General features: G+C 57.7%; 42 protein-coding genes and 7 pseudogenes (1 of these 49 running past the window's edge). 18 read left to right on the top strand and 31 right to left on the bottom strand.

Features of this window, described 5'->3' with window-relative positions; all coding sequences use genetic code 11:
- Positions 1-1,528 carry the 3' portion of an ABC transporter ATP-binding protein gene (locus tag EOA33_RS00235; protein ID WP_126080644.1) on the top strand. Its footprint begins 275 nt before the window's first position, so the window shows 1,528 of its 1,803 coding nt (coding positions 276-1,803); its start codon lies off the left edge, out of view; its stop codon occupies positions 1,526-1,528.
- 387 nt (positions 1,529-1,915) lie between these two features.
- On the opposite strand, the gene EOA33_RS00230 is transcribed toward EOA33_RS00235, so the two are convergent.
- Both EOA33_RS00230 and EOA33_RS00225 read right to left on the bottom strand, forming a co-directional pair.
- Entirely contained in the window at positions 1,916-2,623 is a 708-nt protein-coding gene (locus EOA33_RS00230) for an SDR family oxidoreductase (RefSeq protein WP_245468328.1), read from the bottom strand.
- Positions 2,624-4,227: 1,604 nt separating this feature from the next.
- Entirely contained in the window at positions 4,228-5,436 is a 1,209-nt protein-coding gene (locus EOA33_RS00225; RefSeq protein WP_126080642.1) for an acetyl-CoA carboxylase biotin carboxylase subunit family protein, read from the bottom strand.
- A gap of 278 nt (positions 5,437-5,714) precedes the next feature.
- On the opposite strand from EOA33_RS00225, the gene EOA33_RS00220 reads away from it, so the two are divergent.
- The gene (locus EOA33_RS00220) at positions 5,715-6,014 is read left to right on the top strand and encodes a hypothetical protein (RefSeq protein ID WP_127404719.1); all 300 of its coding nucleotides are present in this window, start codon (positions 5,715-5,717) and stop codon (positions 6,012-6,014) included.
- A gap of 13 nt (positions 6,015-6,027) precedes the next feature.
- Here the strand turns inward: EOA33_RS00220 and EOA33_RS00215 are convergent, their stop codons facing one another.
- From EOA33_RS00215 to EOA33_RS00205, 3 genes are all read right to left on the bottom strand, one after another.
- The gene (locus EOA33_RS00215; protein ID WP_245466459.1) at positions 6,028-6,789 is read right to left on the bottom strand and encodes an SDR family oxidoreductase; all 762 of its coding nucleotides are present in this window, start codon (positions 6,787-6,789) and stop codon (positions 6,028-6,030) included.
- 141 nt (positions 6,790-6,930) lie between these two features.
- Complete coding sequence (locus tag EOA33_RS00210) at positions 6,931-7,938, bottom strand: pyruvate dehydrogenase complex E1 component subunit beta (protein ID WP_126080641.1); 1,008 nt, start codon at positions 7,936-7,938, stop codon at positions 6,931-6,933.
- A gap of 19 nt (positions 7,939-7,957) precedes the next feature.
- Positions 7,958-8,941 carry a thiamine pyrophosphate-dependent dehydrogenase E1 component subunit alpha gene (locus EOA33_RS00205; RefSeq protein WP_126080640.1) on the bottom strand — a complete coding sequence of 328 codons (984 nt, stop codon included), beginning with the start codon at positions 8,939-8,941 and terminating at the stop codon, positions 7,958-7,960.
- Between the two features lie 388 nt (positions 8,942-9,329).
- Here EOA33_RS00205 and EOA33_RS40105 point away from each other — a divergent pair.
- A pseudogene (locus EOA33_RS40105) lies at positions 9,330-9,957 on the top strand (transposase); the annotation flags it as partial.
- A gap of 154 nt (positions 9,958-10,111) precedes the next feature.
- Here EOA33_RS40105 and EOA33_RS00195 read toward each other — a convergent pair.
- From EOA33_RS00195 to dddP, 5 genes are all read right to left on the bottom strand, one after another.
- The gene (locus EOA33_RS00195) at positions 10,112-10,330 is read right to left on the bottom strand and encodes a transposase zinc-binding domain-containing protein (protein WP_245466460.1); all 219 of its coding nucleotides are present in this window, start codon (positions 10,328-10,330) and stop codon (positions 10,112-10,114) included.
- 364 nt (positions 10,331-10,694) lie between these two features.
- Positions 10,695-10,919, bottom strand: coding sequence for a tyrosine-type recombinase/integrase (locus EOA33_RS40100; RefSeq protein ID WP_245466461.1), 225 nt, complete (start codon positions 10,917-10,919; stop codon positions 10,695-10,697).
- A 16-nt stretch (positions 10,920-10,935) separates the two neighbouring features.
- Positions 10,936-11,133 (bottom strand): hypothetical protein, encoded by a 198-nt coding sequence (locus EOA33_RS40095; protein ID WP_245466462.1) that lies wholly within the window; start codon positions 11,131-11,133, stop codon positions 10,936-10,938.
- The gene (locus tag EOA33_RS40090) at positions 11,121-11,324 is read right to left on the bottom strand and encodes a hypothetical protein (RefSeq protein WP_245466463.1); all 204 of its coding nucleotides are present in this window, start codon (positions 11,322-11,324) and stop codon (positions 11,121-11,123) included. The genes EOA33_RS40095 and EOA33_RS40090 overlap by 13 nt, the downstream gene beginning before the upstream one ends.
- 1,114 nt (positions 11,325-12,438) lie before the next feature.
- Positions 12,439-13,770 (bottom strand): dimethylsulfonioproprionate lyase DddP, encoded by a 1,332-nt coding sequence (gene dddP, locus EOA33_RS00185; protein WP_126080638.1) that lies wholly within the window; start codon positions 13,768-13,770, stop codon positions 12,439-12,441.
- Positions 13,771-14,053: 283 nt separating this feature from the next.
- Here dddP and EOA33_RS00180 point away from each other — a divergent pair.
- A pseudogene (locus tag EOA33_RS00180) lies at positions 14,054-14,665 on the top strand (hypothetical protein); the annotation flags it as partial.
- A 1,227-nt stretch (positions 14,666-15,892) separates the two neighbouring features.
- On the opposite strand, the gene EOA33_RS00175 reads toward EOA33_RS00180, so the two are convergent.
- The 13 genes and pseudogenes from EOA33_RS00175 to EOA33_RS00110 all read right to left on the bottom strand — a co-directional run bounded on the left by EOA33_RS00175 (position 15,893) and on the right by EOA33_RS00110 (position 32,556).
- Positions 15,893-16,897: an ABC transporter ATP-binding protein gene (locus EOA33_RS00175; protein ID WP_126080637.1), complete on the bottom strand. Its 1,005-nt coding sequence runs from the start codon at positions 16,895-16,897 to the stop codon at positions 15,893-15,895.
- Entirely contained in the window at positions 16,894-17,907 is a 1,014-nt protein-coding gene (locus EOA33_RS00170) for an ABC transporter ATP-binding protein (RefSeq protein WP_126080636.1), read from the bottom strand. The genes EOA33_RS00175 and EOA33_RS00170 overlap by 4 nt, the downstream gene beginning before the upstream one ends.
- On the bottom strand, positions 17,904-18,797 hold the full coding sequence (locus tag EOA33_RS00165) for an ABC transporter permease (protein WP_126080635.1): 894 nt from the start codon (positions 18,795-18,797) through the stop codon (positions 17,904-17,906). The genes EOA33_RS00170 and EOA33_RS00165 overlap by 4 nt, the downstream gene beginning before the upstream one ends.
- Before the next feature lies 1 nt (position 18,798).
- Positions 18,799-19,737: an ABC transporter permease gene (locus tag EOA33_RS00160; RefSeq protein ID WP_126080634.1), complete on the bottom strand. Its 939-nt coding sequence runs from the start codon at positions 19,735-19,737 to the stop codon at positions 18,799-18,801.
- Positions 19,738-19,752: 15 nt separating this feature from the next.
- Positions 19,753-21,336 (bottom strand): ABC transporter substrate-binding protein, encoded by a 1,584-nt coding sequence (locus EOA33_RS00155; protein WP_126080633.1) that lies wholly within the window; start codon positions 21,334-21,336, stop codon positions 19,753-19,755.
- 306 nt (positions 21,337-21,642) lie between these two features.
- Positions 21,643-23,670 (bottom strand): CocE/NonD family hydrolase, encoded by a 2,028-nt coding sequence (locus tag EOA33_RS00150; RefSeq protein ID WP_126080632.1) that lies wholly within the window; start codon positions 23,668-23,670, stop codon positions 21,643-21,645.
- Positions 23,671-24,488: 818 nt separating this feature from the next.
- On the bottom strand, positions 24,489-25,262 hold the full coding sequence (locus EOA33_RS00145; RefSeq protein WP_126080631.1) for an SDR family oxidoreductase: 774 nt from the start codon (positions 25,260-25,262) through the stop codon (positions 24,489-24,491).
- A gap of 391 nt (positions 25,263-25,653) precedes the next feature.
- Positions 25,654-26,724 carry a 2-oxo acid dehydrogenase subunit E2 gene (locus tag EOA33_RS00140; RefSeq protein WP_126080630.1) on the bottom strand — a complete coding sequence of 357 codons (1,071 nt, stop codon included), beginning with the start codon at positions 26,722-26,724 and terminating at the stop codon, positions 25,654-25,656.
- A 128-nt stretch (positions 26,725-26,852) separates the two neighbouring features.
- On the bottom strand, positions 26,853-27,596 hold the full coding sequence (locus tag EOA33_RS00135; protein ID WP_126080629.1) for an SDR family oxidoreductase: 744 nt from the start codon (positions 27,594-27,596) through the stop codon (positions 26,853-26,855).
- Between the two features lie 135 nt (positions 27,597-27,731).
- Complete coding sequence (locus EOA33_RS00130; protein WP_164762741.1) at positions 27,732-27,971, bottom strand: biotin/lipoyl-containing protein; 240 nt, start codon at positions 27,969-27,971, stop codon at positions 27,732-27,734.
- A complete protein-coding gene (locus tag EOA33_RS00125) occupies positions 27,964-28,920 on the bottom strand; it encodes a transketolase C-terminal domain-containing protein (protein WP_206516850.1) in 957 nt (318 codons plus the stop codon). Before EOA33_RS00125 ends, EOA33_RS00130 begins: the two co-directional genes overlap by 8 nt.
- A gap of 23 nt (positions 28,921-28,943) precedes the next feature.
- A complete protein-coding gene (locus EOA33_RS00120; RefSeq protein ID WP_206516851.1) occupies positions 28,944-29,978 on the bottom strand; it encodes a thiamine pyrophosphate-dependent dehydrogenase E1 component subunit alpha in 1,035 nt (344 codons plus the stop codon).
- Positions 29,979-31,629: 1,651 nt separating this feature from the next.
- Positions 31,630-32,556 (bottom strand): annotated as a pseudogene (locus tag EOA33_RS00110) (IS630 family transposase).
- 293 nt (positions 32,557-32,849) lie between these two features.
- Here EOA33_RS00110 and EOA33_RS00105 point away from each other — a divergent pair.
- The 5 genes from EOA33_RS00105 to EOA33_RS00085 all read left to right on the top strand — a co-directional run bounded on the left by EOA33_RS00105 (position 32,850) and on the right by EOA33_RS00085 (position 39,616).
- A complete protein-coding gene (locus EOA33_RS00105) occupies positions 32,850-34,388 on the top strand; it encodes a trimethylamine methyltransferase family protein (protein ID WP_126080626.1) in 1,539 nt (512 codons plus the stop codon).
- A 59-nt stretch (positions 34,389-34,447) separates the two neighbouring features.
- Positions 34,448-36,097, top strand: a complete 1,650-nt coding sequence (locus tag EOA33_RS00100) for an ABC transporter substrate-binding protein (protein ID WP_127404718.1) — start codon at positions 34,448-34,450, stop codon at positions 36,095-36,097.
- A gap of 367 nt (positions 36,098-36,464) precedes the next feature.
- A complete protein-coding gene (locus EOA33_RS00095) occupies positions 36,465-37,337 on the top strand; it encodes an ABC transporter permease subunit (RefSeq protein WP_245466464.1) in 873 nt (290 codons plus the stop codon).
- Positions 37,338-37,364: 27 nt separating this feature from the next.
- Positions 37,365-38,336, top strand: coding sequence for a glycine betaine/L-proline ABC transporter substrate-binding protein ProX (proX, locus tag EOA33_RS00090; RefSeq protein WP_126080623.1), 972 nt, complete (start codon positions 37,365-37,367; stop codon positions 38,334-38,336).
- 86 nt (positions 38,337-38,422) lie between these two features.
- The gene (locus EOA33_RS00085) at positions 38,423-39,616 is read left to right on the top strand and encodes a betaine/proline/choline family ABC transporter ATP-binding protein (protein ID WP_126080622.1); all 1,194 of its coding nucleotides are present in this window, start codon (positions 38,423-38,425) and stop codon (positions 39,614-39,616) included.
- A 502-nt stretch (positions 39,617-40,118) separates the two neighbouring features.
- Here the strand turns inward: EOA33_RS00085 and EOA33_RS00080 are convergent.
- The 4 genes from EOA33_RS00080 to EOA33_RS00060 form a co-directional block, all read right to left on the bottom strand.
- Complete coding sequence (locus EOA33_RS00080) at positions 40,119-42,569, bottom strand: FAD-dependent oxidoreductase (protein WP_126080621.1); 2,451 nt, start codon at positions 42,567-42,569, stop codon at positions 40,119-40,121.
- Positions 42,570-42,938: 369 nt separating this feature from the next.
- Positions 42,939-43,553, bottom strand: coding sequence for a short chain dehydrogenase (locus EOA33_RS00070; protein ID WP_126080619.1), 615 nt, complete (start codon positions 43,551-43,553; stop codon positions 42,939-42,941).
- Between the two features lie 26 nt (positions 43,554-43,579).
- A complete protein-coding gene (locus EOA33_RS00065) occupies positions 43,580-44,461 on the bottom strand; it encodes a dihydrodipicolinate synthase family protein (RefSeq protein ID WP_126080618.1) in 882 nt (293 codons plus the stop codon).
- Positions 44,462-44,478: 17 nt separating this feature from the next.
- Complete coding sequence (locus tag EOA33_RS00060; protein WP_245459658.1) at positions 44,479-45,723, bottom strand: FAD-binding oxidoreductase; 1,245 nt, start codon at positions 45,721-45,723, stop codon at positions 44,479-44,481.
- 240 nt (positions 45,724-45,963) lie between these two features.
- On the opposite strand from EOA33_RS00060, the gene EOA33_RS00055 reads away from it, so the two are divergent.
- The 6 genes from EOA33_RS00055 (at position 45,964) to EOA33_RS00030 (ending at position 52,773) form a co-directional block, all read left to right on the top strand.
- Positions 45,964-46,872 carry a LysR substrate-binding domain-containing protein gene (locus EOA33_RS00055; protein ID WP_126080616.1) on the top strand — a complete coding sequence of 303 codons (909 nt, stop codon included), beginning with the start codon at positions 45,964-45,966 and terminating at the stop codon, positions 46,870-46,872.
- Positions 46,873-47,253: 381 nt separating this feature from the next.
- On the top strand, positions 47,254-47,946 hold the full coding sequence (locus tag EOA33_RS00050; protein ID WP_126080615.1) for a B12-binding domain-containing protein: 693 nt from the start codon (positions 47,254-47,256) through the stop codon (positions 47,944-47,946).
- A gap of 84 nt (positions 47,947-48,030) precedes the next feature.
- Entirely contained in the window at positions 48,031-49,062 is a 1,032-nt protein-coding gene (locus EOA33_RS00045) for a GlxA family transcriptional regulator (protein ID WP_164762826.1), read from the top strand.
- A 702-nt stretch (positions 49,063-49,764) separates the two neighbouring features.
- Positions 49,765-50,472, top strand: coding sequence for a class I SAM-dependent methyltransferase (locus tag EOA33_RS00040; RefSeq protein ID WP_126080613.1), 708 nt, complete (start codon positions 49,765-49,767; stop codon positions 50,470-50,472).
- A gap of 161 nt (positions 50,473-50,633) precedes the next feature.
- The gene (locus tag EOA33_RS00035; RefSeq protein ID WP_126080612.1) at positions 50,634-51,629 is read left to right on the top strand and encodes a 2-oxoglutarate and iron-dependent oxygenase domain-containing protein; all 996 of its coding nucleotides are present in this window, start codon (positions 50,634-50,636) and stop codon (positions 51,627-51,629) included.
- Between the two features lie 592 nt (positions 51,630-52,221).
- Positions 52,222-52,773, top strand: a complete 552-nt coding sequence (locus EOA33_RS00030) for an SET domain-containing protein-lysine N-methyltransferase (protein WP_126080611.1) — start codon at positions 52,222-52,224, stop codon at positions 52,771-52,773.
- A 169-nt stretch (positions 52,774-52,942) separates the two neighbouring features.
- On the opposite strand, the pseudogene EOA33_RS38775 reads toward EOA33_RS00030, so the two are convergent.
- The 3 genes and pseudogenes from EOA33_RS38775 to EOA33_RS38770 all read right to left on the bottom strand — a co-directional run.
- Positions 52,943-53,333, bottom strand: a pseudogene (locus tag EOA33_RS38775) (ATP-binding protein); the annotation flags it as partial.
- Positions 53,328-53,770: pseudogene (locus EOA33_RS00025) on the bottom strand (transposase); the annotation flags it as partial. The pseudogenes EOA33_RS00025 and EOA33_RS38775, both read right to left, overlap by 6 nt.
- Positions 53,771-53,965: 195 nt before the next feature.
- A complete protein-coding gene (locus EOA33_RS38770) occupies positions 53,966-54,238 on the bottom strand; it encodes a hypothetical protein (protein ID WP_190234174.1) in 273 nt (90 codons plus the stop codon).
- On the opposite strand from EOA33_RS38770, the gene EOA33_RS00020 reads away from it, so the two are divergent.
- Both EOA33_RS00020 and EOA33_RS00015 read left to right on the top strand, forming a co-directional pair.
- Positions 54,222-55,322, top strand: coding sequence for a redoxin domain-containing protein (locus tag EOA33_RS00020; RefSeq protein ID WP_348526306.1), 1,101 nt, complete (start codon positions 54,222-54,224; stop codon positions 55,320-55,322). The genes EOA33_RS38770 and EOA33_RS00020 overlap by 17 nt on opposite strands.
- Before the next feature lie 432 nt (positions 55,323-55,754).
- A complete protein-coding gene (locus tag EOA33_RS00015; protein WP_126080609.1) occupies positions 55,755-56,483 on the top strand; it encodes an SDR family oxidoreductase in 729 nt (242 codons plus the stop codon).
- Between the two features lie 401 nt (positions 56,484-56,884).
- Here EOA33_RS00015 and EOA33_RS00010 read toward each other — a convergent pair.
- Positions 56,885-56,998 (bottom strand): annotated as a pseudogene (locus EOA33_RS00010) (aminocyclopropane-1-carboxylate deaminase/D-cysteine desulfhydrase family protein); the annotation flags it as partial.
- A 26-nt stretch (positions 56,999-57,024) separates the two neighbouring features.
- On the opposite strand from EOA33_RS00010, the pseudogene EOA33_RS00005 reads away from it, so the two are divergent.
- Positions 57,025-57,671, top strand: a pseudogene (locus EOA33_RS00005) (transposase); the annotation flags it as partial.

Below are 57,671 nucleotides of genomic sequence, written 5' to 3'. Positions count from 1 at the left end.
CATCGCCGTCATTGGCCTGAACGATCTTTTGCTGAAGATGATGTCCGATGTCGCGAACGAAGCGTTCTATCATGTCCAGCGCTTTTCGACAGACTGGCATGCGAACAGCTTCGCCGGCTCGACAGTGCGCAAGATAACGCGCGGCATGTGGGCGCTCGACCCTCTAAACAGCACAATATTGGTCGCGCTGTTCCCGTCCTTTATCATCTTGGTAGGTTCGACGGCGCTGCTCGGCTGGCACTGGCCGGTCATGGGCGTGATCTTTGCTTGCGGCTCTCTGATCTATCTAGCGTTTTCGATTTCGCTGTCGCTCAGCTATGTCGCGCCGGCGGCGAGCCTTGCCAACCAATGGGACACAAAGCTCGGCGGCGCGCTTGCGGACGCGGTCAGTTGCAACGCTGTGGTCAAAGGCTTCGGCGCCGAGGTTCGCGAAGACCAGCGGCTTGAAAATATCATGACCAAATGGCGGCACCGCGCGCGCCGGAGTTGGGTGCGCGGAACGATCGTCGACTCAACCCAAGGCGTCACTTTGGTTGCGCTCAGGGTGGCGGTGGTCGGATATGCCCTGCTTCTGTGGTCGCATGGACAGGCAACGCCGGGCGAGATAGCCTATGTTCTCACGTCCTTCATCGTCCTGAAGGGCTATCTGCGTGATGCCGGCATGCATGTCCGCACCGTGCAACGCTCGGTTAATGATATGGAAGAACTGGTGGCCATCCACAATCAGCAGCTGGATGTTGCGGATCGTCCAGAGGCCAAGCCGATCCGGATCACGACGGGCCGCATCGATTTCGAGAACGTCCACTTCCGTTACGCCAACCATCCCCTGCCGATCTATAGCCAATGTTCGCTGTCGATTGAGGCTGGCGAAAGGGTTGGGTTGGTTGGACCTTCCGGTTCCGGCAAGTCAACATTCGTGAAGCTCATCCAGAGACTCTACGACCTGAGCGGCGGCCGGATCCTGATAGACGGCCAGGACGTCTCCGAGGTGACCCAAGAGTCGCTCCGTTCGCAGATCGCGATCGTGCAGCAGGAGCCTATCCTGTTTCACAGGTCGCTTGCCGAGAACATCGCCTATGGCCGGCCTGGCGCGAGCCAGGCCGAAATCGAGCAAGCGGCACGGCTGGCCAGTGCGCATGACTTCATCGCGCCCCTGCCGAAGGGCTATGGGACATTGGTCGGCGAAAGAGGTTTGAAGCTCTCCGGCGGCGAGCGCCAGCGCGTGGCGATCGCGCGCGCCTTCCTGGCGAACGCGCCGATCCTTATTCTTGACGAGGCCACATCGAGCCTCGATTCGGAATCCGAGGTGCTCATTCAACAAGCGGTGGATCGGTTGATGGTGGGTCGAACCACACTCGTCATCGCACACCGGCTGTCGACGGTCCGCTCGCTCGATCGGCTGCTCGTCTTCGACCGTGGCCGCATCATGGAGGACGGCGATCATGCCGCGCTGATCGATCTCGATGGTGGCATTTACCGCCGCCTCTTCGAACGGCAGGCGTTGGAACTAGCGATGGGCCTGGCCTGAGCGCCAAGTATCAGGATCGAGTGCCCGACCGCGAGAGCGCCCATTCCCGGTACAAAATGTATCGCCGTCTCACGACATCCCAAATCTAGCCCGGTCGACGTATATTGGGAAGCACATGGAGGTGTCCGCTGAAACCGACTCCCATCCAAAAAAACATAAGGTACCGTCCATCATACTCCTGTTTCGCTTGCATTGCGCAGAACTTAAGCTCGTTAATTTTCGCTTAGAAAATTCTAGAACTATACTGCAAGAGATCCTCCGAAATCCTAGACCTCTTTCATACCGGGCACAACGCAAACGTTTCGCTCAGGTTGCAACCTAAGCTGTCAAACACCTTTTAAGAGAGCGGTGTCCAATGAAGTCCGGCTTGGCAAACCTGCGCAGGTTCTACTGTGGCAGACTGAGCTTCGCCATTCGGCCTCCATCGATCGTCCACACCTGACCGGTGATAAACGAGGATTCTGGCGAAGCCAGCCAGACTACGAGGTTCGCGACCTCCTCCGGCTTCCCCGTTCGCCCAATTGGATGGATATTACCGATCTGCTGGCGAAAGCGCTTGGGGTCCGGCATGCTCTCGATGAAATCCAAGTTCAGGTCGGTGTCGATCCAGCCAGGCGCGACAGCGTTGCAGCGCACACCTTCGGCGCCGTGGTCGATCGCAACCGCGCGGGTGAGACCGTGGAGACCAGCCTTGGAGGCGCAATAGGCCGCGTGTTTCGGGTTGGATCCCAGCCCCTCGATCGATCCGACATTCACGATCGCGCCGCCAGTGGACCGCAGGTGAGGCATCGCCGCCTTTATCAGCACGAATGGGGTGGTCAGATTTATGGCGATCGTCCTCTCCCAATCTGCTAGGCTCATATCTTCGACGAGCGCCTCCTGCATGACCCCGGCGTTGTTTACCAGGACATCGAGCCGTCCCGCCCGTTCGACAACCGCTTTGATAGCATGAGCCGCCTTGGTCGGAGCTGTGAAGTCGACCGAAATGGCCTCGAATTCCCGGTCCTCACCACGTTGAGCGGTGAACACGCGAGCGCCCTCGTCCCTTAGACGTCGCGCAGTCGCAAGACCGATGCCGCTACGCCCGCCCGTCACGAGAGCCACCTTACCTGCAAACCTTTTATCCAACTGCCTTTCCACCCTTCACTTCGACGAGCGACATGCATAGGCAGCGGGACATCGCGTGAGGCACGATGGTCTGGGCGATGCCACCGCCTCTGCGATCTGCCGAGCGGACTAGCTTGCCAAGCTCTGCCCCTATCCGCAGGATCGACGGGGAAGCGGTGAAGACGCTTCCCCGGTTCTGCTACCTCAAACCCAGATGCCATCCCGCTGATCGAGACCCGCGGCTTCCTTCCCCCCGCCGAAGTTCCCCCCGACGACTGGCTTCTGCAGCGGCGGAAGCGGAGTATTACATACTCAGGATCCGGCAAGCCGAGCCTTGCTTGTGTCATTCTAATCGTAAGCACCAGCAACTGCCCTGAGAATGCACAAAAGGTTTCGCTAGGGTTAAAACCAGTTTATGCCTCGCGCAGTCGTGCGCAAGCTGTTCGGACCTGCGACATCGCCTTATTTCGGAACCAGCTGGCGGTTTGGTGAGTACCGGCACACGGGCTCCTTGTCCGGGTGCAGCAGAACTCGTAGGCCTCCGTTGCCTTGCGCCAAGCTCCTGGAGTAATGCGGGCATGGCTGTTCTAAAACATCCCAGGACGTACCCCCGGGCCTCGTAGGCGTATGCGCGGTCTGCAATCAGGTCGATCGTTCGACGACCTTCGAACGATCGCAGCCCGTACGTCTCTATTTCGCGATAAGCCTCTGCTTGACAGCGCCTTGGCGGCAACCTCAGCTTTGAACGCGCTCTGTTGGGGTATGAATGCGGCCCACCGAGAGCGCTGGCTGGCGCTTGCCGAGTAAACTCTGCCATGCAGAATCTCAGTCTCCTGCGACTGGCAGCCAACCAGCTGGGCCGGTATTGATTCGGGCCTGGCCGAGCTCGACGCGGGTGAGATCGTTGAGCGGGCGATCTTGGCCGTGGAGCTGACGCTCGAGGAATTGCCGAACCCGCGCAAGACGACCTGGAGAGCGAGTATGCCAGGCTGGAAGTTAACAGGCTGCCCAGCAATTGAGGGGGACCCGACGGGTGCAACACCTGTTTTTTCTTCCAGGGGGAACTCGGCCCTGCTATGGCCGATCCTACCGCACGTCGCTGATCAGCGACCGGACTTTCGAGAAGCGGCAGTGCGCCTTTCGTCCGGTCAGCCTTTCTCCTGACGCAAACACATGCGGATCGCCGCGGACGGGGAAAGTCGTCCCGCGTCCCGTCCTGCGGCCTGCGCTTTGCTGACGCTCCTACGGCTGTCCCGTTCACCGCCCGAGGCAGGGGCGAATTTCCTCCGTCCTACGCACGACAACCGTCCGCTGTTGCGGACGCGCGCGGGACTGCCGGTTTCCCTGTTGGAGGGCCGACAGTCGCTGGCTCGGAGGTTAACCGGAAACGGGTGCGTCGAGGACCAGCGATCCTGTGCGCCATCCGCTGATCGTATGGCTCCCTGGCGGTTCTTCTTCGCTGCGCTAGCGCTTCAGCAGCTTCAACAATGATGCACGTCGGCTTCATCATCTTCAGCGGCTGGCGCTTGAACCCGGCAACACCACACGGTGGACACAAGCGCCGCTCCGCCAGGTAGCAAGGGAAATCGAACCTATGTAACCGACCACTCAATTAAGCCGACGGCCCGCTGAAGTATCGCCTCCGTCCGAGCGATGTCAGGCGAGCTGGCGGTCACATATCCGATTAAGTCTCGGTGATCGCCTCTCCTTTTGATCGTGGTGTTTGGTTCAAGGTAAAGCTTCACTTTGGCGACGCCAGGTACAGCAGCCGCCCGGCTGACGCCATCGATCCAATCGAGAACGCCGTCCCGTTCAGGAACTAGGAATTGCGCAGCAGCAGTTTCTGAACGGGTTCCGCGCAAATCGCCCTCATCGCCGATCACGAGTTTAATGTGCTCTCGGATAAGATTGATACCGCAAGCTAGCTCAACTAGCTCAACACCGGGCGAGCCCGACATACGCGGATTTACTTCAATGACGACCGGCCCATGTGCCGTCCACCTGAGTTCAACGTTGGTCGGACCCCAGTGAAGGTCGAGAGCCTGTAAACACCTCAGTGAAACATCGGCGATGCGCTCATCCTCTTCATTGGTAAGCAAGGCCGGATAGGCGCATCTATTATATACGAAATGCGGCGAGGGACCGAATTCGAGAGAGGCGATTCCAATGACGTCATCTCCCATCATCTCCACCCAATAATGAAAGCCTTTCACAAATTGTTCCACTAATATTCTTGCTGGGGACTGCCATGTACTCCACCTGCTTGATAGATAAGCAGTATGCTGGATTAGCTCCTCGCTACTGCCGCACAATCGGACCCCCTCGCTGCCGCCGGTGTCCGTGGCTGGTTTTACAATTACAGGAAAGCCGATTTTAGCGGCAGAGCTTACAACCTCGCTCGCATTCGTTGCCAACGCGTAGGCAGGAATTGGAATGTCGGCTTGCCCAAGCAGCTGACGTTGAGTGAATTTATCGCAGCATCGTTCAACCGATTCGGCGTTCGGACCTGGCAGATTGAAATGTCGACAGAGCATGCCGACTGTCGCATATGCAGCTTCCTCCGAGCTCGTAATCCCAGCAATATCATAGGTCGCATGCAGCCGAACACACTCGCAAATCAGCGCATCGAGATTGGATGTGTCCACACAGATTACCTCACTGTCTTCTGCGGCATGATAGTAGTGCCTAAGTGGATCAGCCGCCAGGGTAATCGAGTGCAGGCCAAGACTTCGGGCCGCTTGGACATATAGAGGACCATTGTTCCTTGTACCCTCGATCAGGATAAGCGCTCTTCTTTTCATGTTTGTCGACTCCGAATAGCTTGTCTGGTTTTTTTCCGCGCGTGAGTTCGTCCAACATACCACTGCTCGTGGTTTGCGATTGGTAAATTCTTGTGAAGTAGTTGTATTTATCTGTTGCAGGATGTGACGTCATGACCACCAAAAAGAGTGTCTTGGTTGCCGCAATATAGGCCTATTCTTCTCGCGCAAGTCGGCTGGGGAATGAGAGGCGCGATGATGGGATCCGTTACCGCCGCACCGATCCTGGTGAAGGACCAGAGATCCCATGGCAACGGGTGATGACCGGTGTCTACATCACTCAGCTGGCTGGGGAGCGTCTGGGAGAAGGTACGATGCACGAGCTTCTGCTCGTCGCGCGAACTGTCATTCAAACGAGCTTGGTGAACGGCCTTACACCTAACCTACAGCGGCCTCAAGAACGCACCGCCAAACTGCTGGATAGCTTCATCGATTCGGTTGACGTTCACCGTGCTTTTGACTACGAAACTATGGATCAAGTAGTGCGACGCACAGAAACTTCGATGGGTAGATCATCTTGCTTTGTCACCCCAGGCAGCAGGATGGCCCACCAGAATTAACCAATAGAAAATCTCACCAGCAAGTGTAGCCACCATCCACCAACAATACCGTTCCCGTGATATAGGTTGACGCGTCGCTAGCAAGAAATTGGACGGCAGATGCAATCTCATGAGGTTGGCCGAAGCGGCCCATTGGCGTCCGATCAGACCATGCCCTGACCACTTCTACAGGATACTGGTCGGTCATCTCTGACTGTACGAATCCAGGCGCCACTGCGTTCACCCGAACCCCAGATCTTGCCCATTCGCAAGCAAGGGTTTTGGTTACCATAGTTACCCCCGCCTTGCTCGCATTGTAAGCCGTGACTACGGATTCCTGTCGGGTGACAACATCTCCACATATCGAACTGATATTTACAATCACGCCGGAACCGCGCTCCGCCATGAGAGAGCCGAAGGTGCGACTGCAGTAGAACAGGCCGTCCAAGTTGACTGAAAGGACAGCTCGCCAATCCTCGTCGGTGGTATATTTCGTCGGCGCCGCGCGGGACACCCCGGCATTGTTAATAAGGATGTCAGGGCAAACGGCGATGCCATCGGCGAGATCGCGTACCGCCTGCGAGTCCCTAACATCGAGCTGATAGACTTTAGGCTTGACTGGAAACTGATCTGCCGCCGCGGCCACGCGAACCCGATCCCTTCCAGTGAGAATTATATCGGCGCCAGCTTCTTGTAATGTAAGCGCGACTTGCAATCCGATGCCGCGTGCTCCGCCGGTCACCAAAGCGGTCTTCCCACTCAGACCGAATCTGCCATCGATGAATGATTTACTCATGTATAAGCCCTATCCCTTCTGGAATGTTTCCCGCCTATCGTCTGATGGCCTGCCTTCTTTTTCTAAGCGCGTCTTATCACCTCCTACTGCGACGATAACGGCAGTTGCTGTGTTACTTCCATTCATGCGTTTTTTGGGAACTCAGAGTAACTGTCGTATGGCGCCAACAATGCTGTCCCGTGTTGGAAAAAAGTCCTTCTCAAGAGCCGGACTGAATGGGACATGAATATCTGGAGCACTCAGCCGCAAGATAGGTCGCTTCAAAAGATCGAAGGACTCTTCCGCCATCACCGCTGCGATTTCACTTCCGACGTTGCAGATACGGTGTCCGTTCTCGACAATAATCAGCCGTCCGGTCTTCTCGATTGACATCTTGATTGCCTCATAATCGAGCGGCTTCAATGTACGTGGATCGATCACTTCGACCGAAATGCCTTCCTCGATGAGGTAGTTGGCAGCTTCCATGGTCGGCCTGATAGCACCGGCGATGGCAACGACGGTAACGTGCTCCCCCTCGCGCTTCACGTCCGCTTTGCCAATTGGGATTAAATGGTCCGGATCCGTGGGGACGTCGCCTTTGAGAGGCCAGAGGCGGGTGTCCTCGAAGACGAGCACAGGATCGCCGTCGCGAATGGCGGATTTCATGAGGCCTTTGATATCGGCAGCGCTGGTCGGGCTGATAATCTTAAGGCCCGGCACGTTCATAAAAAGCGGGTAAGGCCGGTCGGCATGCTGTGCCGCTTCGGAGCCCGTCGAGAACATACAGCAGCGAAAGACGATTGGGATGTCTATCTGGCCCCCAGTCATATACCGCAATTTTGAGGCCTGGTTTACAATCTGGTCACAAGCGAGATAGATGAAACTGGCAGTTGAAATGTCTACAATCGGTCGCAAACCATTGATGGCAGCCCCGATGCCAAGTCCCGTAAAACTGCCTTCTGAAATTGGCATGTTCCAAACCCGGTTCTTGCCGAAGCATTCGATAAGCTTGCCGCCGCCATGAACTGAGACGTCCTCTCCCAACAATACAACGCGCTCATCCCGATGCATTTCCTCTAGCTGGGCCTGCACGATTGCCTCAAAATAGGTCATCTGAATATGGGGACCGGGCGTGGCTGCGTCTCTGTGGGTATCGTCTTTCACATCCATTAATCCCTCCAGCCCACCCTTAGCGGGCAATGGTCGACACGAACATATAGTCGGGCAACGTTTCGGGCCGGGGCATGGGGCTAGCCAAAGCAAACTGTACGGCCTGTGTGACGGCTTGGGCCACTTCATGCTCGATGGTTGCTAGAGTCTCTTCATTTACACCCTCTTCGAGCAGCACAGTGCGATATAGCAAAATTGGGTCCCGGTCGCGTTTGTGTGCCTCGACTTCTGCGACCTGTCGATAAGGCTCCCCAGAAACGGCCAAGCCTATATTGTGTTCATCGAACCGATAAGTGTTGGCCACTATGAGAGTGGGTCCCTGCCCCGCGCGTGCTCGCGTGACCGCATATGCCGCAGATTGATAGACGGCACTGACGTCCTGTCCGTCTACTATTTCTCCTGGAATTCCGTAACCTGCCGCTCGTAGGGCAATGTCCGGCTGTCCGTGGCTTGTTGCTACGGAGGTGGTCATTGCATAGCCATTGTTCTCGCAAAGATAAATGACGGGAAGCCTCCACAACGAGGCCATGTTGAGGCTCTCGTGAAAAGTGCCCTGGTTCACTGCTCCGTCGCCGAAAAAGCAAAGGGTAACCTGATCGACGCCGCGCACCTTGGCGCTAAATGCGCATCCTGTGGCAAGAGGAATGCCCCCTCCGACGATTCCCGATTCACTGATAATCCCCACTGAACTGTCCGCAAAATGCATCGAACCGCCACGCCCCTTACAAACGCCGCCCTCCTTACCCATCAGTTCTGCCATAAGCGCCTGCAAATGCGCGCCCTTCGCAATCGGATGGCCATGCGAACGGTGTGTTCCGGTCATGGCGTCATCGTCCCGGAGGGCGAGGCTTGCTCCGACGATAGCGCCTTCCTGACCCACGGTCGTGTGAAACCAACCAGGGATCTGACCACCGTTGAACAGGCGCCTACCTTCTTCTTCGAATCGGCGGATGCGAAGCATCCGTCGAAAAGCCTCTAGCCTACGATCGCCCTTCAACTGCATGACCCAACCCTGCCCGTCAGCAAGGGGCGATCGCCTGCATTCCAACAGCGCGCATCGGCTAAATCCTCGTGCTCGAGCTCCGAAGGTACGTGGCGGGTCTCTTCGGCATTCTCCTGGCGAGGCACGATCTCGGCAGGCACTTTCATCTGGTTCTCTGTCAGCATGGCCTTGTTCCTTCCGGCTCGCACAACCCTGTGCATGCGTCATGCCATTTGACCTGAAGGCTCGCATTACACTGTTCTTCATCGAAGAAAGGCGTCGTGAAAGAACTGCACAGACCTCCTTTGTTCGAAGTTCGCCAACAATGTCGGATCCTGAACTGGCCCCCATTTCGGCCGGACAGTCGGCCTAACGCGGGAGGCTTGGGGATATCCTCAAGCACAGGCTTATGGCTGACGACTGTCGACGGATTGAACTGATCACCGGGGAGGTACGGCGCCGACACTGGACGACGACCGAACAGAAGCTGCAGATTATCGAGGAGAGTTTCCTTCCGGGTGAGACCGTGTCCTCTGTCGCCGCACGATGAGGCGTGGCGCCAAATCTCTTGTATCGTTGGCGCCGTTTATTGAAGGAAGGCGGAACGGCTGCGGTGGGATCGGACGAATCTGTGGTCGGGAGTTCGGAAGTGCGGCGGCTTGAAGAGCGCCTTCGCGACCTCGAGCGGCTTCTCGGCCGCAAGACCATGGAAGTGGAGATCCTCAAAGACGCGCTGGCCAGGTCGGAGTCAAAAAACCGAACTTGCGGCTCTTGTCGCAGCCGAGGGACGGTTCCCGATGAAGGCCGTTGCCGAGACCCTCGGGGCGGCGCGTTCCCATCTCCATGAGTTGCATCGCCTGGTGAAGCCGCGCGGGCCTTATCGCAACCCCGATGACGATGGGCTCTTGGAGCTGGTCGCCGCCTGATCGACGAACGCCCGACCTATGGCGATCGTCGCATCACAGCCCTGACGAACAGGGAACGCGAAAGACGGCGAACCGGCCGTCAATCACAAGCGCGTCTTCCGTGTCATGCGCCAGCGAAACAGGCGCGACAGCACGCGCACGAGTAAAAAGAGCCCGGCCTGCACGAGATCCAGCGTGTGCCGTCGGGCGAGACACCACCACCCGGTACGATACAATCAGGCGGGATGGTAGATGAGAGCTATGCAGCGCCGCGATGAGGCCGATCTCAGCTCCCAAATGCCTGAGATTGGCTTCGCGCGCAGGCGTTTCGGCCGCGTATAAGGTGCCGCCTTGTGAAAGGGATCGCAGCAACCTCAGCCGGCAGCATGAACACTGCGTGATAGAGCACCGGCAGCAGTTCATTCTGGCGTGCGGCAAGCCAGTCCCGGCAGGCCTGACCCTGGCATTTGGGACTGTGCCGGCTGCGACAGGAATTGTAGGCCACGCGGATCGACCGCAGGAGCGGCAGCCGTAGACTGGCCGCCCAGTTCGGCGGTCCGGCAGAGCTCGATCGCGCTCATCACACGCCGCTCGATGCGAGCCTAGATAGCCGTCATGAACCTGTCTATATACTTCGCCATGGCGGCGGAAGATATCCGCCACCTTCAGTCTCGCCGACATGGCGGTACCACTCACCCTGGCGGCACCTCGATGTTCAGCCGGGCTTGTCGTGCGTCGGATGAGGCTGTTCGAGACCTTAGCGTAGCGCGCCGCCGGACAGATTGTTGTGGCCGAGTAGAACCTGGATGGTGCGGATGTCGGTGCGTTCTGAAGATGCGTGGCGAAGCTGTGCCTGAGCGTGTGGACCGTCACCCGCTTAGGCGGCCGCACGCGCCGAACGACAAGCCCAAATAACACCCGCGCGCGGGAAACAGCCAGTCCCGCGGCTTCGCCAAGCCGCCAGTAGACTCGCAGATGCGCAGAAGCTGCGCCGACAGCATCACGGTGCGGTCCTTGTCGCCCTTGCCGTGCTCAACACGGATCACCCCGCGACCGCTGTCGATGTCGCCGACCTTCAGCCCGACAGTCTCCAAGCACTGAGACCTGCTCTTAGGCCGTCGTCAGGGCCGTACGGCACTTCAGGCTCGGCACCGCCTCTAGGAAGGCCACGACTTCGTCGGCGCTCAATACCACCGGCAGCGTGCGTAGCGAGCGAGCATAGACGATCCGCTCCGGACTCTCGGCATGGCCCAGCGTCACGCCGTAGAGGAACCGCAGCGCGCACACCGTCTGGTTCAGCGCAGCCACGAGATTCCGGTCGACATCAAATGAACTTGGAAGGCGCGCACGTCCTCCAGACCGAGCCGGTCCGGCGAACGGCCAAGTAGCGCGAAAACTTCGCCGCGGCATGCACGTGGGGATCGCTGCGTGGCCGGCGGCAGATTACGGATCGTCATATCCTCGATCATGCGCCGGGGAACTGGGGTCAACTTGGCCATTTCTGTAGCTCCTGTTCTCAGATTGCGCTTCAACAGCCGCGATCCTTCAAAACAGAAGCGTTCCTGCAAACCGATCCGCCAAATGCCGCGTTAGCGGCTTCGTTCAATCCTCAAAATGCCCACATCGCCAAAAATCTGCCAAAGTAGCACTAGGCTGCGTCGCGACGGATCGCCTCTGGTGGACTCCGACAGGCAAGTCAGAGAAAGCTCGAAAAATCAACACTGGGGCGTTTCCGTCGGACGCTCAGCTTAGCTACATCCGTGGCAGACTTATTGGACTTGCTCAGCGCGGCGGCAGCACGATCGAAGAACTCTGGAGGAAGGCCCTCTCCGGGTTAGTAGAGTCAAAAAGATTTGTCCCCTGTGACGCAAATGCGAAAAGCAAGCCGACCAGGGGAGTCGTGATCAGTAGGGCGGAAATCGCACAGCATTTCTCTTCCAACAAACGCCCAGCCTCGGCATGTATATCTAGGGAATAGTGCATATTTATCCTCCGAGATAGCGTTCCGTCACGACAGGAGGGACTTCTCATAGTATCGCGCTGCCTCAGGTTTCTTGTCAAGCAGGTCCCGGCTGTGACGTAAGCAGATGAATTGACCGCCCCATGGAGCACCGAACACGCCGAACGATGACGACCGATCCGCGCTCCATACACCGAAGCTCCACATTGTTGTGTCCCCAGCCAAGATCGAGAGCATGCAAACCACTCAGCGAAATGTCTGCTACACGAAAATCGTCGTCACGAAGCGCCAACCCAGTGTGACCTGACACTGACCGGCTATTGCCTGCAATTCGACCAATATCCTTGGCGGAATGGCCACATGCGCCACCCCCAACAGAGACCGTGTGTTCGGAGGCTAACAGCGGACTTGCTGCAAATCTGACGCCACAGCTGCCACTGCCCGACTGCTGGTCAGAGTATCGACAGCACTCGCGGGTCAGGGCGTCGACCATGGACTTGGATGCCTCCACCCCCCTTTCTACGAATGTAGGCGGGCGAGTTGGACCAACGAAAAGCCAACTTCCGCAAAAGTGCTGAGCCAGATGCGCAACAAACAGCTTTTCCGCGGATCTCTCAAGAATTGGACAATTTGAAGAGACTCGGCCGAAATCCCTAGGCCACCAAAGCCTCATCAAACGGGCATCTCGTGAGATTTTCAACTCCGCTCTCGGTCACGAGCACCTGCTCTTCCAGTTTTACGCCTTCCCGCCCACCGACGGCACCGATATAAGCCTCGACGCACAGGGTCATTCCGGGCTCGAGAACATAGTCGAATGCTCCCGGGATGAAGTCTTCAGGATAGAGAATCGCGGGATATTCGTCGCAAAGACCAATGCCATGCATCATGACGCCATATCGCTGCTTGACGAAATCCGCGGGAAGCTTGTGGCTGCGCTGAGTGAGTTCGGTGAAAGAGACGCCCGGCTTTAGCATAGCCATGTTTGCAGCTACGTGCTCGTAGGCTATGTCGTGCAGCCTTCGCTGTGCTTCGGTGGGTCGGCCGTCACCGCAGTGCCAAGTGCGGGAGAAGTCGGCACACATGCCGTACGGGCCCACCATATCGGTGTCGAAGGCGACGAGGTCTCCTGAGACAATGCGACGGGGGCCGGCCTCCTGCATCCAGGGGTTCGTGCGCGGGCCGGAAGTTAAAATGCGCGTTTCGATCCACTCGCCACCACGTGCGATGTTTTCGGCATGAAGAACCGACCAAAGTTCCGTTTCGGCTATGCCGGGCTGCAAACGTTCTCGCATTTTGGCAACGGCAATCTCGCAGGTCGCGAGAGAGCAGCGCATGGCGTTGATCTCGTCGATTCCCTTAATGGCCCTGGCGTGCTCCATGAGCTGCATGCCGTTGCAAACCTCGATGCCAACTGCATCTAGCGCACGAAGGCCGGGGATTTCGATCTTGTCGACGGCAAGACGACGGTTTTTGCCACCAGAGCGGCGCAACAGTTCGTCAATTTGTCCGGCAAAGTCCTTGGCGACTGCTTCTTCTTGGTCGCCGGCAACGAAATAGTAAAAGCCGGCCCCGCCATCCCGGGTTTCGTTGATGAGCGGCAGATAGGTTGACAGGTGGCTGCAACGATGGAAATCCCAGAGAACGACATAGCCGTCGGCCGATACGAACACAGCTCGTGACGGATTGTGCATGATCCATATGTGCATGTTCGAGGAATCTGAAGCGTATCGTATGTTCAGCGGGTCGAAGCAGAGCACGCCCGCATAGTCTCTTTGGCGGAGTTGCAGAACAATCCGATCAAGACGGGTCTTGCGCATACGATCTAGGTTGGGCGTGGTCAGGCCCAAGGCTGCCCACTCCGCAAAGGCGACGTCCGTCGGCCCAATTTCAACCCGATCGTTGTCATCCATGCTCCCATCCGGCTTAAGTGCTTTTGCCACTCGCGTGGGATCAATTTTGTGGTTCACAATCGAAAACGAGGACATGTTAAGGCCGCCCTAGTGGCTCACTCTTACGTGGATCTAAGACCGGATTTCTTGGATGCTAAAGGCGGAAAAAATATTGCTCGATATAAAGTCAATTCATCTGCATTCGTGCTCTGGGGTGCCTGCGACCACAACTGGAACCAGGTAGCCTTCCAGCGCGCCGCAATGGGCAATCTGTCGATCCCAGAGCTTTGCCGGGAGCCCTGTCGTGCTAGTGGTTTACGCCTGACATAAGAGTTCGGCTGAGGATTCCCTTTTGTGAGTGCGCATGCGAGTCTGGTACATGCGCACAGGAATATACCTCACCGTTTCTTCGATTGATCGTCAGCCTCTCTCTGATCAGCGCGCCCATCGCAGTGCGCTGCAGAAGCACGTTTGGCGCGCAGAGATCATTCTGTTGAGCAGCGACGGCGTGGGCACCCTCGAGATCATGCGGCAATCTGGTAAGTTCAAGACTTGCGTGTGGCGCGCCAGTGCAAGCTCTGCAACGATCCGCAGTTCGTCGACAAACTGCGCAACGTCGTCGGCCATGCCACTAGTTGATCCACCGGCTCACGCTATCCTGTTGTCGGTCGACGAGAAGAGCCCAGATCCAGGCGCTCGACCGCACCCAGCCCGGCCTGCCCATGAAGGGTAGGCTCGGCACCACGACCACGACTACAAGTGCAACGGCACGACCACCCTGTTTGCCGCCCTTACCGTGCTCGATGGCACCGTTATCGGCAGGAACATGCAGCGCCATCGTCACCAGGAATTCATCCGCCTCACTCAACGCTGTCGATGCCGAGGTGGCGGCCAGCAGGGCCATCCACGTCGTTCTTGACAACTACGCCGCTCACAAGCACCCCAAGGCGCGTGCCTGCTCGGCCGCCATCAGCGCCTCACCTTCCGCTTCCACCTTAAGCGTCACGAGCACCGCACGGCTGTCCTTGGTTGACAGAGGCAGGGTCAGATGCGGGCCGCTTTGACTCGCTGCGGCATGGTACGAGCGGATGGCGACGACCGCCTTTGCAACGGCGGCGACGCCCGCGCCGTCGAGACGGGAGTTCACCCCCTTTGTGTCCCGGATTAGGACGGCGTCATCTGGGTCTACGGCGCCAATGATGACGACGGGATCTTCACCGATGAAGGCTTCGAGGAGGTCAAACTCCTCCTCGAAGAACATCATCGCGTCTCCCCATCGAAAGCTTGACCCCAGCACTCCGGTGCTCAGGTTCTCTGGCCACCAGATACGCACGTCTGCGGTCTTCACCGGATGCGTACCACGCAGGCTCAAGTTGGCGTTTGGAATTGGCAACGCTTCCGGAGCGAAACGTTATGACGAACTGAACGTCAAGGGACTCTCCATCGCTGACCTAATGAGCGTGGAAAGCTCTACGAGGAGATGCTGGACCTCATGGAAGAATCCGGGGAATTTCCGATTCCTGACCCACGGGGCCACTCCCGTCGTGTATCGCACAACGAAGGTGCAGGCGGCAATGCGCCCAGATGGAACCCCACTATATCTCGATTGCAAGCCAGTTTCGGGCTGAGCGACATCTGTGGCTTTCGTCCCAACAAGAAGCGTTCCAGGACCGCTATTCTAAGCCAGAACGATTCGGCGCTCGCGAAATACGTGTAGAGGAGCGCCGCCACTTCATAGGCGCTTACTACATAGCGGACACGGACACCGGTTGCCCGAGGTTATCGGTCCCTGGATGCCAGATTCAATCATTGAATTTGATGCGCAGCATGATGTTGATGCCCCATTCGTTATTAGCGCGCCGGCGGGAACAGTGGGCGCCTCCGCCTTACCCCCATAAGCCGTACCCTCATAGGGCGCGCGAACCGGGCACTGCTTGTGCGGCACAGCTGAACCATGGACGCCTGCCGAGGGTGCCCACCAACCGCAGTTCCCCAGTTGCGAAGCCCTCGAGGCCACCCCGTTTTTATGTTACGCCGTCGCAATCGCCGGGTTCGGCTGTTCGGCCGGAACACCCCAATTGCTCGCCATGGAATGCCAATGCATTACGCCAGACCCGCGGTCTGTTGCGCTGATGAAAGGCTTCGCGCCTGACAAATTGCCTAAGCCCAGCCAAGATTTTAAACAAATCGGCCCCCAGTTTCCGCGAGGGATGAACGTTCAGCAGGTCAACGATTTGGAGCTTAACGGGAAATGGCATCTAAAGCTGTGCTCCGGGTCCTGCAGGCTCACTGAGGATGGGGGAGCGACGCGGCCACAGATGCGATCTTGAGCGTAACGACACCGGGTGTGGAACTCGCAGCCGGATGGCCGGTACATCACGCTTGGCACTTCGCCCTTGAGCTCAATCCTGTTGAGCACTGCGTCTGGGTCCGGTTCGGGATTGGCCGCAAGCAGCGCTTCGGTATAGGGATGGCTTGGCTGATGGAAAATACTCTGCGTCGTGCCGACTTCAATGAAGCGGCCGAGATACATGATTGCCATGCGGTCAGTTATGTGGCGCACTACATTGAGGTTGTGCGTGATTATCAGGATCGCGATGCCTAGTTCGTCCTGCAGGCGAGTGAGAAGATTTAGCACCTCGCCTTGCACCGAGACATCCAAGCCCGCGGTCGGCTCATCGGCGATGATCAAGTCCGGATTGAGCGCTAGGGCGCGCGCCACGCTGACGCGCCTGGCTTGACCACCGGAGAGTTGATGAGGATAGCGGCCAACAAAATCGGCCGGCAAGCCCACCATCCGCAGGAGGCGCGTCGCTTCAGCTCCTAAATCGCGATCCTTCAGCCCATGGATGCGGAAAGGCTCGGTCAAGATCGATCGCACCGTCAGCCTGGGCGAAAGTGAACCGATCGGATCCTGAAACGTCATCGCCATGCGTCGCAAGTAGGGCTTGCGTTCTACCGCACTGAGGTCCGTGAGTTCCTGCCCATCGAAGCTGATGCTGCCGCTCACCGCCCGCTGCAGGCCAATCATCGTGCGAGCGACGGTGGATTTTCCGGAGCCGCTCTCGCCGACAAGGGCCAGCGTCTCACCCTTGTGAATTTCAAAAGAAACACTGCATACCGCGTCGATGAAAGGCGCATTTGTCCCGGTCGCGAGCGCTTTAAGCGGCCCCATCGTGCGGAAGCGGACGCAGAGGTCCCGAACACTGACAAGGGCACTCATGCCGAAACTAGTCGATTTTCTTCGAGCAGATGGCATCGTGCCGTCTGCCCTGGGCTGATCGGGCGATCGACTGGCTGTTCCTCGAGACAGCGATCATATGCCTGCGGGCATCGCGCGCTGAAGATGCACCCCTTCTTCAAGCCCAGGAGGCTGGGCACCTCGCCGGAAATGGTCGGCAATGTGCGTGTGGTTCGTTTAAGCCGCCCCGGGTCGCACTCAAGCAGGGCGCGGGTGTAGGGATGAGCGGGATTGCGGAATATGCTGCGCACATCGCCTTGTTCGACCACTTCGCCGGCATACATGACGACGACCCGGTCGCACAACTCAGCCACAGCTCCAAGATGATGGGATACGAAGAGGACGGAGCAACCGATCTCCCTTTGGAGATTTTTGAGCAGATGGATGATCTGGACTTCAAGTGTCGCATCGAGCGCAGTCGTCGGCTCGTCGGCGATGAGGAGCACGGGTTTTACAAGCAGCGCCATGGCTATACATATCCGCTGACGCATGCCGCCGGAAAAGTGGTGCGGATAGGCCCCGATCCGGTTTTGCGGATCCGGAATTCCGACCCGGTGTAGCATGTCGATGGCACGAGCACGCTTTTCACTCCGGCTTTTTTGCTGGTGGTGCTGGATGTCGATCATCTGGTTCTCAACGGTGCGCACAGGATTAAGCGCAGTCATTGGATCTTGAAAAACCATGGAAAGTCGATCGCCAAGCAGGCTACGCTGCGACTGAGCCGGCATCTTCAGCAGGTCTCGCCCTTCAAACAGGATCTCGCCACCTGTGACATCGGCATTTTCCGAAAGCAGACCCATCACCGTATACGCAAGCGTCGACTTTCCAGATCCGCTTTCGCCGACAACGCCGACCACCTCTGCGGCTGCGACATTAAGCGACACGTTTCGCAGTGCATGAATGCGCCCCTCTGGTGTCCCGAAATCAAGATGGAGGTGACGTATCTCCAGGAGGGGTGTGGTCGATTGCGATGACCGATCGTGTGGTATCATAGATCTTTCCGCAGCTTTGGATCGAACATGTCGCGTAGCGCCTCACCCAGGAATGTGAAGCCCAGCGTTGCGAGGACGATTGGAATACCACCGCCAACCACAAGCCACGGCGTCTGCTGGATGTAATTATAGCCGTCGTTGAGGATTGCTCCCCAATCGGGCGTGGGTGGACGTACGCCCAAACCAAGGAAGCTGAGACCGGCCTCCACCGCGATTACCGCGGGCACGTCCATGCTCACGAGGATGAGAAGCGGGCCGATAACATTAGGCAGTACGTGCACTGCCAGGATGCGCATCGTGCCAGCGCCCAGAGTGCGTTCTGCGGCGATGTATTCACTGTTGCGTAGCGCCTCTGTCTGGGTCCTCACGACCCGTGCATAAATGGGCATAGAGGTGATTGCGATAACAAAAATCATGCTGGCCAGGCTGGGTCCAAGTAAGCCGATAATCGCCAACGCGAAGATGATGCCCGGAAAGGAGCGGATCGTATCGAATAAAAGAAGGAGCAAATTGTCCAGCCACCTCGGTCCGAAGCCTGCGATCAGACCAAGCACGAGGCCGGCTGCCAGCGAACTGCCTAGCGAGGCGAAGGCGACAAGCAGCGGGACGCGGCCGCCCATCATGACGCGCGAGAATGTGTCGCGGCCCAGTTGATCGGTGCCCAGAAGAAAAAGTAGTGACGGGTCCGCCAAGCGCGGCCCCACCATGATGCGGGTCGGATCATGTGTAATGATGATCGGGGCGAAGATCGCGCTTGCGAAAACGATCGCGACCAGCGCGGCTCCAAGGACGCCAAGACGGTTCTTGCGCAGTTGCCGCACCGTCTTACGGAAGCTGCCGGGTGCTAGCTCTGGGCCAGTTTCGCCGCGGAGCGCTTCAAGGCTCGCCATGCTAAAGTTTCTCGCGGGTTCGAGGATCAAGAGAGGCAGCGATCAGATCGGACGCCGTCGTCGCCAAGACAGTAACAACAGTGGTGACTAGCACGGCCCCTATTACGACTGCATAGTTGCGCGTGTTGACCGCCTGTACAATCAAGGCACCGATACCTGGTCTTGCGAAAACGACCTCGATAAAGACAGCTGACGAAAGCAACCACGCTATGCCCACGCCGAGGATCGTCACTGTCGGCAGGATCGCAAGCGGCAGCGCGTAATGCAAAACAATGCGCCATTCGGAAATGCCGAAGGAACGGGCCATTCGCACATGGTTTTCACCCAGGATCTCCATCATGGATGCCCGTACCAGCCGGGAGATGTATCCAACCCAGCCGATCCCGACGGCGAAGGCTGGCAGAATGAGATGAACAAGGCCGTCCAAAAAACCCTGTCCGGCTCCGACTGCTGGTAACCAATGGAGCGTGACAGCGAAGATCAGGAGTGCGTAGACAGCCATGACGAACGAAGGAATCGCGATCGTGGCGACTGCCATGATCGCGACGATCTGGTCGATGACAGAATTACGCCTCATGGCCGAATAACAACCGAGCGGCACCGCAATCGCCACCGCCCACAAAATCGAGACGAAGATTAGTTCGATAGTATAAGGAAGTTGCTCGAATATTATGTCCGCAACCGGACGTTGGCTCAACACATCAAAACCAAGATTGCCTTGCAGCAGCCCTTCGAAGAAAATGACGATCTGCACGGCAAGCGGCTTATCCAGCCCCATCTCCCGATGAAGGTGCGCTATCATTTCAGGCGTGGCGCGGGGACCTAGCAGAGCAACGGCTGGGTCGCCAGGCACCGCATGGATCATCATGAACACAAGGGTCACCGCGATCACCGTAATGGCGACCGCGAGGAAAACGCGTTTCAGTAGATAGATCCACACAGTTCACGCTCAAGCTTAAGCCGGCTGGAAATCGATATATAATGGGGTTCCATCTGGGCGCATCGCCGCTTTCATTCGCGTCTTCCGATATAGGATTGGATTGGTCTCATTGGTCAGGAACCGAAATGCGCCAGAATCTTCCATCAAGTCCTGCATGTCCTCGTAAACCTTTGCCCGCTCGTTGGGATCGTTAATGGACAGTCCCTTAGCGTTTAGCTCGTCAAAGCGTTGGCTGCGGAAGCGTTGCCAGTTCCATATACCCACTTGATCTTGCACGAACCAAGTCACGTAGTCGTACGGATCCGGCAGTCCGGAGAAGGTCATAATAAAGAGCTGCACGTCCTTCCAGCTGTCTCCCTCAGACTCCACGCCGAGTGACCAGAATGTCCCGGGATCTCGGGCATTAACCACCAGAGAAATTCCGACTTGGGACAATTGTGCCTGCACCGTCTGAGCTATGGCTGAAGTCTGGCTGTCGTTTGTACAGTCGAGGCTCAATGTCAAACCATTTACCCCAGCCTTCTCGAGAAGCTCTTTGGCTTTTGAGAGATCACCTTCCGGCGGAACCAGAGTCTTTGCGCGATGCCCAACGATACCTGGAGGAATAATACCCGTGGCCGCAATTGACTGACCGTCATACGCGGTATCTAAAACCTGTGGTACATTGATCGCCCATTGGATCGCCCTGCGGACATTTATGTCCTTCAGTTTGGGATGATCCATGTTCATGCCGATCCATGTATAACGGGTCGATGCCCTTTCCGCGATCTCCGTGTTGGCGGGCGGATTGCTCTTGAACGCCGCGAGAGAGTCCAAACCGACTACGGTGAAATCGACGTCGCCCGCCTGATAAGCACGTTCCGCTGCCTTAGCGTCCGGAATAGGCAGGATACGGATTTCGTCGAAGCCCGGCTTGGGGCCTGACCAGTCCGGATTTCTCGTGAGAAGTGCGTACTGGTTGGGCTTCCAGTCAGCCAGCACGTAGGGACCTGAGAATGCTGGCGGCTTCACACCGAAATTACCGCCGTCCTTGGTGGCTTTCCTTACCGCAGCCTCAGAAACGATTTGGCCGACGGCATAAGGCAGCGGAACAAGCCAAACAGCCGCAAATGGCGCGTTGAACACGATAACACCACTGTAGTCGTCCTCCACCTCGACGTGATTTAACGAGCCCCATTGGGGCTTGATGGGTGAATTGAGCTTGATGACGCGCTCGAAAGAGAACTTAACATCCTTGGCCGTCAGCTCGCCGTAATCGCCACTAAATTTTATGCCTTTCTTGAGGCGAAATCGGATATGCGTGGGATCAACCTGCTCGATCTTGTCTGCAGCCTCTAACTCCCAGCCCCATTCGGTGCCGGGCTTATATCGCGTGAGCTTTGAATAGATACAGTTTGTTAGGTCTACTTCCGCCGCCTGCCCGAGGAAAGCGGGATCCAGCGTGACCAGGTCTCCACTGGAACGCACCTCGAGCACCTTGCCTTCGGCCGCCCAGATGACTTGAGACAAGGGCATGCCAGCAGAGATTATGCCACCGCTTAGCGCGGCTCCTGCCCTAAGAAAGGTGCGGCGGCTTACACTTTGCATCATGTCCTCCATGGCTGTTCCCCTTGCCGAGCGACTTGCCGAGGCGTCTTGCCGTGGCCGCGGCGCCCGCGTTCCTTGCTCGGGTGTGTTTCTCTTTGGAATATACTATGGGGCAGCCAAGCCGCAGGCGGAAAAGATACCGTCAGGCATAAATTCTGTTTATGTCATGAGCTCTCGGCCTAGTTGCCGACGCAGCACTCTTTCCTTCAGAAGTTGCGGAGATGGCGTGAACCTCACTGCTGGTTGGAACGCGTCAATACCTACTATCTCGTTGTAAAAAGCGACATTTGAACCCCGGCCGAGCGGGACCAGTACCGGTCAGTTTAAGTCCCGAGCGAACTCCTTGACGTCGTCTCGTTCAAGTAAAAGCTTGTCGCCTTCCTTCGCCACGATATGTGTCTCGATGCGCCATACGTCGCGCAGCGCGCGGACAGTGGCCGAGAGCGCAATATGCACGTTCCAGTTACCGCGGGCGTACGACTTTTCCCAGTTGGAGGTTCCGCGCGCCGAGCTCGGATCGTCGGGATGCATGGTAAGTGTGTCACTGTGCTTAGCCGAAATGACCATTCCGGTGTGCGGATGCACCACGGTCCCCGCGTCGCTCGCCATCCGGAAAGTTGTCTCGCCCGTGGCTTGGTTGGTGATTACCTCGCGACAGAAAGGTTTACCAGGCTTAATAGTCTCTGTTGCCATCGGCCGAGCACTCTCTGGCTTCAGAAACGGTACAAGTTTGGAGTCTACGGCATTCGCTTTGCGCACCGGCAAGATAAGCCTGCTGGCCGCACAATGTATTGATAGACTTGCCCTCTCTGGACTAGGAAAGACAATAGGCCAATGGCTGGTGGCGATGGCGAGCCTTATGCGTTGCCCTTTTTCAAAGCGTTGCCCGCAAGACCGCAGCTTCAGGCGTATTGCTTCAGCCTTACCGGGCGTCATTGGCTTCAAATCGAGGTCGTCGTGGCGATGGGTCAAATTCAGAATGCCATAGCTCACACGGGTGGCCGAGCCGTCCTTAAACACGAGCGAAAGCGTGGCCGATAGGATTGCCACTGCTTTGTCGGAAGAGAGGGTTACCTCAAGCTCGGGGAAGCCGAGAAGGTCTACCTCCTCCAGAAGAGGCTCGGTTTCGAATACCAAGGCGTTTCCGGCTTCCATGCGCTGGTCGATGGGCTGGTCCGGCACTGCGCCATACGCGCACCAAACACCGGATGATAGCCCCGAAGTGGACGGTGAACAGATCGTAAGAACAGCATCACTGCCATCTCCTTCGGCAAGAAGTCCCGGTGAGAGCGACAGCCGTCTTTCGACAATGCTCGCCGTCGGCCAGGAAGGCTCAGCGATCCAACGGCCTGGCCGCTCGTCGTAGATGGCGGCGGGGGGCAAAGGATCCTGAATCCACGCGCGCAACATCGGCTCGTCCTCAACGCCGGTGTGGATGGCTTTAAGATGCTGGTCCCACCAGCGCAAGCATTCCTGGAGAAAGCCGATGCGAGGCCCGGGCATGGCGATGTGAGGATACTTATGAGCCCAAGGGCCGATCAGGCCTTTGCGAGGTCCCGGCAGGTTCTCGAGCATGCGCAAGATGGCGTTGGGATAGGCGTCCGCCCAGCCACCCACCGCGTAGACAGGAATCTCGATGTTGGAATAGTCCTCGCAGATAGAACCATGCTTGTAGAAATCGTCCCGACGCTGGTGCGCGAACCAGTCTTGCAGCCAGATCCCGTTGCCGTTGAGCCGCTCTTCCCAAATCTCACGCCAGCGTTCTCCCACAAGAGCTGGATCGGGCGGGGTCATGGCAATCGCCCAAGCCGCTGCCCCCCACATCAAATTTTCGCACATAAGCGCGCCGCCGAAATAGTGACATTCATCCCGGTATCGATCGTCGGTCGAACACAGCGAGATTATCGCCTTGAGGGCTGGCGGACGGCGGGCAGCAACCTGAAGGCTGTTGAACCCGCCCCAGGAGATGCCAATCATACCGACACTGCCTGAGCACCATAATTGCTTCGCCAACCATTCGATCACGGCAAGACAGTCGTCCTGCTCTTGTTTGAGATATTCGCCCCTGCAGACCCCTTCGCTATCACCCGAACCGCGCATGTCCACGCGCACACCTGCATAGCCATGCCCGGCGAAGTATGGATGGGTGAGTTGGTCGCGCTCCACAGTCCCATCCCTCTTTCGATAGGGCAGGTATTCGAGGATGGCGGGGACCGGGTCCGCCTCGGCGTCCTCCGGCAACCAGAGGCGGGCAGCGAGCTTTACCCCGTCCGGCATCGGGATCCAGACATTCTCGATCTCGCGCACTTTGCGGGGGAAGTCGGTAACAACGCGGATGTCATCCATGGTCCAATCCTCATATGCGTTCGCGCTTGCCGAACTGCCCTTGAGGTTCAGCAAGAAGGCGGCGGGTAACCTGCTGGAACAAAAGCGGTGGCAGGGATACCCGTGTTCGTCGAAGGGGGACCGGCGACCAAGTTGCGAGCGCCGTCCTCGTCCTCACCTCGAATAGACGACGAGGCTGAAGAGTCGCAGACTGAAAAGCTCGCGACTGGCATAAAGCCGATTCATATCAAACGTTGCGCTCGCTAGCCTTAGTCCCGAGTGACAGGTTTCGCGCAGACTTAGGTCAACTTGGCTCTCGCATGGAGCGCGTCAAGGCTCGGCCCAACACCCGAGCGGCGGGATGTCATGGTGGCGTGAGACCGGTCGCCTCACCGAGCCTAGTTTGCCATCAACTTCCCATCAGCCTATCTGGGGCACCTCTCAGCCTTTAGTGATAGCCCGACAAATCTCGCAATGGAGATCCGTATTCCGCGGTTGCGCAGGATCGTCACGCATCGTCCGGCTATACGACTTTATTTGACTCCGGCCAGCCAGCGGATGTTCTTCCCGCAACCGCGACCGGCCGGCGGATGCAGGCGGATCAGCGGCGGTTAATGCGCCAAATAGCAGGCCATGGCCCGTTTTCCCCAACGAGATCTCTCTCTAAAACCCGAACGTCCAAGTTATCCTTCACGCCACGATTTTAAGCTCTTAGGTGGCTCCGCACCCGACGCACCTGCACCAACATTCCACTCCCCCAAATCGATACGCTTATATTGATTCTGAAGTGACATCTTACTGACGCGGCAGTTAGTCACTTCCAATGAATTATCCGTCGCTCACATACATGTATAGCCGCCATCAACGGACAGGATGGCTCCCGTGCAATAGCTTGATGCAGGGCTGGCAAGAAACAGCACCGCGGATGCAACTTCATGGGACTCGCCCATTCTTCCCAGCGGAGTCTGCTCTAACCATCGATCATACTGAAATGAGCTTTCATTCCTCGGGGAAATTGTCATCTCTGTTGTAACATATCCTGGAGCTACCGCATTTACTCGCACATTATGCTTTGCCCAGGCACAGGCCAGCGACTTCGTCATCATGTGAATGGCGCCCTTACTGGTAATATAGGCGGTGTTGTTCTGTGGCTGCGTCACTATCATGCCGCACATGGATCCGATGTTCACGATGTTGCCCCAGCGACGGGCGATCATGTGCCGGCCAAAGGCCCTCGCACACCAAAATGCAGCATCCGAATTGACCCGCATCGTTGCCAGCCAGTCCGCGTCGGAAGTGTCGAGGGCCTCGGTTATCCGGGCTATACCGGCATTGTTAATAAGGACGTCGATCGGCTGTTCGGCATTCAGTTCGTCGGCGAGCGCCGTAACCGCATCCGGCTTTGCCACATCGATGCCGCGATGACTTGCCGCGATACCGCATGATGCGAGTTTGGCCGCAGCGGCAGCAGCGCTATTCGCGTCCAAGTCCGCGATGACAATTGACGCGCCCGCTTGGCCGAGAGCGTGAGCGATTTCAAGCCCGATACCGCGCCCCCCTCCGGTTACAATTGCACGCTTGCCGGACAGGTCGAATTTCTTCAGATAATCCATGCTGCCTTTGATCCAAGTTTGTATGTTGGCCTCGCCCCAATAAATTGACCGGGATCATGATCCCGATACGGGTGGCGCCCGTTGTTGCTTTTGCGGGTCTGTGCCACTCTGCCGGCTATCATCACTAAAACGGCCCCGCGACACGGATACGGAATGACATTGTCCAGCACCGTCCGACAGGGATCAACATTCTGCCGCAGAAACAACCCGTATAGGCAGCCTGGCCAATTGGCTTGCAATGATAGGCGCCAGCAATTGTCCTGAGAATGCGCAAAAGGATTCGCTGGCCGTAAACCCAGCTTATGTCCAGCCGCTCATGCGCAAGATCGCGAATACGCTACCTTCGCCGGCCATAACGCAAGCGTCTAGTTGCCAAACTTGGACCTCATGCTCAGGCGACCATGCTCATAGGATTTTCAATATAGCTCTTAAATATCTGCAGCAACTTTGCTCCGAGCACGCCGTCCACACAGCGATGGTCGATGGAAAGGGTAACACTCATCACCGTTGCGATGGCCATTGAACCGCTCTTGACGACTACATGCTGTCTGCCCGCACCGACTGCCAGAATCGTAGCGTGGGGGGGATTGATCACGGCAGCGAACTCTTTGACCCCCATCATGCCCATGTTCGAGATCGATGTCGTGCCGCCTTCATATTCTTCAGGCTTTAGCTTGCGATCTCTCGCGCGTTTGCCGAGGTCCTTCATCTCGGCGGAAATGACTTGAAGTGTTTTCTGTTCAGCCTTGCGTATGATCGGCGTGATCAGACCGCCTGCGATCGAGACAGCTACCCCTATGTCGACGTGCTGGTGTTTAAGAATAGCGCCCTCGGTCCAGGAGACATTCGCGTCCGGAACGTCACGCAGCGCAAGCGCCAAGGCCCTTATCACCATGTCATTGACGGACAACTTGTAGACCGGCAGTCCGTCCGCGGCCCTAGGCGCCGCACCGTTGAGTCGGGAGCGCAGTCCTAGAAGCTGATCGATCTCGCAATCCACTGCGACATAGAAATGCGGAATGGTTTGCTTCGAGGTCAGCAGACGACGTGCAATCGTCCTTCGCATCCCGTCGTTAGGTATGCGTTCATATGATCCGCCCTCAAACAGCTTAAGAACAGCGTCGTCCTTGGCACCTTTGCTTCCAGACGACGCTGCAGGAGCAGGGCCTCCAGGCGCGTCGGACCGTTGTCCAGGGGCTGCGGCAACCGAACCAGCTTCAGTCTTTATGGCAAGAACGGCGACCAGGTCCCTGACTTTTAGACCGTTAGCGCCTTCCGGAACGACAATCCTTTCCAGAGTACCGCCGGCAGCGGCCTTGATCTCACCTGTATCGCTACCGCTTGATACTTGAGCCAAAACATCTCCGGCCTTTATGTCGTCCCCCTCGTTGAACATCCATTTTACAATGGTGGCTGCTCCCATATCGGAAACGAAGGCCGGCATTCTGACGTTGATAGGCATCGGCTCTACTGTGGCTTTTGAGGTATCTAGCGGGCTAGCGGTTTGCGGGTTCGGGCTGCTCTGCTTGGGGTACGAAGCGGAAAAATCTTCGAGCTGAACGGATGTTGGGGCTAAGAAGGCTCAAATGCTCACAGCAACAGTCCTCCGTCGATCGCGATCTCCGCCCCGGTAATGTAGCGGCTCTCGTTCGAGAGCAGGAAGAGAACGAGGTCGGCCACCTCGTCGACCGTCCCGGCCCGCTTGAGCGGAATGAGCGCGTACTGGCGCTCTCTGTCGGACGGATCCTCGGCGAGCAGCATGTCGGTTTCCACCCACCCGGGGTGGATAGAATTGACGCGGATTCCTGCTGGCGCAAGCTCTAGGGCCGCGCATTTTGTCATGCCTCGAAGGGCCCATTTCGTCGCGGAGTAGGCCATACAAGTTCGACTTCCGCGCATCCCGGCGACAGACGAGATGTTTACTATTGCGCCACCGCCGGATGCCTCGATCAGAGGTGAGACTTCCCGCATACCGAGGAAGCAACCCAACTGATTCACACGGAAGTGCTTTTCGAAGAGCGCGACGCTCGAATCCCTCATTGGCACGGGTTCATAAATCGCCGCGTTGTTGACCAGACCATGAAGTCCCGTCCCCTCCCCCTCCAGACAGCGGATCAGGCTTCGCCAGTCTTGCTCGCTAGTGACGTCGAGATGCACGTATGACGCTTTTTCACCAATAGTCGCTGCAAGTTGTTCGCCCTGCTCGTCTAGGAGGTCGCCGATGACAACCCGCCCTCCCTCCGTTGCGATTTGGACGGCTTCCGCCGCACCTTGACCTCGAGCTCCACCAGTAATCAAAACCGTCTTGCCTTCGAAGCGTTTGTCCCGCGTCATGGTAGTCCTACAGCAACGAGCAGTTGACTCCGAATACTAACCAATGGGTATGCAGACGTAAGCAGCCAGGAGTGGCACTTAAATCGCCGGAGGTTCTGAAGTTTAGTCAGATAAGTAACGAACCGTGATTCTTTTCTACTGCCCGGTGTTGATGCGACAGATGACGATTCCGACTTCCGTCGCTGACCCTTCATCAACAAGGATTTCGGCAACCACGCCTGCGGTCTCCGCCTCTATCTCAATGTTAGTTTTTTCCGACTCCACTTCGGCTAGAATCTGACCCGGAACGACCGAGGTGCCGACCGAAACATACCACTTCGTAAGATCAACCTCGACCGTCGATGCACCCATCTTCGGGATACGAACTTCAAACATGAGCATAGCTCCTTACGGCTAAGATCGCGTCTTCCAGTTGCTGCGGCTTCGGCAGAACAGCAGCTTCGAGCGCAAGATTGAACGGCATAGGAACGTCAGCTCGCGTGACACGCTTGATCGGGGCCTTGAGAGATGAAAACGCCAGCTCCCCTATTATTGCGCTCAATTCGGCGGCGAACCCACAAGTACGGTTCGTGTCGTCGTAGATTACGACGCGGCCAGTTTTCTTGACGGACTTCAACAGCCCTTCCCTGTCAAGCGGCAAGAGAGACCGAGGATCCCACACTTCGACGCTGATGTTTTTCTCCTGGGCGAGGCGCTCAGCGACAGCTAGAGCCTCGGGCACTAAATGCCCGATAGCAATGACTGTGACATCGGATCCTTCACGCTTAACGTCACCGCAACCGAAAGGGACGGCATAGATTTCCTCCGGCACCGGACCCTTTTGCGGAAGCGACATGGCTGATGCTATGAAAACGACGGGGTCGTCTTCGCGGATCGCCTGGATCATGAGGCCCTTGGCGTCGTAGGCATTCGAAGGGCAAACAACCTTGAAGCCAGCGTGTAGGAGGTACGGATAGGGATTGTCTGAGTGCTGGCCCGCGTTTCCACCCCGCGATCCAGACACCATAAGCGTGTAAGTGATTGGAAGATTTGCTTGACCTCCTAACATCAATCGCATCTTCGCCGCTTGATTGACTAGCTGGTCGAATGCGACGTAAATCAGTGAGGGAACTTGAAACTGAACGATTGGGCGCAAACCGGCCAAAGCCGCCCCCGTAGCGAAGCCGGTGAACGCTGCCTCGGAAATGGGTGTGTCGAGTACGCGGAGATCGCCGAAAGCGCCATGGAGGCCTTTCGTCTCACCGCGAATTCCACCTCGAATGTCCTCCCCGATAATCATGACACTCTCATCTGCCCCCATGGCCTGATGGTAGGCTTCGTTCATGGCCTGAAGAAATCTCAGCTGTCTCACGGCTCTACTCCCCATGCCGGAGTGTTCGGATACGGCACGGCATACATGCAATCGAGAGCCTCGGCCGGGTTCGGCGGGGGGCTGCTCCTAGCGAACTCGACGCCCCGATCGATCTCAATGTTGACCTCGGCATCGATAGCTTCAATGTCTTCTTGAGCGCACAAGCCACTTTCCATCATACGCGCCGCCCAGATCTTGATAGGGTCCCGCAACTTCCAGCGATCGACTTCCTCTTGAGATCGATAGTTCATCTTCATGTGACGCTCGCCTGTATAATGCCCAAAGTAGCGATAGGTTTGACACTCAATGAACGTTGGGCCTTTGCCGGTCCGAGCGCGTTCCGTAGCAGTGAGAGCAGCGTGATAAACGGCCTCGACGTCCATGCCATCGACGCACACACCAGGCATTCCGTAGGATTGGGCGCGAACGTAAGGGTCTAGGATCGTGACTTCTTTGAGAGGCGTCGAGATCGCGTACTGATTGTTCTCGCAGACGAAAATGACAGGAAGATCCCAAATCGCCGCGAGGTTCATCGCCTCGTGGAGGACCCCTTGGTTGATTGCTCCGTCGCCGAAGAATGAAACAGCAACGCGGTTTTCGCGAGCAGCTTTGAATTTGTGAGCCGCACCACAGGCTATAGGGGCTCCAGCGCCGACGATACCATTCGCCCCAAATATTCCAATCCCGACGTCAGCAATGTGCATGGATCCGCCGCGACCCTTATTGTATCCGCCCGTTCGCGCGAGCAGCTCAGCAAACATTCTGCCAACGTCGCCGCCCTTCGCCAGTGTGTGGCCATGCCCTCGATGGGTACTTGTGACGATGTCTGAAGTCGTGAGTGCGCCGCAAATACCAACCGCAACCGCCTCTTGCCCGCTGTACTCGTGACATACGCCGGCGATCTCGTTGTCATCGACTAGGGTGACGACCCGGTTCTCAAACTGCCTGATACGCGCCATGTCGTAATACAAGCTTCTCGCGAATTGAGCAGGCATAATGTTAGACGTCGACGCCTCTATTTTGTGTTCCAAGTTGATCTACTCCGGTCAAACCCGTTGTCGATGTGGCTACTCGATACCTATCGCCGACCAAGATTGTCGCGGCACGCAAGCCCAGAATAACTCTTTTCGAATAAACCATATTCCGGGCGTCTCGTAGACTGAAAGGATGGCGTCGGGTATAGACCTGATTGATATCAAGCCTCACAATCTTCACCCGAGGTAATCGCTTCTCGCCGTGGACCGGTGGCCGCGCATGAAGTACGAGAACGCGGCCAGCGAACTCAACGTGACGCGTTAAGATCCGCACATGACAGAACCTGAAAGGCAACTGTAGCAGTGCCGCGAACCGGGTTCCTCCCTATGCAGCAGCGGCGTGAACTGACCGCCCAGTTCTGTCCACCCAACTTTTACTGCCCGGATCGGCTGACGCGCCGGCGGTTGGCTTCGCGATAGGCCTGCTTAAAAGGCTTCCAATTGAGAGGCCGTCTCTCTCAAAGGGAGCTGTAGAGAGGATTTAACGTTTTCCAGTGTGTAAGCAAATGCAGTGGGCCTATCGAAGCGCCAATCCTTGTTGGCATACCCTCCAGAGCCCTCTTTAGGTTGTCCGCGGTGATCACCGAGCCTGCGTAAAGCCAGTTGGCCAAGTCAAGCATGGCGTCATATGCATCAGTTCAGTCGCGGTGCCGCAGGCATCCTTGAAAATCCTGATGCGGTAGTCGCGCGAAATCGCGTCTCACACTGTCGTTTCCAAACAAACCTCGCTTAAGCTCCGAACATTATAAGATGGTCCGCATTCAATCGGCGCAGCAAAATCTCCAAATTCGTGTTGTAGAACGCGCTGGGACGCTGCTTTCGTACAAGGCTAGCTTCCGGTTTCAGGTCCACGATGAATCTCGGCAGCCTGCCCGACGCTATGTGATGGGCGTCCGCCGTTCAAAGCCTCGTGACGTAGCGCGTCTACTCCTCTTGGATCATACCAATTCTGTGTATAGACAATAGGCAGCCCCGCTGCACGGCATGCATCGGAGAGCTGTCTTGGCACTCCGCAGCAGCTCTTCTCGATTGTAGATCGACCATGCCCCATCCGCTTCGATGCAGTCATGTAAATCCACCGCAATGACTACAGTGCGCTTGAACTGATCGGGCAACGTCATGTCGAGAACCTTTCCCCTTGTTCATAATTTACCCAAGGACATCTTCAAACAGCCGCGAGTCGTGATAGAAACGCTCCGAGGTCGATCGTGCCGATGCATGGGCGCACCTTCAATTGTCCGTCCAAACGGCTATTTGCCAATGAGGGCACGGAATGCGCAAGCAACCACGCCGCAATCGCGATTTGAATGCCACTTCCTGGTCAGATGGTTCAATTCTCAGGCCTGTTCGAAGAACTCTACTGCAATCAGCCGCTCTTTATTCCAGACGCTAGTGCTTTGACAGGCGAAAGATTGCTGCCCGACATAGACCATCTTCATGACAAGCTTAAAGCCGCTCGTAGGAGCATTCAATTTTTGCGCTGACACGATGCCCGCAGCGAGGGATCGCGAAAGTCCATCCCATACGCGCCTGGAAAGGGGGAGCCTAACGACCGTACGCGGCCGGCCCGGGCAGCATTAGTCCGAACGGCACGAGAGGAATAGCGGAACGACGTCCACAGGTTCTGCAGTCCTAGAGCAGTTCGCATTTAGGTTGACTTATAGCCTGCGCTTTCCATGTAGTTGTTGCATTCGTTTGGGCTGACCTGGGGTGTGGGCGATGGCGTTGTGATCGTTTGGCGGCACGGTCGGATGCAGTGCTTGAGCTTAGCAAACAGCTTCTCGATTGGATTGAGATCTGGACTGTAGGGCGGCAGGAAGAAGAGCCGCGCCCCAGCAGCTCTGACGATATCGCGGACGGCTTGGCCTTTGTGGGAACCGAGATTGTCGAGAATGACGATGTCCCCCGGCTTCAGGGCTTTGATGAGCTCGGTTGCGACATAGGCACGGAGGGCCTGCGCATTGATAGGGCCGTCAATGACCCAAGGCGCCTCCAACCCGATCATGGCGTAGCGCGGCGATGAAGGTCATGGTCTTCCAATGGCCATATGGTGCGTGGGCCATCAGCCGCTTGCCGCGCACACCCCAGCCGCGCAATGGCGCCATGTTTGTCTTGACCCATGGTTCATCCAGGAAGACCAAGCGCGTAGGGTCAATGCGGGTCTGGTAGCGCATCCATTGCGCTCGCCGGCGCATCAGCTTGGGCTTGAACTGCTCGGCCGGCAGAATGGGTTTTTTAAAACTCTTGCCCTCGCGATGCAGGAAGTGACCGACGCTCGCAGGGTGGATGATGAGACCACGTTCAGCCAGTGCCGCCGTCAACTGATGAAGCGTCACGTTGGCATCTCGCTCGACCTAGCCCAGGACGAAAGCACGATGCTCCCATCGATCAGATAGGGCCGGTGACCGCCCATCTTGCCAGGTGCCGCACTGCCAAGGCGACGCTTGCGCGCCGCCCACTTGATCACGCTCGACACCGCCACCCTCAGAGCCGCAGCTACCTCACGGCTCGTCTCGCCCTCTTCAAGTCGGGCCAGTGCTCGCTCCCGAAGATCCATCGAATAAGCCTTCGTCAGTCCCGACCTCCAACGGTCAGAACATCAAATCTGATTTGCTCATCCTTGGGAATCCCGAATCAGATAAAACGCGAACTGCTCTAGTGGTGTGATGGGATCGCAAAAAGCTTTCGCCCGAGGGACTTGGACATAAAGTGGGTTTAAGACTAGCGAAACCTTTTGCGCATTCTCAAGGCTATTGCCCGCGCCTATCATCAGCAAGATACAAATCCGGCACGCCTTCTTAGACGGCGGGGCCACGAGTGTTTTAATGCGGGACGCCGGTCGTTCCGCTATCGCGGGCGAGGCTCTGAATGGACACTGACGTTCCCGCAAACCGACGCCGCGGAGGCCGGTCTTCGGTGGTTGCGGCACGGGAGGCTGAAAGAAGGCCGCGTGTCTCGACTATCAAGTACGGAATTCGACCTGTGGAGGCCGTCAACGCCGAACAGCTTGAGCGCATTCATCAGGCTTCGCTGGCGATCCTACGCGAGATCGGGATCGAATTCAGAGATGAGACAGCGATCAGGCAGTGGAAAGAGGCGGGGGCGGATGTCCGTGAACACCGCGTTCGCCTCGAGGCCGACATGGTCATGGATCTCATCTCCAAGGCCCCTTCCCGTTTTGAAATGACGTCTCGCGATCCGTCACAGCGTTTCGAGATCGCGCCAGATACAATGACTTTCGGCGTCATGCAGGGTGCGCCAAACATCCGCGATCTTCAGGGCGTGCGGCGCGCATCCACGATCGAGGATCTCCGGAACATGAACCGGCTGACCCAGATGCTGCCCGGTTTCCATATCGCGGGCGGGTTCACCTGCGAGCCGACCGACATCGCCGTGCCATGGCGCCATCTGCACATCAATCATTCGAGCCTGGTGGAAACCAACATGCCTTTCTTCGGTCTGACGACCGGAAAGCAACGTGCCGACGACTCGATCGCGATGGGCCAGATCGTGCATGGCAAGGCATTCATGGATCAGAACGCGGTGATGATCGGTCACGTGTCGGGCAACTCGCCGCTTGTCTGGGATTCGACCATGCTGGAAGGGCTTCGCGCCTTCGCCGACGCGAACCAGGTCGTGCTGCTGTCTCCATTCGTGCTCGGCGCCGCCAACACTCCCGCCGACATCCCCGCCACGATCGCCCAGTTGAATGCGGAGGCGCTCGCCGCGCTGGCCTATACTCAGCTTGCCGCGCCAGGCGCCAAGATGATCTACGGTCAATATTCCGTCTCGGTGTCGATGCGCAGCGGCGCCCCCATGTCCGGCATGCCGGAAGTTACTCTGATCAACGCCGTCATCGGACAACTGGCAAGGCGCTATAACGTGCCGTGGCGAACCACTGCGTCTCAATCCTCCGCCAAAACCTTCGATGCCCAGTCCGGTTATGAATCAGCCATCGCCTACATGTCCGGCGCCAGCGCCTGCTCCAACCTTATGATGCATGCCGGCGGCTGGGATGAAGCCGGTCTGGTGTGCTGCATGGCGAAGTTCATCGCCGATGCTGAACAGAACCTGCTCATCGAGAAATACGCGCGGGGCATATCATTCGAATATTTCGAGGATGCGCTCGAAGCCGTCCGCCGCATCGGACCCGGCGGCCACTATCTCGGAGATTCCTTCACGCTCAAGCGCTTCAAGGACGCGTTCATCGCGCCGGAGATCCTCGACTACCTAAGCTACGAGCAGTGGAAGGTCAAAGGTTCCAAGGACATGGCACAGCGCTGCAGGGAGAAGGCGACAGCAATCATCGCGAGCTACGAGCAGCCGCCGATGGACCCTGCCGTCCGCGAGGAACTCGATGCGTTTGTGGCGAAACGCCAGGAGGATATTTCCCCGAGCCTCGCCTAAGTCCAGCCAGGCGCCCATGAATAAATGGACCGGGAACAATAAAATTAGGGAGAAGAAACATGGCGTTTTTCAGAAGCAATGGGGATCGCGTTCCAGCTTCCATCGATAAGATGGCGAGCGAGGTCAAAGCAGGCACGATGGACCGGCGTGAGTTCCTTGCGCTTGCAAGTACATTCGGCGCCTCGGGTGCGATGGCCTATAGCCTGATCGGCGTGGCATTTCCCCAATCGGTGCGCGCCGCTGAACAGAAGAAGGGCGGAATTCTGCGCGTCTCAATGCCCGTCAAGGCGCAGAAAGACCCGCGTACCTATGACTGGGTGGAACTTGCCAACATCTCTCGTTGCTGGCTGGAGCCGCTCGTCCGTTACACACATGAGTTCACGTTCGAACCTGTTCTGCTGGAAAGCTGGGAGATCAATGAGGACGCGACGGAGTATGTCTTCCACGTCCGGAAGAGCGTCACCTGGAACAACGGCGATACATTCGACGCCGATGACGTAATCTTCAACATAACCCGGTGGTGCGAGAAGGGCGTCTCGGGCAACTCGATGGCCGCTCGTGTCGGGGGGCTTATCGATGCCAAGAACGGCAAGGCGAGAGATGGAGCGATCGTCAAGGTCGATGATTATACCGTCAAACTCGAGCTAAGCGACCCCGACATCGCCATAATCGCGAATTTCACCGACTATCCCGGGCTGATCGTCCACCCCAGTTTCGATGCCGGCGGCGCCGACCCAGTCACGAAGCCGATTGGGACGGGTCCATTTGAACTGGTATCCTACTTGGTCGGCAGCAAGGCTGAAGTCAAACGCCGGCAGGATGGCAAGTGGTGGGGCGGCGAGGCGTTGCTCGATGGCGTGCAGTTCGTCGATTATGGGACCGACTTCCAGGCGACGGTGGCTGCTTTCGAGTCCGGGGAGGTCGATCTCAATCTGGAGACTCCGGCTGACTTCATCGACATTCTGGACAAGATGGACCTGGTAAAATCGGAAGTCGCAACGGCAACGACGCTCGTGTGCCGCACCAACACCGCCCACAAACCATATGACGACAAGAAGGTCCGAAACGCGCTGCAGATGGCGGTCGATAACAACGCTGTCCTTCAACTCGGCTATGCAGGGCGGGGAACGGTCGGCGAAAACCATCACGTCAGCCCAATTCATCCGGAATATTATGCTCTGCCCAAAAAGAGCCGGAACGTAGAGGGCGCGAGGAAACTCATTGCTCAATCCGGACATACAGACTTCGAGCATGAGTTGATCTCGATCGACGAGGATTGGCAGAAAAACACCGGGGACGCCATCGCGGCCCAGCTGCGCGAGGCCGGTTTCAAGGTCAAACGTACTGTGCTTCCGGGTTCGACATTCTGGAATGACTGGTCAAAGTACCCATATTCGCTGACCGTCTGGTACATGCGCCCCCTCGGCGTTCAGGTTCTTGCATTGGCCTATCGCACTGGCGAAGCCTGGAATGAGACCGCTTATTCAAACCCCGAGTTTGACGCCAAGCTCAAGAAGGCCTTCTCCGTGAGTGACGCTGCCGAGCGCAAAGAGTTTATGAAGAACATCGAGGACGTGTTGCAGGACTCCGGAGTGATCATCCAGCCGTTCTGGCAAAGCCTCTTCGGTCACATGAACAAAAAGGTCCAGAACTACGTAATTTACCCGACGTTTCAAATGGATCTGCAGAACGTCTGGCTCGCCGCCTGAAGGCTCCAGTCGAGCACGCCGACTGGAGGGCAGGCCTGGTCCGGAGCGTGGTGTCCAGATGGACGTCGTCGGGTGAACAGGACGGTGAAGTCTGGACGATGGCACCATGAAGCAGGGAGAACTGCGCATCTGTCGGTAACGGTGCGACCTGCTCAGGAATAGAAGAGTAGCTCTACCTGCCGTAGGGCCTTGCGGAATCCGGAGCACCTATTGCACACAACTAACTTTAGCGCGACGCCGCGATATTCCCCTGGACCCTGGTGGCGTAGCAAGTTTTCGAGCGAGAAAGCTTCTGGAGAACAGCAACATGGGTAAGTGCGGAATACTAGATCCTTTTGAGTGCGGGGTAATCCCTCTCGCTGATTGGATGACTATCGGGCTGCGCTGGGTTGTTGATCACTACAGGCCGTTCTTTCAATCGGTCAAGGCGCCCTTCGACCTTCTACTGCAGTGGTTCGGCATAGCGCTCCATTCGGTTCCTCCGGTCGTGATGATCATCGTTGCGGGCCTGGCGGCTTGGCAGTTCGGCGGACGGAAGGTCGCCGGGGTTATCGTCGGCGCTCTCATCTTTATGGGTCTCATCGGCGTCTGGCAGGACGCCATGACGACGCTTTCAATTGTGCTGACTTCGCTCGTCGTAGCGGTGATGCTTGGCATTCCGCTCGGTATCTGGGCGGCGCGGAGCGAGCGAGTATTTGTGGTGATGCGTCCGATCCTTGACGGGATGCAGACCATTCCAGCGTTCGTCTACCTGGTTCCCATTGTGATGCTCTTCGGTATCGGCAACGTGCCGGGCGTGATCGTTACGGTAATTTTTGCGGTTGCGCCGCTGATCCGCCTTACGAACCTCGGCATACGGCAGGTACCGGAAGAGGTGATCGAAGCCATGCGCGCCTTCGGCGCTACGGAGCGTCAGCTTCTGTGGAAGGCTCAGCTGCCGCTTGCGCTACCCACCGTCATGGCCGGCATCAACCAGACGCTGATGATGTCGCTATCGATGGTGGTCATCGGTTCGATGATCGCTGTTGGTGGACTGGGCCAGACGGTGCTGCGCGGCATAGGCCGTCTTGATGTGGGTTTGGCGACAGTCGGGGGCCTGGGCATCGTCGCGCTGGCCATCGTGCTGGATCGCTTCACGCATTCGCTGTCGACACAGAAGCGAAGGCCGGGCGAGCTCTGGCATCAAGGTCCGGTGGGACTTTTCAGGGCCGTCACCTTAACAACTAGTCACAGAAGCTGAGCAATTTGCTCACACAGGGAGGAAACGATGAAGATAAAATGTGTGGCGCTGGCCATGGCCGTGATGGCTGGCTATGCGGTGCCGGCAATGGCAGATCAGGTCATGCCGGCCTGGAGCGGAGCGACAGAAGAGCTGTTCCAGACATTTGTCGTGGATGAGGGTCTCAAGGAGCTCGGCTATAACATAGCTGACCTGACCCAGGTTCAAGTTCAGCTGGCGCATACCGCTGTAGCTAACGGCGATCTCACCTTTTATGCGGTGCACTGGGTTCCGCTTCACGACACTTTCTGGAAAGCATCAGGCGGCGATGAAAAGCTGATGAGCGTCGGCACCCTAATCAAGAACAGCCTGCAGGGCTATCTGATCGATAAGAAAACGGCCGACGCCACTGGCATCAAGTATCTTGAGGACCTCAAGGATCCCGAGAAGGCCAAGCTTTTCGACATCGACGGGAATGGAAAGGCAGACCTCTACGGTTGCGAACCGGGGTGGGGCTGCGAACGCGTGATCGAGCATCAGCTCGACGCCTATGGCCTGCGTGATACCGTCGAGGAAAAGCAAGGCGGCTATTTCGCCATCATTCCTGACGCGATCGAACGCATCAAGGCTGGCAAGCCGACACTGTACTACACTTGGACGCCGCTGTGGGTATCTGCCATTCTCCGCCCAGGCAAGGAGGTTGTCTGGCTCAACGTCAAGAACACCTCTCTTCCTGACGCGGAGACCGGCAACACAGTTGTTGAAGGCCTCGGGAATCTTGGCTTCGCCGTGAACGACCAGAAGATCATCGCCAATACGACTTGGCTGAAAGCCAACCCGAAAGCCAAGAAATTCTTTGAGCTCGTGCAGATCCCGATTGCGGACGTCAACGCGGAAAATCAAAAGGTTGCCAATGGTGAAAAGAGCAACGAGCAGATCATGAAACACGCAACCGACTGGATCGCCGCTCACCACGCTGATTGGGAAAAGTGGATCGCTGAAGCCAAGGCCGCCAAGTGAGGCTCTGAGGTTTAAATCGGCCGGCGGCATCCGCCGGCCGATTACGGTCTGAAGATAGGCACAACACACTATCGAGAGTTCCGCACATGACTATACCCGCCATCGTCTGTTCCGGCTTGTGGAAAATTTTCGGGACGCGCAAAGGGAAAGCCCTCGCGGCGGCCCGCGATCGCGGGTTCAGCAAGAGGCAAGTCCTTGAAGAATTCGATTGCGTTCTGGGTGTGGCCGATGTGTCCTTCTCGGTCGAGCCCGGCGAGATCTTTTGCATCATGGGGCTGTCCGGCTCAGGGAAATCGACGCTTGTCCGCCATCTCAATCGGCTGATCGAACCAACCGCAGGCGAGGTTCGGATCGGCGGAAATGCCATCAACAAACTTTCGCCGTCTGAACTCCGGACCCTTCGCTCAGAGACGGTCGGCATGGTCTTCCAGCACATGGCGCTGCTGCCGCACCGCACCGTCTACGACAATGTTTCCCTCAGTCTCGAACTCCGAGGCAAATCACGCAAGGAGTGCCGCCGCGTGGCGGAAGAAAACCTCAAGCTCGTTGACTTGAGCGGTTGGGGCGAGCGTTACCCGGACGAGCTCTCGGGCGGGATGAAGCAGCGGGTGGGGCTTGCCCGTGCCATGGCGGCAGACCCGCAGATCCTGTTACTGGACGAGCCGTTCTCAGCGCTCGACCCGTTGATCCGCCGCCAACTCCAACAGCAGTTCCTAGACCTCGCGAAGGTCGTCCAGAAAACAACGGTGTTTATCACACACGACCTCGACGAAGCCATTCGCCTGGGCGATCGTATTGCGATCATGAAGGATGGTAAGTTCGTTCAAGTGGGAACGCCGGAAGACATCGTAACCGCGCCCAAGGACCGCTATGTCGCTGATTTCGTCTCAGGCATTTCGCTGCTCAATCTCGTCACTGCCAGGAAGATCATGCAGCCGCGGGACAGCATAGCGACGCTTTCTGAAAAGAAATTCCAAGCGCTCCCCCGCGTGCAAACCACTGACAAGCTCTCCGCTGTGATCAGCACCGCTGCGGATGGCGGCGATCTGATCGCAGTCTATGACGGCAGCGAGCCGGCGGGCGTCGTCACCCGGCGCGCCCTGTTTTCAGGAATTCAAGGCGTGATATCGAGCCCCAAGGCCGTGAGTGGTTTGAAATCGGGAAAAATTTGCCAGTACGGGGGCAGCTCTGCCCCCTCAATCCGCCCAACAAGCTCTGGAAGATCAATCGATATGGACACAGCTGCGCTCTCTGCTCACAGCGACGAAGGCAAGAAATGAGCGAACCGACCTTGTCCCGTGCTTAGTAGAAGTGCTCGCGCAGTGCCCCGGCGCCCTGCATGCTGAACAGTCTGAAACTACTTTCGTGAAGGACCCCGCCGTCGCCCTTTCGCGGCGATGACTTACGTTCCGCCCGGGCGATCCACGCGCGGTGGACGCAACGGGCTTTAAATCCGCACGCCCATTTTACCACCGCCGATCTGACACATTTAAATTGGTCCTATTGAAGACTTGCCACCCACCCACGGCTGTGGTCGATCGTAGGGACCGGTACTGAGGACGTCTGCCTACAAGGCCTTGAGCCGCTCCACCGCGGTTAGGGCTGATATCTCTCGGGCCTTGGCCAGCATCACTACTTTCAAGGTCTCCCAACAAGAGACGGCATTGGGGATACGGACACCTAGACGCTTGACGTATAATTGCTCGCGTTACGTATCGAAGCTGCATCCCTTGCGAAGACGCGTTGCGCAGCTATCCACTCATTCCTATAGGTGTTTGTAACTCAGGCCCGCACTTTTTCAGCCTTCGGATCGTACATCGGCTTCAACGATGCTTCCGCCGCGAAGCGTTCGCCGGCGATTTCGATCTCGTAGGATGAAGCCAGCACATCGGCCTCGCTCTCGCCCCGGCATGGCACATAACCCAGCCCTACCGCGCCGCCGAGGTGATGGCCGTAATTGCCTGATGTGATCGGACCGACGATCTTGCCGTCGCGCAGGATCGCCTCGTTATGGAAGAGCAGGGGCTCTGGATCCTTAAGCCGGAACTGGACGAGCCGGCGTGACAGGCCGGCTTCCTTTTTGCGCAGCACGGCATCGCGGCCGATGAAGTCGCCCTTGGCGGTCTTCACCGCGAAGCCGAGGCCGGCCTCCAGCACATTGTCCTCGTCGGTGATGTCGTGGCCGAAATGCCGGAAAGCCTTTTCGATGCGGCAGGAATCCAGCGTGTGCAGGCCGCAGAGTTTCAGGCCGACATCGGCACCGGCCTCGTCGATCGCTTCGAAAACGTGTGCTGCCTGGTCGGTCGAGACATAGAGTTCCCAGCCGAGCTCGCCGACATAGGTGACGCGGTGGGCGCGGGCCAGGCCCATGCCGATCTCGATCTCCTGGAATGTGCCGAACGGATTTTTCTCATTGGAGAAATCGTTCGGGCTGACCTTCTGGATCAGCTTTCGCGCATCCGGACCCATGAGACAGAGCACGCTTTCGGCCGCCGTTACGTCGGTGACGACAACGAACTGCCCGCCGACATGGCGGCGCAGCCAGGCGAGGTCACGCTGCAGCGTGGCGCCTGGGACGACGAGGAAGAACGCCGTCTCCGACAGGCGCGAGACCGTCAGGTCGCTCTCGATGCCGCCGCGTTGGTTGAGCATCTGGGTGTAGACGATCTTGCCCGGCGCGACGTCCATGTCGTTGGCGCAGAGCTTCTGGAGGAAGGCACAGGCGTCGCGGCCTTCGACACGGATCTTGCCGAACGAGGTCATGTCGAACAGGCCGACCTTGTTTCGGACCGCGAGGTGTTCCTCGCGCTGGTTGTCGAACCAGTTCTGCCGCTTCCAGGAATAGCGGTATTCGCGCTCCTGGCCCTCGCGTGCGAACCAGTTGGCGCGCTCCCAGCCGGCGACTTCGCCGAACACCGCGCCGCGCGCCTTCAGATGCTCATGCAGGGGCGAGCGGCGGACATTCCTCGAGGTCGCCATCTGCCGATAGGGGAAATGGTCGGCATAGAGCAGGCCGAGCGTCTCGGAGACGCGCTCCTTGAGATAGCGTCGGTTCTTCTGGAATGGCTGGGCGCGGCGGATGTCGACCTCCCACAGGTCGAAGGGCGCTTCGCCGTCATTGATCCACTGCGCCAGCGCCATGCCGGCGCCGCCGGAGGAGACGATGCCGATCGAATTGTAGCCGGTCGCCATCCAGTAGCCGGACAGCTCCGGCGCCTCACCGAGATAGTAGCGGTCATCGGGCGTAAAACTCTCCGGACCGTTGAAGAAGGTGTGGATGCCGGCGGTCGCCAGCATCGGCATGCGGTTGACGCCCATTTCGAGGATCGGCTCGAAATGCTCCATGTCCTCAGGCAGTTGGTCGAAGCAGAAATCCTCGCTTATGCCGTCCATGCCCCACGGCTTGGCCACCGGCTCGAAGGCGCCCAGCATCATCTTGCCGGCGTCTTCCTTGTAGTAGGCGCACTCGTCCGGCACCCGCAGCACCGGCAGACGGGTGAGGCCGGGGATCGGCTCGGTGACGAGATAAAAATGCTCGCAGGCGTGTAGCGGGATGGTGACGCCGTTCTGCGCTCCCAGTTCGCGCGCCCACATGCCGGCGCAATTGACGACGATGTCGGCCTCGATCGTGCCTTGCTCTTCGCCTTGCGCCCAGGACACGCCGGTGACGCGGCCGGCCCTGGTATGGACCTTGGTGACCTTTACGTTCTCGACGATGGTGGCGCCGCGCTGGCGCGCGCCCTTGGCCAGCGCCATGGCGATGTTTGCGGGGTCGCACTGGCCGTCGAGCGGCAGATGCACGGCGCCGACGACGTCCGAGACATTCAGATGCGGATACATCTGCTTGACTTCATTGGGAGAAATCTCGCGGACATCGACATCGAAGGCACGCGCCAGCGATGCTTGCCTGTAGATCTCGTGCTTGCGCTCCTCGGTCAGCGCCACGGTGATCGAACCGACCTGGCGCATGCCGGTGCCGACCTCGGTCTCGGCTTCCAGCTTGACGTAGAGGTCGGCGGAATATTTCGCCAGCCGGGTCATGTTCTGCGAGCCGCGCAACTGGCCGATCAGGCCGGCGGCATGCCATGTCGTGCCTGACGTCAGCTGCTTGCGCTCCAGAAGCACGATGTCGGTCCAGCCGAGTTTGGCCAGGTGATAGGCGACGGAGCAGCCGGAAACGCCGCCACCGATGATGACCGCTCTTGCTTTGGCGGGAATGGCTTTGGCGGTCATGCGGCCTCGCGGCGGTAGCTGGAAGCGAAACGGCGCAGCCGGAGCGCTGCTTCTTGCAGCATAGGTTCGGGCTGGCAGAGGCTGATGCGGATATGGCCTTCTGGCACGGGGGTGAAGTGGCGCCCTGCGTCACATTCACCTGTCGCCTGCAACGACGATAGTGCGCCTTGATGGGCATTTTCTAAGCCGACCACCCGCTGCCTATTCATGGAGCGACATCCACAAGTTGATGCCCCCTCCGCAGAACGATGCGCAGGGTTTGTCACATCGAAATTGGGCCGCTCTACCACCGAGTTCCCACCTACCTCCGATGCAGAGTTGCCTGGGCATGCTTGTCCTCCGTTAGCGCGACGTTCATTGTTGGTCAGATTAGGCGTCTCTGACCCAACCCATGCGATAAACTCGACCCGTTTGACTGCCCTCTGCGCTCTTGACGTAGCCGAGCGCCACCTCGCTCGCCGGCACCGCCGCGGTGCCAGGAAAGAAGTCGCCGTAGAGCTGAACCGACTCCTGTACGAGAGTCGGACTGACCAGATTGATCCGCAGCCCCCGCCCAAGCTCGATTGCCGCGCTGCGTACAAAACCGTCTAACGCGCCATTGACCAGGGCGGACGAGCTTCCCTGCCGGATGGGATCTTCGTTGGTTAGACCCGAGGTCAAGGTAAATGATCCGTGGTCGCGGATACGCTTGAGACCCTTCGCTACGAGATTGACCTGCCCCATCAACTTACTGCGCAGCCCGATTTCGAACTGTTCATTCGTGAATTGGTTCAGCGGGGCGTAGTGCACGGCCCCTGCTGTGCAGATCAACGCGTCAAATGCACCGATCTTGTCGAATAATTGGTCGATAGAGTTCGGCTCGGCGATGTCGACGTTGAATAAGCCGCTAGTTCGCCCGACTCCTATAATGTTGTGCCGCTTGCCAAGTTCGGCCGCTACGGCCGACCCGACAATCCCAGTCGAACCAACCAGGACAATTCGCATAGGGACTCCCCTGGATATCCTGACGGCTAGGAGGCGACCTCAAACAGCGGGGCAAGTGCGGCGCGAAGCGCCATGTCCTGGTCCGCCGAGAGTTTTGCCAATGGCTTGCGGACATTCCCGGTTCCGAGGCCGCGCAGTTGCGCGGCTCTCAGAACAGAAGGCGTATATGGTGCCCGCCAGATAAAAAGCAACGAGGGCAGCATCCGCTGCCAAAGTGCCAGAGCCCTCTCCAAATCCTTCGCTGCCACAAGGTTGTACAATTCGACAGCCTCAAGAGGCATGTAGTTTGCTGCGCCCCAGATAACACCGCGCGCGCCTGCCATCAGCGCATAGAGGGTTGTTGTATCGCAACCATTTAGCACCTTGCCTCCCGTCTGCAGATACTCCTGATGCACGGTGAAGTCGCCGGCACTATCTTTGATGTAATTGAAATGCTTGAGACCGCTCAGTCGATCAAAAAGGCGTGGCGAAACCGCGATCCCGGTAGCCTGCGGGATGTTGTAGCCCACAATATCCACGCCAACCGCCGCGTCGATTTCCCTGTAGAAATTGAAAATTCCATCCTCGTCTGACGGACCTTCGAGATACGGCGGCAAAATCATCAGCGCGTCCGCGCCGACCGATTCAGCTTGCTGTGACCGCCGTATGACTTCGTCCATATTCAGGGCCGAGGTCTGGCAGACAACGTTGCAGCGTCCTGCGATGCGCTTCGCCCCGAGCTCGTAGAGCCGATTGCATTCGGACTCGGTCAGGTAAGGGTGCTGGCCTGTACCTGCCCCAAGAACCAAGCCGTGAACTCCCGCCGATACGTATTTTTCGATCAACTCTTCGAAGAGGCCGTAATCGATCGCACCGGTAGGTTCGAACGGTGTCTGCATTGCAAGATTGATGCCCTTCAGGTCCGCCATTGCCGTTCCTCTTATTGCTAGACTTCCGCGCCTGCCTGCCTGAAACGAAGAGCGGTCACGAACCGGACGCCCATTGATGTGACAAGTCTCGGATAAGTCCTGCTCGGAGCGGCCCGCGTCTTCAGGATATCGATCACAGCCGAAGATTGCCCCGTGGCCAGTTCGGCGACAGCCTTGCCAAAGGCAGCCCCTCGAGCGACGCCGGTTCCATTACAGAAGGCGGCACCATAGACGTCGTGCGCCAACTCGCCGAAGACCATGCCGCCATTTTGCGCGAGCGTAAGCAGACCACCCCAGCTGGCCTCAAAGCCGATTGACGAAAGCCCGGGCCATCGGCGGTCAAATGCTACCTGCTGCTGGGTCCGCGCCCTAAGGACATCTTGTTTGGTTGTTTTGAAATTAGTCGCATACGAGTAAACGTTTCTAAGGAAAAGACGGTTGTCTATAGTACGTCGCACCGTCGTCCCAAAGCTATCGGCCGGAATAAGCCCATATGTTCGCTTGTTGCCCACGTTGGAAAGCTCGCTCTCAGTGAGCTGTCTGGTCATGCTCGCGAACGTGTAGAGTGGTATGGCTCGGTTTTCGAAGAAGCCAAATCTCGTCAGATAACCCGATGCGCAGATGATGACCTTCGAAGCCCTGATTGTTCCAGCAGGCGTCTCGCAGATGTGCTTCGGCGCACCGAACTGGACCGCCACAATGGCGGTGTTTTCATGGATGGTAACGTTCTCGGGGAGGCTGTTTACGGCGTTCTTGAGATACTTCGCAGGCTGGACCAGAATCGTGCCAGGGTGATGCAAAGCTTTGACGTAGTGCTTACTGCCGGTGATCGACTGAATTTCAGGGGCTTCAACCCAGCTGTACTTCTGTCCAAGCTTATCGAGCGCCTCCGAAAAGCGGTGTAGATCGGCAACGCCGTGAGACGTGGCCGCGCTGTGGTATTTCCCCTGCGGGTCCCAATCACAGTCTACCCCATGCTCCTCGACGGCGGTTCGAATGTAGGCGATGCCCTCAAGGTTGACGTACAGCTCTTCCTTGTTTCCCCTAATGTCTTCAACGAAGTCGCGTTTTCGGGGATTGTGCGCGAGATCGATGACGAAGCCCATGCACCGCCCCGATGCATTGTCCCCGATACGTCCGGCGTCGACGAGGATTACCGAAGACTGGGGGTTGAGTTCGGCAAATCGGCGGGCCGCGTGAAGCCCCATCCAGCCGCCGCCAATGACCAGGCAATCGCATGTGACATCGCCTTGCTGCGGCACTAAGGGTAGCTCCGGTCCCGACGTGCGGTACCACCCTGAGACTGTTGGCTCCGGATGCGGTGCTTGGACGACAATACGCTCTCTTGTCTTTGTTTGATTCAAAGAGTTCACTGCCAACTCGCTCGGTGAAGGCGGCCGGTGGGTAGTGCACCGCTCGCTCTGGCTTGTTCCTGTTTCGAATAAACGATGTGTCGTTCGTCTCGTAGACGGAAAATATGCGGTCTGATATAGACCTGCTTCATGTCCAAGCTTCGCAATCTTGTCCCATCGACGCATTCGCTTTTCGTCTTCGAAGCGGCGGCCCGAACGCTGAGTTTCAAGAACGCGGCCAGCGAACTCAACGTGACGCAGCCAAGTATCTCGCATTCGATCAAAATGTTCGAAAAGCATTGCGGGACGGCACTCTTTGTCCGAGACAATCGGGGAGTGCAGCTGACCGAGCCCGGCAGGCAGCTCTACGATGAGGTGCGCAACAGCTTCCGCCGTCTGGAACAGCGGCTTGAGACCATCACTGATCGCGGAACGAAGTACATAACTTTCGCAGCTTCGACATCTCTGGCGGCACATTGGCTCGCGCCTCAACTCTATCATTTCCAGGAAGAGCATCCGGACGTCAGGATCAAGGTGGTCGCCACCGACCGCGATGTCGAGCCAGATCATGAGATCGACGTGACGGTTTGGGTGCGGCCCCGGAATTTTGAAAGGGCCAACAGCTGGTTCGTTTGCGACGAGATCATCTTTCCCGTCTGCTCACCGGCATATCTTCTGTCGCACCCCGCTCCCCAAGCCGTCGAAGATCTGATCCACCATCAACTGATTCATTCGTCCGATGCTTTTCGCAAGCGCCTGGATTGGCCCGAATGGGTCGAGTTGGCAGGCGGCGATGCCAGCGACATCAAGCCCAATATCGTGTTCAATGACTACCAGCTAACGCTTCAAGCGGCTCTGGCTGGTGAAGGAATAGCATTGGGGTGGTCCCTTACCGCCCAGCAGTTGCTCGACAACCGCCTCCTGGTCAAGCCATTGCCAACCCAAATCCAGACCGACAGGGCCTTCTTTCTGTTGGCCAGCGAGGATGCCAGCAAGAACAAGAGATGCAAGATTTTGGTTGACTGGTTTCTCGTCCAGTCTGAAGAACTCCGCCCGTGACCTGAATTGCCCCTCACCCTATCCGCCTCTGGATATAAACTGGATTTAAGACAAGCGAAAGCTTTTGCGCATTCTCAGGACAATTGCCGGCGCCTATCATCAGCGCGAGATTAAGCTAGGGTCCGCCCCTATTGGACGGCCGGGCCACTGATGTTTGACGCGGGATGCGGGTCATTCCGCTGAGGGTGACGCGATGATGGACACTGATATTCCCGCAATCCGGCGCCGCACAGGCCAGTCTTCCGGTTCCCAGATTCACCTGCGGGAATAGTGGCTGGCAGCCTGAAAATCAACTCCCAAGGCTTCGAACCGGAAGCCTGATCGGTGCCCCATCGAGATGGGGCGCCGACCTCCTTTGAATTGAGCATCAGGTGAACCAACATGGCTGACGAAGAGATCATCCTTTCCGAGCTGTCCGACGAGGAACTCGTGCAGCAGATGCACGACGACCTTTATGACGGGCTGAAGGAAGAAATTGAGGAAGGCACGGCCATCCTGCTGGAGCGCGGATGGGCGCCCTACAAGGTGCTCACCGAGGCGCTGGTCGAAGGCATGCGCATCGTCGGCGAGGATTTTCGCGACGGTATCCTGTTTGTTCCGGAAGTGCTGCTGTCGGCCAATGCGATGAAGGCCGGCATGTTCATCCTGCGCCCGCTGCTTATCGCCACCGGCGCGCCAAAGCAGGGCAAGATGGTGATCGGCACCGTCAAGGGCGACATCCACGACATTGGCAAGAACCTCGTCGGCATGATGATGGAAGGCGCCGGCTTCGACGTCATCGACCTCGGCATCAACAATGCGGTCGAGAAGTATATGGCGGCGATTGAAGAGCATAAACCTGATATTGTCGGCATGTCGGCGCTGCTGACCACCACCATGCCCTACATGAAGGTCGTCATCGACACGATGAAGGAAAAGGGCATTCGCGACGACTATGTCGTGCTGGTCGGCGGTGCGCCGCTGAACGAGGAATTCGGCAAGGCCGTCGGCGCCGATGCCTATTGCCGCGACGCGGCGGTGGCTGTCGAGACCGCCAAGGACTTCATGAAGCGCAAGCATAACACCCGTAGTTGAATGGCTGCGGTGCCAACCCTGAAGGCGCCGGTGTCGTTTGCGGCCGCTCGATGTTGATCACCATCAACCAGGATGTATGACCTTATGAATGCGCCATTTTCAACAGGAGATCATTCGCGGATCGTGGGATGGAACCCCAGCCGGCAGGTGATCGACACGCAGGACGTATACCGACTGGTTATCCTGGCACTTCCCGGATTTTCGCTACTCAGCCTTTCGTCATTTGTAGATCCCCTTCGCATCGCGAATTCTGTGTCCGGTCGATCATTCTTCGAGTGGACGATTGCAAGCCTGGATGGCCAGCCGGTTGAATGCGCCAGCGGGTTCGTCCTGTCGGTCGGCAGCGACTTCGCTAGCACCGGCGAATGCGTTCCGGCTGGCAAAGGTACGAACATGGTCATTGTCTGTGCAGGCGAACGGGTCGAAAGGCAGACGTCTGCTGCTCTCAGCAAGATTCTTCGGCTTTGCAAGCGGCATGGTGTTCCAATCACAGCGTTGGGTACGGCGACATGGCTGTTGGCGGACAGCGGGTTGCTGGACGGCACCGCGTGCACAATCCATTGGGACAAGAGAGCCGCTTTCTCTGAAAAATTTGGCCGGCTTCAGGTCACTGACCGGCTATTCGTTCGTGATAGTCACCTCCTCACTTGCGCAGGAGAATTTGCGTCGTTCGACCTCGTTATGGAGCTGATCAGCGAACGCCTCGGCAGAGACATTGCGTTGACCGTCTGCCGACATACGACTGCCGGGTATTGGCGCCCTGCCTCTGATAGACAATGGACCATGAATGGCGGCGAAGCCGGCATCTGCAAGCCGGTCGCCGAAGTGATTCGCATTATGGAGGAGCATATTGAGGACCCGCTGCCCTTACGCGACATCGCAAGATGTGTCGGCCGCTCACAGCGTCAGATTGAACGGCTCTTCCAGCGATCGGTTTCGTTGTCTCCCATGCGCTTTTACCTGCATTTGAGACTTAGCCGCGCGAAGCGTCTCATTGCACAAACAGAGTTGCCGATTATTGAGATCGCGGTCGCCTGTGGTTTCGTGTCGGCCTCACATTTTTCGAAGTGCTTCCGCGAAGCCTTCGGCGCCAACCCCAGTACCTGTCGCGGCTGACCCATACTCGGTGACGCCCCCTTACGAGCCCCGCAAAACCCACGTGCCATCAATTGGCAAGCACCTCGGCAGCCTGGCTTTCGCGCTCAACGCGATCGGGCCGATGCTCCGATGGGAGCCGAGGCGTCGAAGAGCACCGTGCCTGACGTCGACCGAAGAAGCCATCGTCGTCTGCCGCTGGATGACGTCCTGGGCTGTCCGAGAGGACACCATCCAAAGCCCAGCTTAGCGCCTCATCACTGACTCCAGCGCCAGGGCAATCCTGACCTGCCCCAAAACGGCGATAGTCCCAGCGGACGCCTCCTTCGGCCGCAAATCTTCGACCGCATCTGCATTGCCAATGGCAATCGAGCACCGGGCTGATCAACCCGTACCAGCTCATTCCGGACCCACCACATAGCAGGCCACTGGAATTGATAGAGCTGACAACGTAGGAGGCGCGCGGGATTTTCATGAGTTCGCGGGCAGTGCTGTACGCTGGGTCGCAAGTTCACAACCCGACACTTTGTCGGCTTTGTTGTTTGCGGACAGGCTTCGTTGGAGCAATGTTGTGTTGTTGTGCCTCAGCCTGATAGCAGAATTCATCAAAATTGCTTTTCTTCGGGCTTTTGGCCAATTGGCACGAGCTTTGATTCTCACATTTGAGAGTTGGCATCAGGAGCCGAATAGCCGCTTCCGATTATGCCTATCAGAGGAGTTGCCATGAATACCGTCGATCAGCAGACGACACTGGAACAAGTCGCACGACAGCGCATCAGGGACGCCCTCGTACTCGAGGGCGACGCCGATCGCCTAACCCAATTCTATCGGGGATGGGCTGGGGCCTACGATGTGGATGTTGGCTCCGAGGGGTACTACGGCCCGATGATCGTGGCGGAACTAGCGGGCACCGTGCAGGCAGCCTATTTGAGCAGCGAGCGAACTGCCATCACAATCCTGGATGCTGGCTGCGGAACAGGCCTTGTCGGCGTGCAACTGGAACGCCTCGGCTTCGGGCTGATCGATGGGTTCGATCTTTCCAAAGAGATGGCCGAAAAGGCGCGGCAAACCCGAGTCTACCGTCATGTCCAAGACTGTGTCGACCTTAACGGAGTACTCTCTGAGTACGCCGACGCGGGCTATGATATCACGGTTTGCTGCGGTGTCTTTACACTTGGGCACGTTAGACCAGACGGGCTGCGCGAGCTGGCTCGCGTCACGCGCCCGAAAGGATTCATCATCACAAGCATCCGCAAGAGCTACGCCGAGGCCGCATTCTTCGAGGACGAAGCGCGGCGTCTGCAGGATGAGGGCGTTCTTTTACTGGCGCAGTGTCTAAGCAACGGCAGATACGTGGCCGAGGAGCGTGCGGACTATTGGGTCTTTCAAGTGCCCGAGAAGGTCAGCGCGGCAGAGCGACAGGGGTTGTGATCATGCTCTGCCTCGGGAGCGAAACCCTGTTGTGGATGACCTAAAGACGAGTAGGGGTATTTCCAGCACGGTGGCGCGTTTCAGTACTACTTCGCGTCACGATAAATCCAAATGGCCGGCAGCTATGCGTCGGCTTCAATCGGCAAAACAAAGGTGTACTAATGTCCAAAGGTTTAGTAGCCAGACTAGACGATAAGCTGCGCGCAAAACGCGAAAGCTTTGACAAAATACCGGTGGTCGACATCGGACCGCTCCTCAACGGTACGAACAAACAGGTGGTGGCCAGGGAGATACGGTGGGCGCTTTCCAATACTGGATTCATGTATGTGAAGAACCACGGAGTCCCGCAGGATTTCATACAATCGGTGTTTGATGTGAGCCGCAGGTTTTTTAATTTGCCATTGTCGCAGAAGTCGTCACTGCATATTGGCAATTCCGATTCGGCCTTTCGCGGTTACATTGAGCTGTTCGGCGAGAACACCGATCCGGGCAAGACCAAAGACCTCAAGGAGTGCTTCGACTTCGGACCTGAACGTTCGACCTTAGAAGGTCCCTTTTTTGGTCCTAACCAGTGGCCCTCAGGTTGGCCCGAGTTTCGGGAGCTGACATACAGATACCATCAAGAGATGGTGGGCCTATCGAAAAAACTTTTGCAGGGAATTGCGCTCAGTCTGGACCTGGCGGAAAGCTATTTCGAGGACCTCATGCGGAACCCGATCAGCATTCAGCGGCTGCTTCACTACCCGCCGCAGAGTGGTTATATCAGCGAAGACATGATCGGAATCGGCGCCCACACCGACTACGGCAATTTGACCATCCTTGCACAGGACGACGTCGGCGGTCTTCAGGTCATGAACCGAGACGGCGATTGGGTACAAGGCACGCCGATCCACGGTACTTTCATAATCAACGTCGGGGACCTGCTTCAGCGGCTCACCAACGGTGTCTATCTGGCCAACCTACATCGCGTAGTGAATAGCTCAGGGCGTGAGCGATACTCAATCCCCTTCTTTATCGATGCTGATTTCGATGCGATCATTGAGCCATTGGCCTCATGTGTCACTGACAGCAACCCTCTGCGCTACCGGCCGGTGACTTGCGGCGAACACAAACTCGGGCGTTTCGCAGCAAGTTATGCTCATTTGGCCAAAGCATGAGAGAGCGGGCCGCCGCCTACTCGCGTGACAATACACTGCGGGGTCGAAGCGGCCCAGTCGAACTCAGAAAACGCCATAGGTGGGACAGTATTGTCACGCATTAGTCCCTTGACCGCGCCTTTGAAACTCAATGTGCGCGGCATCTGGCGGCAACAGGGGTTTTGCAGCCACTTCCTGCGGTATGCTAACGCTTTCGAGACCTGGACCCCCGGCTGGCGTGTCACGCGCACCATCCGCAGCAGGATAAACTGCTCGCTTGCAGACGCGTTGTCACCACTTCGCCTGCTGGTCTGTCGGATTCGCTACACACGCGTGATAGGCAATCTCTTCGTTAGCCTCAGTCAAATAGCCGAGAGAAATCAAAATCCTCGGCTGCCGGGCGGGTGAATCGGCACGATTTTTGAGTGTTTCCTGGGAGAGACAGTAGGCGCCGCTGACTGGGACCTAAGGCGCAAAACATGGACAAGCCCCCAACTTCGTAAATTACTTGGAACCATCGGGATTTTAGGAGGACGTTCCGAAAACAGCGAAATTCCAAGCGACCTCTGGCGAAAAGTACTCATCCCTCAATCGAGCAGGCGAAAGAAACAGTATGTCTGATACTCACATAAACCAAGATCTGTCTATTTTGACGGATGACGTCGCGTGCGCAAAGCAGCTCAATGCCCGCAACGTAAAAATCCTCAGCACGGGAGGAGAAAGGGGGCGCGGGGTATTCGCTGCTCGCGACTTCCTGCCGGGGGAAATTGTCGTCATCGGGCTAATTGACCGTATGGAAACGGTTCGAACGACAAACTCCTTTCAACTGGACTGGAATGTCCATGCTCTCTTTCATAAGCCGGCTGTCATTGTGAATCATTGTTGTGATCCAAACTTAGCGATTGTGCCCAATCGCTTCGGGGCCTACGACTTCGTCGCCATTCAGCATATCTCTTCTGGCGCCGAAGTGACGTGGAACTACGCTACATCGGAATTCGAGTGCATTGGGGTATCGGTATGTCTTTGTTCGTCTAGAAATTGCCGAGGCTCAGCCGGAGGCTTCTCCACATTGCCTCGCGATCATCCTCTGCTCGTATCGGGTTTTTACGCACCGTACCTCAAGAAAACCCAAGGCACCTTCCAAGAGAGAGATAGGGTTGCTTAGCCCCAGGGAACGCAACATGCGTCGGATGACCTGCTCGTTGGCAGTGCCGCCCTGACAGTGTTGCGCGCCGCGGTGAGCGTGCGCGGCCTCTGGCCAGTAGCGGACTTCAGATGAACTGCCTTGAACCAACGTGTGCGCACAATCTGTGCAATCCCCTGCGCGTCACCTGTCAATGCCACTCGTCCCCAAAAGTGCCGAAGTAAAATTCCCCAGTTTCGCCGCTCAGGCTGTCCCGGTGGGGGTGTCCATTTTTCGGTGGCCGGCCGCGCGGTCGCGATGGTGAATTTAATGTCGGCAATGTGATGGAGGCTTTTGATCGCAAGTGTTCTGGCATGAGCTCGGCGTGCTGGCGGAGCCGATAACTCGATCCTTCGATCTGGACGACGACCGCATGGTGAAGCAGGCGATCGAGAAGTGCGGTTGCGACGAGGGTCGCCGAAGACCTCGCCCCATTCGGCGAAGCCGCGATTTGAGGTAACAATCATTGCGCCCTTCTCGTAGCGGGCGTTTGCGAGTTGGAAGAACAGATTGCCGCCACCGTGGACGACGGGCAGGTAACCGAAGCGTCGACGCTCGTGCGTGAGGTCGCGCAGCCGACCACGCAGCTGTGTCTCTGGCGGTCGGCCAGACTGGTATCAATCATCTTGCGATCGGCGCCGACGAAGGACAGGCCCGACGCTCCGATAGGCCCATGACGGCCTGCAGATGCGCTACGGATTCGCGCTTGGCGGCGGGTCCTAACTTTTTTCGACAGAAGCTCGCGCACTGCCGAGGCTTCGAGCGTCGGCGAGCAGCTTCTTTAGCTTGGCGTTCTCGTCTTCCAAGGCCTCAGGCGCTTGGCGTCGGAGACGTCCATCCCGCCATACTTGGCCTTCCAGCTATACAGCGTCGCCTCGGAGATCCCGTGCTTGCGGGCAAGATCGCCAGCCTTCGCACCCTCTTCATGCTCGCGCATAACCGCGATGATCTGCTCTTCCGTAAATCGCTTTGTCTTCATCAGTCCGTAATCAAGGACCCTGACTCTAGTCTCAGATGGAGGAAATTCTCAGTGGCAGGTCTGTATTCAGGTGCTGCTGCCCCATCGCAGTCTGGCGCGAGGACTCTAAACGCCCAGACCGACAGCAACTGACAAAATGGCGGATTCGAAACAAACACCTGACAAAAATGTCCGCATCATTACACATGGATGTTTTCAAAGGTAAATTAATGCCGTCAGCGGGCGTTCAGTGCGCTGGCACGGCCTTTGCTGGTTGAAATGCGGCAAAACTGATTGACGGCTGACTGCATCGAAGCCCGCCTGACGATAGAGGCCTCCTTTCAGTCGACTCGGTGCACCGTCTCTCAGGGAACAGCTTGCCATAAAGCCGCGCAGCTTTGGGATGGCGTTGGAGAGCAATATGGTTTTGCAGATGGGGTCGCCGGCTCCTTCGATCAATGTGGAGACTTGGGTGCGCGGCGAGCCCATCGCACATTTCCAGCCCGGCAAAGTATACGTCGTCGAATTTTGGGCAACTGGGAGTGAACCATGTGCGGCGGCGATGCACCATCTGATGCAGATGCAGGAAAGGTTCAAGCACAGTGGGCTCGAGGTCATCGTGGTCGCGGCTCATGAAGGCGCGCTATCGACGGTTGAGGCGCGGGTCAAGCTGGACGCGTGGTTGACCGAAAAGTGCTCGAACCTGAATTTTCCGATCGCGTTCGACCATACGGGCCAAATGAAAAAGCGTTGGATGGAAGCAAGCTTTTCTGGCGAATTTCCGATCTTGTTTGTAATCGATGCAGACGGTCGTATCGCCTATATCGGTCACGCTACTCGACTTAACGAGGTCTTGGCGAGAGTGCTCAACGGCCGCTGGCGCACCAGCGACGCATCGAAAGTCGACTCGAAGCGGATCGCCGAGCGCGAACAAGCGTTGACCAAGTCAATTAATAGGAGATTTTGGGCCGCAGTGAGAAAAGAGGACTGGGAGACGGCACTCTCAGCAGTCGAAGAGGGCAGCGCCTTGATGCCCGACGACATCAACTTCCGCTTGGCTCAGGCGCATGTATTGCTTCACAGAATGCAAGACATGCCGGCCGGGTTGCCTGTCATACGCCAATTGGCTCGCGACGCGATCGAAAGGAACTCCGAGCATTGGCTGCTGGCAACATTAGACCAACTTTTCGGTCCGGCGCACGACCACTCGCACTTTCCGTCTCATGAGCGCTTCGCGCTCGGCAAAGAGTTGGCCGAGCATATCCTGGCACGCAATCCACTCCAAGGCGACGGCCACAAGTTCCGGACTTATCCGGCGGTGGCTCGATACTATCACGAGAGCGGCAACCAAGATCGTGCGATTGAGCTAATCGAGTTCGCACTGAAATCGCTGGACAGTGCGGACCCTATGCTGGACGAGCTGAAACAACACCTTCTACCGAACTTGCTGCAGGCCTTAGCCAACTACAAGGGTGAGGAGGTTTATTACGGCGCCCTCTGTGCGGCTCCGCAAAGCAATGTCCTGAAGGCACGATCGCAGGGCGGGCCGAGGAGAAAGCATAAAAGGGTTTGATAGCAAGAAGGGCTTACGGGCCAATTCGTTCAGGCATATGGGTCCATCGCAGCTGAATTGGCATCAATATACAGGGTGTTACTAAACATGTTCTGAGGATGCCTTTGAAACCCATGAAATCATGGTGGTATGGGACAAAGCCCGGGCACCTAACGAAGAAAGAAGCGTCAGCGCAGATGCTCGCATTTCAGTTCAAATCGACTAAGAGCAACGAATCGCGGCGCCGGACCGGGCTCGTGCGTCGCGCACGGCCATCAGGTTGGGCCTTCGGAGTCAGAGACGCCTATTCATCTTGCGGCCGCTTAATGGTCGCATCGCCGACGGGGTGGAGTAGGCCTTGACCACGCGGGAGAAGGTGTCCGGATTAAACCGGCCTGCGCGTGCGTCTCGCGTCGGCATGCTTGTAACGGTGAATGGCGAAAGGGCAGCCGAATGAAGCGTTTTATGGGGAAGGTCGCCTTAGTGACCGGGGCTAGCCGCGGCATTGGGGCGGCAATCGCCGACAGACTTGCCAGCGACGGGGCCAGAGTATTTGCGGTTCAGCTCGAGGCGACCGGTCATAGAGAAGGGATAGTCGCGGACCTTTGCGACCCCGGCGTTCCGAACATGGTAATTGACCATGTCGTTCGACAGGCTGGCCGCCTCGATATCCTGGTCAACAACGCTGGGTGCATGGTTGAAGCAAGGGTAGATGATACCGGGCTTGACGAGTGGCGACGCACAATGGCGCTGAATCTTGATGCTCCTTTCCTGCTGATCCGTCGCGCCATGCCTCATCTTCGCAGAAGCCGTGGCTCAATCGTCAATGTTGGCTCGATAGAGGGATTGGCCTCTAACCCAGGGCACGCGGCATATTGTGCCTCGAAGGCTGGGCTGCATGGCCTTACACGCGCCGTAGCGGTGGACGGCGGGCAAGACGGGGTGCGCTGCAATGGCGTAGCGCCTGGTTGGATCGATACGGATCTCAATGTCGATTTCGTCGCCGCTTTGCCCGAGAAGGCACTGGAACGGCTTGGTACCATTCATCCGTTGGGCCGAACAGGCCGCGTTGAGGAAGTTGCCGCCATGGTCGCATGGATTGCCTCCGACGAAGCTGCATTCGTCACCGGCCAGATTTTTGTCGTAGACGGTGGCCGAACTGCCAAGTTAAGTCTTCCGTGACGGTTAGTCGTATTTCGAACTGGGGCGGGCCGCTGGAACGCCATCCTCCCGCTGGCACCTGCCTTGTCGCTATCAGCCGCGACGTCGAGAACCGGGTCCGTCTGATGGTAAAGGAATATGGCGCCCAGTTCCGCCGCTCGGCAACGTCAGAGAATGATTGCCTACGGACATCTGCTGGGGCCAATCTCCGAGGCGGCGGTGCATTTAGGGTGAAATTTGCCGTGAACAGGAGAAGGCTCGATGGCAAATCTGGTCCTTCTACGTGGAGACGAGCGCCCCCGCCGCGGCGTGTTCGAGCGAGAGAGCATGCAATGTTCGCATGCCTTGGCGATGTGTTGTTTAGCGGCGCTGAGCTTGCTGCCATGCCTTCACCGCTAGGGCTGAACCAGGCGCGGATGTCCATGTGGGACCCAGCTCTCCTGGACCAGGAGGCATCTCATGCCGGTCTTGGCGGCGACCGCAGCGACCATGCGCGTATGGTTGGACTGCACGCCACCGGTTGTGACGAGCGTATCGGGCATCTGGCGCGATCGCGTCGGGCGGCGTCGTCATGAGCCAGGCGGTGCTGATCGCTGTCGGCATCGATTGGGACGGCCGGCGCCAGATCTTGGCCGTCGAGATGGCTAATCGCGAAAGCCGCTCGGCCTGGAGGGATTTCCTCGTCGCGCTGAAGGCGCGCGGGCTCAGGGGCGTCGAACTGGTCGTGTCCGACGATCATGCCAGCCTGGTGGCGGCGATCGGCGGGGTGATCCCCGAAGCCCGCCTGGCAGCGCTGCTACGTGCCTCAGGAACGCGCTCGATCACCTGCCGAGAAATCGTGGCGATGATTGCCTGCAGGAGTTGCGCTGGCTCTACGACCGCGCGATCTCGCCGAGGCCAAGGCCGATCTCGCCGCATGGCTTGCCAAATGGTCGGGCCGCTATCCGCGACTGACGAGCTGGGGAGAGGAGACCATCGAATGCACGCTGACCTTCTTTTGCCTGCCGCGCCAGCACCACAAGCACCTGAAGTCCACCAACATGCTGGAACGCCTCAACGAGGAAATCCGCCGGCGCACCTATGTCGTGCGCATCTTCCCGAACGCCGAAAGCTGCCTGCGCCTGGTCAGGGCGCTGGCCGTCGAAACCAACGAAAACTGGATGGAGGCCAACCGCTACATCAACATGGATGACCTGCGCGAGCACAAGA

It is taken from the genome of Mesorhizobium sp. M4A.F.Ca.ET.050.02.1.1, assembly GCF_003997725.1.
Lineage (GTDB): Bacteria > Pseudomonadota > Alphaproteobacteria > Rhizobiales > Rhizobiaceae > Mesorhizobium.
Note: the sequence above shows the minus strand (reverse complement) of the source record. Positions and strands in the feature narration are given on the sequence as shown.

Excerpts from the sequence above, each read along its gene's own strand:
- EOA33_RS00225 (WP_126080642.1), bottom strand. The coding sequence starts at position 5,436 with ATGAAAAGAAGAGCGCTTATCCTGATCGAGGGTACAAGGAACAATGGT.
- EOA33_RS00220 (WP_127404719.1), top strand. The coding sequence starts at position 5,715 with ATGACCGGTGTCTACATCACTCAGCTGGCTGGGGAGCGTCTGGGAGAA.
- EOA33_RS00215 (WP_245466459.1), bottom strand. The coding sequence starts at position 6,789 with ATGAGTAAATCATTCATCGATGGCAGATTCGGTCTGAGTGGGAAGACC.
- EOA33_RS00210 (WP_126080641.1), bottom strand. The coding sequence starts at position 7,938 with ATGGATGTGAAAGACGATACCCACAGAGACGCAGCCACGCCCGGTCCC.
- EOA33_RS00205 (WP_126080640.1), bottom strand. The coding sequence starts at position 8,941 with ATGCAGTTGAAGGGCGATCGTAGGCTAGAGGCTTTTCGACGGATGCTT.
- EOA33_RS40090 (WP_245466463.1), bottom strand. The coding sequence starts at position 11,324 with ATGGCCAAGTTGACCCCAGTTCCCCGGCGCATGATCGAGGATATGACG.
- dddP (WP_126080638.1), bottom strand. The coding sequence starts at position 13,770 with ATGTCCTCGTTTTCGATTGTGAACCACAAAATTGATCCCACGCGAGTG.
- EOA33_RS00175 (WP_126080637.1), bottom strand. The coding sequence starts at position 16,897 with ATGAGTGCCCTTGTCAGTGTTCGGGACCTCTGCGTCCGCTTCCGCACG.
- EOA33_RS00170 (WP_126080636.1), bottom strand. The coding sequence starts at position 17,907 with ATGATACCACACGATCGGTCATCGCAATCGACCACACCCCTCCTGGAG.
- EOA33_RS00165 (WP_126080635.1), bottom strand. The coding sequence starts at position 18,797 with ATGGCGAGCCTTGAAGCGCTCCGCGGCGAAACTGGCCCAGAGCTAGCA.
- EOA33_RS00155 (WP_126080633.1), bottom strand. The coding sequence starts at position 21,336 with ATGGAGGACATGATGCAAAGTGTAAGCCGCCGCACCTTTCTTAGGGCA.
- EOA33_RS00150 (WP_126080632.1), bottom strand. The coding sequence starts at position 23,670 with ATGGATGACATCCGCGTTGTTACCGACTTCCCCCGCAAAGTGCGCGAG.
- EOA33_RS00145 (WP_126080631.1), bottom strand. The coding sequence starts at position 25,262 with ATGGATTATCTGAAGAAATTCGACCTGTCCGGCAAGCGTGCAATTGTA.
- EOA33_RS00140 (WP_126080630.1), bottom strand. The coding sequence starts at position 26,724 with ATGCCTATCAACGTCAGAATGCCGGCCTTCGTTTCCGATATGGGAGCA.
- EOA33_RS00135 (WP_126080629.1), bottom strand. The coding sequence starts at position 27,596 with ATGACGCGGGACAAACGCTTCGAAGGCAAGACGGTTTTGATTACTGGT.
- EOA33_RS00130 (WP_164762741.1), bottom strand. The coding sequence starts at position 27,971 with ATGTTTGAAGTTCGTATCCCGAAGATGGGTGCATCGACGGTCGAGGTT.
- EOA33_RS00125 (WP_206516850.1), bottom strand. The coding sequence starts at position 28,920 with ATGAACGAAGCCTACCATCAGGCCATGGGGGCAGATGAGAGTGTCATG.
- EOA33_RS00105 (WP_126080626.1), top strand. The coding sequence starts at position 32,850 with ATGGACACTGACGTTCCCGCAAACCGACGCCGCGGAGGCCGGTCTTCG.
- EOA33_RS00100 (WP_127404718.1), top strand. The coding sequence starts at position 34,448 with ATGGCGTTTTTCAGAAGCAATGGGGATCGCGTTCCAGCTTCCATCGAT.
- EOA33_RS00095 (WP_245466464.1), top strand. The coding sequence starts at position 36,465 with ATGACTATCGGGCTGCGCTGGGTTGTTGATCACTACAGGCCGTTCTTT.
- proX (WP_126080623.1), top strand. The coding sequence starts at position 37,365 with ATGAAGATAAAATGTGTGGCGCTGGCCATGGCCGTGATGGCTGGCTAT.
- EOA33_RS00085 (WP_126080622.1), top strand. The coding sequence starts at position 38,423 with ATGACTATACCCGCCATCGTCTGTTCCGGCTTGTGGAAAATTTTCGGG.
- EOA33_RS00080 (WP_126080621.1), bottom strand. The coding sequence starts at position 42,569 with ATGACCGCCAAAGCCATTCCCGCCAAAGCAAGAGCGGTCATCATCGGT.
- EOA33_RS00070 (WP_126080619.1), bottom strand. The coding sequence starts at position 43,553 with ATGCGAATTGTCCTGGTTGGTTCGACTGGGATTGTCGGGTCGGCCGTA.
- EOA33_RS00065 (WP_126080618.1), bottom strand. The coding sequence starts at position 44,461 with ATGGCGGACCTGAAGGGCATCAATCTTGCAATGCAGACACCGTTCGAA.
- EOA33_RS00055 (WP_126080616.1), top strand. The coding sequence starts at position 45,964 with ATGTCCAAGCTTCGCAATCTTGTCCCATCGACGCATTCGCTTTTCGTC.
- EOA33_RS00050 (WP_126080615.1), top strand. The coding sequence starts at position 47,254 with ATGGCTGACGAAGAGATCATCCTTTCCGAGCTGTCCGACGAGGAACTC.
- EOA33_RS00045 (WP_164762826.1), top strand. The coding sequence starts at position 48,031 with ATGAATGCGCCATTTTCAACAGGAGATCATTCGCGGATCGTGGGATGG.
- EOA33_RS00040 (WP_126080613.1), top strand. The coding sequence starts at position 49,765 with ATGAATACCGTCGATCAGCAGACGACACTGGAACAAGTCGCACGACAG.
- EOA33_RS00035 (WP_126080612.1), top strand. The coding sequence starts at position 50,634 with ATGTCCAAAGGTTTAGTAGCCAGACTAGACGATAAGCTGCGCGCAAAA.
- EOA33_RS00030 (WP_126080611.1), top strand. The coding sequence starts at position 52,222 with ATGTCTGATACTCACATAAACCAAGATCTGTCTATTTTGACGGATGAC.
- EOA33_RS38770 (WP_190234174.1), bottom strand. The coding sequence starts at position 54,238 with ATGGGCTCGCCGCGCACCCAAGTCTCCACATTGATCGAAGGAGCCGGC.
- EOA33_RS00015 (WP_126080609.1), top strand. The coding sequence starts at position 55,755 with ATGAAGCGTTTTATGGGGAAGGTCGCCTTAGTGACCGGGGCTAGCCGC.